Origin of the sequence: Paraburkholderia sp. DD10, from assembly GCF_049177125.1 — a bacterium.
Taxonomy (GTDB): Bacteria; Pseudomonadota; Gammaproteobacteria; order Burkholderiales; family Burkholderiaceae; genus Paraburkholderia; species Paraburkholderia terricola.
In genome coordinates this window covers 113,716-170,080 of sequence record NZ_CP185394.1, presented here as the reverse complement: position 1 = coordinate 170,080, position 56,365 = coordinate 113,716, and the positions used below count along the sequence as shown (strand labels likewise).

General features: G+C 60.5%; 54 protein-coding genes and 3 pseudogenes (2 of these 57 running past the window's edge). 23 read left to right on the top strand and 34 right to left on the bottom strand.

Annotation, left to right across the window (positions count from 1 at the left end):
- The 3 genes in view from csy1 to cas6f are tightly spaced (at most 12 nt apart) and all read left to right on the top strand, a layout consistent with a single transcriptional unit that may run on beyond the window.
- Positions 1–45 carry the end of a type I-F CRISPR-associated protein Csy1 gene (csy1, locus tag ACOCG7_RS34520; RefSeq protein ID WP_421380795.1) on the top strand. The gene continues 2,250 nt to the left of window position 1, outside the view, so only the last 45 of its 2,295 coding nucleotides appear in the window; its start codon lies off the left edge, out of view; it ends in the stop codon at positions 43–45.
- A gap of 12 nt (positions 46–57) precedes the next feature.
- Complete coding sequence (gene csy3, locus ACOCG7_RS34515; protein WP_421380792.1) at positions 58–1,116, top strand: type I-F CRISPR-associated protein Csy3; 1,059 nt, start codon at positions 58–60, stop codon at positions 1,114–1,116.
- A gap of 3 nt (positions 1,117–1,119) precedes the next feature.
- On the top strand, positions 1,120–1,683 hold the full coding sequence (cas6f, locus tag ACOCG7_RS34510) for a type I-F CRISPR-associated endoribonuclease Cas6/Csy4 (RefSeq protein ID WP_421380789.1): 564 nt from the start codon (positions 1,120–1,122) through the stop codon (positions 1,681–1,683).
- A gap of 1,239 nt (positions 1,684–2,922) precedes the next feature.
- On the opposite strand, the gene ACOCG7_RS34505 is transcribed toward cas6f, so the two are convergent.
- Complete coding sequence (locus tag ACOCG7_RS34505; RefSeq protein WP_421380786.1) at positions 2,923–3,153, bottom strand: hypothetical protein; 231 nt, start codon at positions 3,151–3,153, stop codon at positions 2,923–2,925.
- Positions 3,154–3,384: 231 nt separating this feature from the next.
- Between ACOCG7_RS34505 and ACOCG7_RS34500 the strand changes: the two genes are divergently transcribed.
- The 13 genes from ACOCG7_RS34500 (at position 3,385) to ACOCG7_RS34440 (ending at position 15,702) form a co-directional block, all read left to right on the top strand.
- Positions 3,385–3,567 (top strand): Flp family type IVb pilin, encoded by a 183-nt coding sequence (locus tag ACOCG7_RS34500; protein ID WP_421380783.1) that lies wholly within the window; start codon positions 3,385–3,387, stop codon positions 3,565–3,567.
- A 109-nt stretch (positions 3,568–3,676) separates the two neighbouring features.
- A complete protein-coding gene (locus ACOCG7_RS34495) occupies positions 3,677–3,856 on the top strand; it encodes a Flp family type IVb pilin (RefSeq protein ID WP_421380780.1) in 180 nt (59 codons plus the stop codon).
- A gap of 88 nt (positions 3,857–3,944) precedes the next feature.
- On the top strand, positions 3,945–4,472 hold the full coding sequence (locus ACOCG7_RS34490) for an A24 family peptidase (protein WP_421380777.1): 528 nt from the start codon (positions 3,945–3,947) through the stop codon (positions 4,470–4,472).
- Positions 4,473–4,570: 98 nt separating this feature from the next.
- Positions 4,571–5,971, top strand: coding sequence for an ATP-binding protein (locus tag ACOCG7_RS34485; protein ID WP_421380774.1), 1,401 nt, complete (start codon positions 4,571–4,573; stop codon positions 5,969–5,971).
- A gap of 41 nt (positions 5,972–6,012) precedes the next feature.
- Complete coding sequence (gene cpaB / locus ACOCG7_RS34480; protein ID WP_421380771.1) at positions 6,013–6,846, top strand: Flp pilus assembly protein CpaB; 834 nt, start codon at positions 6,013–6,015, stop codon at positions 6,844–6,846.
- Between the two features lie 78 nt (positions 6,847–6,924).
- On the top strand, positions 6,925–8,784 hold the full coding sequence (locus ACOCG7_RS34475) for a type II and III secretion system protein family protein (protein WP_421380768.1): 1,860 nt from the start codon (positions 6,925–6,927) through the stop codon (positions 8,782–8,784).
- Between the two features lie 21 nt (positions 8,785–8,805).
- Positions 8,806–9,144, top strand: a complete 339-nt coding sequence (locus ACOCG7_RS34470; protein WP_421380765.1) for a hypothetical protein — start codon at positions 8,806–8,808, stop codon at positions 9,142–9,144.
- A gap of 72 nt (positions 9,145–9,216) precedes the next feature.
- Positions 9,217–10,428: an AAA family ATPase gene (locus tag ACOCG7_RS34465; RefSeq protein WP_421380762.1), complete on the top strand. Its 1,212-nt coding sequence runs from the start codon at positions 9,217–9,219 to the stop codon at positions 10,426–10,428.
- 19 nt (positions 10,429–10,447) lie between these two features.
- Positions 10,448–11,815 carry a CpaF family protein gene (locus ACOCG7_RS34460; RefSeq protein WP_421380759.1) on the top strand — a complete coding sequence of 456 codons (1,368 nt, stop codon included), beginning with the start codon at positions 10,448–10,450 and terminating at the stop codon, positions 11,813–11,815.
- 52 nt (positions 11,816–11,867) lie between these two features.
- Positions 11,868–12,851 carry a type II secretion system F family protein gene (locus ACOCG7_RS34455; RefSeq protein ID WP_421380756.1) on the top strand — a complete coding sequence of 328 codons (984 nt, stop codon included), beginning with the start codon at positions 11,868–11,870 and terminating at the stop codon, positions 12,849–12,851.
- A gap of 40 nt (positions 12,852–12,891) precedes the next feature.
- A complete protein-coding gene (locus tag ACOCG7_RS34450) occupies positions 12,892–13,848 on the top strand; it encodes a type II secretion system F family protein (RefSeq protein ID WP_421380753.1) in 957 nt (318 codons plus the stop codon).
- Between the two features lie 199 nt (positions 13,849–14,047).
- Positions 14,048–14,569 (top strand): TadE/TadG family type IV pilus assembly protein, encoded by a 522-nt coding sequence (locus ACOCG7_RS34445; RefSeq protein ID WP_421380750.1) that lies wholly within the window; start codon positions 14,048–14,050, stop codon positions 14,567–14,569.
- 11 nt (positions 14,570–14,580) lie between these two features.
- A complete protein-coding gene (locus ACOCG7_RS34440) occupies positions 14,581–15,702 on the top strand; it encodes a TadG family pilus assembly protein (protein WP_421380747.1) in 1,122 nt (373 codons plus the stop codon).
- Between the two features lie 140 nt (positions 15,703–15,842).
- On the opposite strand, the gene ACOCG7_RS34435 is transcribed toward ACOCG7_RS34440, so the two are convergent.
- Entirely contained in the window at positions 15,843–16,058 is a 216-nt protein-coding gene (locus ACOCG7_RS34435) for a hypothetical protein (protein WP_421380744.1), read from the bottom strand.
- Between the two features lie 156 nt (positions 16,059–16,214).
- Here ACOCG7_RS34435 and ACOCG7_RS34430 point away from each other — a divergent pair, with 156 nt between their 5' ends.
- Positions 16,215–16,493, top strand: coding sequence for an HU family DNA-binding protein (locus tag ACOCG7_RS34430; protein WP_421380741.1), 279 nt, complete (start codon positions 16,215–16,217; stop codon positions 16,491–16,493).
- A gap of 594 nt (positions 16,494–17,087) precedes the next feature.
- Here the strand turns inward: ACOCG7_RS34430 and ACOCG7_RS34425 are convergent.
- The 25 genes from ACOCG7_RS34425 to ACOCG7_RS34305 form a co-directional block, all read right to left on the bottom strand.
- Positions 17,088–17,510, bottom strand: coding sequence for a hypothetical protein (locus ACOCG7_RS34425; RefSeq protein WP_421380738.1), 423 nt, complete (start codon positions 17,508–17,510; stop codon positions 17,088–17,090).
- Positions 17,511–17,555: 45 nt separating this feature from the next.
- Positions 17,556–17,753 (bottom strand): hypothetical protein, encoded by a 198-nt coding sequence (locus ACOCG7_RS34420; protein ID WP_421380735.1) that lies wholly within the window; start codon positions 17,751–17,753, stop codon positions 17,556–17,558.
- Complete coding sequence (locus ACOCG7_RS34415) at positions 17,750–18,106, bottom strand: hypothetical protein (RefSeq protein WP_421380732.1); 357 nt, start codon at positions 18,104–18,106, stop codon at positions 17,750–17,752. Before ACOCG7_RS34415 ends, ACOCG7_RS34420 begins: the two co-directional genes overlap by 4 nt.
- A 416-nt stretch (positions 18,107–18,522) precedes the next feature.
- On the bottom strand, positions 18,523–18,852 hold the full coding sequence (locus ACOCG7_RS34410) for a TrbM/KikA/MpfK family conjugal transfer protein (protein WP_421380729.1): 330 nt from the start codon (positions 18,850–18,852) through the stop codon (positions 18,523–18,525).
- Position 18,853: 1 nt separating this feature from the next.
- Positions 18,854–19,321: a hypothetical protein gene (locus tag ACOCG7_RS34405; RefSeq protein WP_421380726.1), complete on the bottom strand. Its 468-nt coding sequence runs from the start codon at positions 19,319–19,321 to the stop codon at positions 18,854–18,856.
- Positions 19,321–20,127: a StbB family protein gene (stbB, locus tag ACOCG7_RS34400; protein WP_421380723.1), complete on the bottom strand. Its 807-nt coding sequence runs from the start codon at positions 20,125–20,127 to the stop codon at positions 19,321–19,323. Before stbB ends, ACOCG7_RS34405 begins: the two co-directional genes overlap by 1 nt.
- The gene (locus ACOCG7_RS34395; RefSeq protein ID WP_421380720.1) at positions 20,096–21,814 is read right to left on the bottom strand and encodes an LPD7 domain-containing protein; all 1,719 of its coding nucleotides are present in this window, start codon (positions 21,812–21,814) and stop codon (positions 20,096–20,098) included. Before ACOCG7_RS34395 ends, stbB begins: the two co-directional genes overlap by 32 nt.
- A gap of 288 nt (positions 21,815–22,102) precedes the next feature.
- Complete coding sequence (locus ACOCG7_RS34390; RefSeq protein ID WP_421380717.1) at positions 22,103–23,122, bottom strand: IS110 family transposase; 1,020 nt, start codon at positions 23,120–23,122, stop codon at positions 22,103–22,105.
- 118 nt (positions 23,123–23,240) lie between these two features.
- Positions 23,241–25,043, bottom strand: coding sequence for a type IV secretory system conjugative DNA transfer family protein (locus tag ACOCG7_RS34385; RefSeq protein WP_421380714.1), 1,803 nt, complete (start codon positions 25,041–25,043; stop codon positions 23,241–23,243).
- Positions 25,040–25,402 carry a hypothetical protein gene (locus tag ACOCG7_RS34380; protein ID WP_421380711.1) on the bottom strand — a complete coding sequence of 121 codons (363 nt, stop codon included), beginning with the start codon at positions 25,400–25,402 and terminating at the stop codon, positions 25,040–25,042. The genes ACOCG7_RS34385 and ACOCG7_RS34380 overlap by 4 nt, the downstream gene beginning before the upstream one ends.
- 9 nt (positions 25,403–25,411) lie before the next feature.
- Positions 25,412–25,969: a hypothetical protein gene (locus tag ACOCG7_RS34375; RefSeq protein WP_421380708.1), complete on the bottom strand. Its 558-nt coding sequence runs from the start codon at positions 25,967–25,969 to the stop codon at positions 25,412–25,414.
- Positions 25,966–26,265 (bottom strand): hypothetical protein, encoded by a 300-nt coding sequence (locus ACOCG7_RS34370; RefSeq protein ID WP_421380705.1) that lies wholly within the window; start codon positions 26,263–26,265, stop codon positions 25,966–25,968. Before ACOCG7_RS34370 ends, ACOCG7_RS34375 begins: the two co-directional genes overlap by 4 nt.
- Entirely contained in the window at positions 26,262–26,750 is a 489-nt protein-coding gene (locus ACOCG7_RS34365; protein WP_421380702.1) for a DUF3717 domain-containing protein, read from the bottom strand. Before ACOCG7_RS34365 ends, ACOCG7_RS34370 begins: the two co-directional genes overlap by 4 nt.
- Entirely contained in the window at positions 26,747–27,784 is a 1,038-nt protein-coding gene (gene virB11 / locus ACOCG7_RS34360) for a P-type DNA transfer ATPase VirB11 (RefSeq protein WP_421380699.1), read from the bottom strand. Before virB11 ends, ACOCG7_RS34365 begins: the two co-directional genes overlap by 4 nt.
- Before the next feature lie 32 nt (positions 27,785–27,816).
- Positions 27,817–28,464 (bottom strand): hypothetical protein, encoded by a 648-nt coding sequence (locus ACOCG7_RS34355; protein ID WP_421380696.1) that lies wholly within the window; start codon positions 28,462–28,464, stop codon positions 27,817–27,819.
- Between the two features lie 11 nt (positions 28,465–28,475).
- On the bottom strand, positions 28,476–29,828 hold the full coding sequence (locus tag ACOCG7_RS34350; protein ID WP_421380693.1) for a TrbI/VirB10 family protein: 1,353 nt from the start codon (positions 29,826–29,828) through the stop codon (positions 28,476–28,478).
- 18 nt (positions 29,829–29,846) lie between these two features.
- Positions 29,847–30,779 carry a TrbG/VirB9 family P-type conjugative transfer protein gene (locus tag ACOCG7_RS34345; RefSeq protein WP_421380690.1) on the bottom strand — a complete coding sequence of 311 codons (933 nt, stop codon included), beginning with the start codon at positions 30,777–30,779 and terminating at the stop codon, positions 29,847–29,849.
- On the bottom strand, positions 30,776–31,630 hold the full coding sequence (locus tag ACOCG7_RS34340; protein WP_421380687.1) for a virB8 family protein: 855 nt from the start codon (positions 31,628–31,630) through the stop codon (positions 30,776–30,778). The genes ACOCG7_RS34345 and ACOCG7_RS34340 overlap by 4 nt, the downstream gene beginning before the upstream one ends.
- Before the next feature lie 301 nt (positions 31,631–31,931).
- The gene (locus ACOCG7_RS34335) at positions 31,932–32,804 is read right to left on the bottom strand and encodes a type IV secretion system protein (protein WP_421381102.1); all 873 of its coding nucleotides are present in this window, start codon (positions 32,802–32,804) and stop codon (positions 31,932–31,934) included.
- A 73-nt stretch (positions 32,805–32,877) separates the two neighbouring features.
- Complete coding sequence (locus ACOCG7_RS34330) at positions 32,878–33,156, bottom strand: hypothetical protein (RefSeq protein WP_421380684.1); 279 nt, start codon at positions 33,154–33,156, stop codon at positions 32,878–32,880.
- On the bottom strand, positions 33,113–33,883 hold the full coding sequence (locus tag ACOCG7_RS34325; RefSeq protein WP_421380681.1) for a type IV secretion system protein: 771 nt from the start codon (positions 33,881–33,883) through the stop codon (positions 33,113–33,115). The genes ACOCG7_RS34330 and ACOCG7_RS34325 overlap by 44 nt, the downstream gene beginning before the upstream one ends.
- A gap of 25 nt (positions 33,884–33,908) precedes the next feature.
- The gene (locus ACOCG7_RS34320) at positions 33,909–36,356 is read right to left on the bottom strand and encodes a VirB4 family type IV secretion system protein (RefSeq protein ID WP_421380678.1); all 2,448 of its coding nucleotides are present in this window, start codon (positions 36,354–36,356) and stop codon (positions 33,909–33,911) included.
- Positions 36,357–36,478: 122 nt separating this feature from the next.
- Positions 36,479–36,916 (bottom strand): VirB3 family type IV secretion system protein, encoded by a 438-nt coding sequence (locus ACOCG7_RS34315; protein WP_421380675.1) that lies wholly within the window; start codon positions 36,914–36,916, stop codon positions 36,479–36,481.
- A gap of 7 nt (positions 36,917–36,923) precedes the next feature.
- Positions 36,924–37,220 carry a hypothetical protein gene (locus tag ACOCG7_RS34310; RefSeq protein WP_421380673.1) on the bottom strand — a complete coding sequence of 99 codons (297 nt, stop codon included), beginning with the start codon at positions 37,218–37,220 and terminating at the stop codon, positions 36,924–36,926.
- Positions 37,221–37,340: 120 nt separating this feature from the next.
- A complete protein-coding gene (locus tag ACOCG7_RS34305; protein WP_421380671.1) occupies positions 37,341–38,000 on the bottom strand; it encodes a lytic transglycosylase domain-containing protein in 660 nt (219 codons plus the stop codon).
- 524 nt (positions 38,001–38,524) lie between these two features.
- Between ACOCG7_RS34305 and ACOCG7_RS34300 the strand changes: the two genes are divergently transcribed.
- Positions 38,525–38,812 (top strand): Arc family DNA-binding protein, encoded by a 288-nt coding sequence (locus tag ACOCG7_RS34300; RefSeq protein WP_421380668.1) that lies wholly within the window; start codon positions 38,525–38,527, stop codon positions 38,810–38,812.
- 71 nt (positions 38,813–38,883) lie between these two features.
- On the opposite strand, the gene ACOCG7_RS34295 is transcribed toward ACOCG7_RS34300, so the two are convergent.
- The 5 genes from ACOCG7_RS34295 to mnmH form a co-directional block, all read right to left on the bottom strand.
- Complete coding sequence (locus ACOCG7_RS34295) at positions 38,884–39,864, bottom strand: fatty acid desaturase (protein ID WP_421380665.1); 981 nt, start codon at positions 39,862–39,864, stop codon at positions 38,884–38,886.
- On the bottom strand, positions 39,842–40,561 hold the full coding sequence (locus tag ACOCG7_RS34290) for an autoinducer binding domain-containing protein (protein WP_421380662.1): 720 nt from the start codon (positions 40,559–40,561) through the stop codon (positions 39,842–39,844). Before ACOCG7_RS34290 ends, ACOCG7_RS34295 begins: the two co-directional genes overlap by 23 nt.
- Before the next feature lie 14 nt (positions 40,562–40,575).
- Complete coding sequence (locus ACOCG7_RS34285) at positions 40,576–40,839, bottom strand: hypothetical protein (RefSeq protein WP_421380659.1); 264 nt, start codon at positions 40,837–40,839, stop codon at positions 40,576–40,578.
- Positions 40,840–41,154: 315 nt separating this feature from the next.
- The gene (locus tag ACOCG7_RS34280; protein ID WP_421380656.1) at positions 41,155–42,216 is read right to left on the bottom strand and encodes a hypothetical protein; all 1,062 of its coding nucleotides are present in this window, start codon (positions 42,214–42,216) and stop codon (positions 41,155–41,157) included.
- Between the two features lie 258 nt (positions 42,217–42,474).
- Complete coding sequence (mnmH, locus tag ACOCG7_RS34275; RefSeq protein WP_421380653.1) at positions 42,475–43,503, bottom strand: tRNA 2-selenouridine(34) synthase MnmH; 1,029 nt, start codon at positions 43,501–43,503, stop codon at positions 42,475–42,477.
- 232 nt (positions 43,504–43,735) lie between these two features.
- Between mnmH and ACOCG7_RS34270 the strand changes: the two genes are divergently transcribed.
- Positions 43,736–44,362 carry a class I SAM-dependent methyltransferase gene (locus ACOCG7_RS34270; RefSeq protein ID WP_421380650.1) on the top strand — a complete coding sequence of 209 codons (627 nt, stop codon included), beginning with the start codon at positions 43,736–43,738 and terminating at the stop codon, positions 44,360–44,362.
- A gap of 642 nt (positions 44,363–45,004) precedes the next feature.
- Here ACOCG7_RS34270 and ACOCG7_RS34265 read toward each other — a convergent pair.
- Positions 45,005–46,288: a hypothetical protein gene (locus ACOCG7_RS34265; protein ID WP_421380647.1), complete on the bottom strand. Its 1,284-nt coding sequence runs from the start codon at positions 46,286–46,288 to the stop codon at positions 45,005–45,007.
- 591 nt (positions 46,289–46,879) lie between these two features.
- Between ACOCG7_RS34265 and ACOCG7_RS34260 the strand changes: the two are divergent.
- The 4 genes and pseudogenes from ACOCG7_RS34260 to ACOCG7_RS34245 all read left to right on the top strand — a co-directional run.
- Positions 46,880–47,014, top strand: a pseudogene (locus tag ACOCG7_RS34260) (hypothetical protein); the annotation flags it as partial.
- Positions 47,015–47,338: 324 nt separating this feature from the next.
- The gene (locus ACOCG7_RS34255) at positions 47,339–47,788 is read left to right on the top strand and encodes a hypothetical protein (RefSeq protein ID WP_310318982.1); all 450 of its coding nucleotides are present in this window, start codon (positions 47,339–47,341) and stop codon (positions 47,786–47,788) included.
- Positions 47,789–48,281: 493 nt separating this feature from the next.
- Positions 48,282–48,578: pseudogene (locus ACOCG7_RS34250) on the top strand (cell division protein); the annotation flags it as partial.
- Positions 48,499–49,407, top strand: a pseudogene (locus ACOCG7_RS34245) (Y-family DNA polymerase); the annotation flags it as partial. The pseudogenes ACOCG7_RS34250 and ACOCG7_RS34245, both read left to right, overlap by 80 nt.
- 326 nt (positions 49,408–49,733) lie before the next feature.
- Here ACOCG7_RS34245 and ACOCG7_RS34240 read toward each other — a convergent pair.
- Positions 49,734–56,365: the 3' portion of a filamentous hemagglutinin N-terminal domain-containing protein gene (locus ACOCG7_RS34240; protein WP_421380644.1), read on the bottom strand. Its footprint extends 5,230 nt past the window's final position; the window shows 6,632 of its 11,862 coding nt (coding positions 5,231–11,862); its start codon lies beyond the right edge, outside the window — the gene reads right to left on this strand; it ends in the stop codon at positions 49,734–49,736.

The window sequence follows — 56,365 nt, the reverse complement described above, 5'->3', positions numbered from 1 at the left end:
CACAACCCCTATTTCGCACCGGAACCTAGCGACCCGATCGCGTGAGAGAAATTCAACATGGCTAAAGAAGATCAGATCGCGCTGAAGACCGCCTCCGTCCTCGCATTCGAACGGAAATTGGACCCATCCGACGCCCTGTTCTACGCAGGCAGATGGGAAGCCCGCGAACACAGCGATGCCTGGCCGCCGGTTGGCGTACGCGAAAAATCCGTGCGTGGCACCGTCTCCCATCGCCTCAGAACGAAGGACAAAGACATAGACCCTGCGGGACTCAACGCCGAAATCGATAAACCCAACCTGCAACGCGTCGATGTGGCCACCCTCCCACCCGATGCAGACACACTGAAAGTCCATTTCACGCTGCGCATACTCGGTGGAGCTGGCATCCCGTCGGCCTGCAACAGTGTCGAGTACCAGAAGAAGCTGCAGGCTCTGGTGCAAGGCTACACAAGCCGAGGTGGTTATCAGGAGCTTGGCCGCCGCTATGCCCTAAATCTCGCCAATGGCCGCTTCCTCTGGCGCAACCGCATGGGCGCTGAAACCGTGGAAGTCCATATCTCTCATCTGCAGGACGGTACACGCACTAAACGATGGATATTCAGTGCGCAGGCCTTTTCGCTGCGAGACTTTAATACCCCGTCCAGCTACGCCAATACAATCGGCGAACTCGTCACCGTCATCGAAGGTGGTCTGGCGGGCAAGGGTTATGCACTGCTGGAGATTGTCGCCTTTGCCAGAATGGGTGAAGGACAGGAGGTGTTTCCCTCACAGGAACTGATTCTCGACAAGGGTACCGAGCGCGCCTGGCAGAAAGGCCGAACGCTCTACACCATCACGGGAGTTGCCGCCCTCCACTCGCAGAAACTGGGCAATGCGATCCGAACCATTGACACCTGGTACCCAGACGAAGACGGACTCGGCCCCATTGCCATCGAACCCTATGGCTCTGTCACCGCCCGGGGCAAAGCTTATCGTCATCCTCGCCAGAAGCTCGATTTCTATTCGCTGCTCGATGCCTGGATGATCAGAGATCAAGCCCCCAACGATGATCAGCAACACTACGTGATGGCCAACTTCATTCGCGGCGGCGTCTTCGGCGAATCCAGTAAGGACTGAGCGATGGATCATTATCTCGACATTGGACTGGTGCCCGATCCGGAATTTAGTCCGCAGCACCTCATGAGTGAGCTCTTCAGCAAACTGCACCGTGCCCTGGTGAAACTGAGCAGCCAGGATGTCGGTATCAGTTTTCCAGGAGTTCGACCGGAGCGGCCGGCGCTTGGCGACCGTTTACGGCTGCATGGCAGGCGGTCGACATTGCAGCAACTGATGGCGGCGAACTGGCTTGGCGGCATGCAGGACTACGTCAAGCAGGGAGAGATTCTCCTGGTACCCGCCGAAGTGACTTATCGCGTCGTCTTCCGGGTGCAGGCGAAGAGCAGTGCGGAGCGCCTGCGCCGCCGGCTGATGCGACGCCATGACCTCGATGAAGCTGAGGCCCGCCAGCGCATTCCGGGAACCGTGGAGAAAAGACTTGAGTTGCCCTACGTGTCCATTCGCAGCCAAAGTACCGGTCAGTCTTTTTTTCTCTTCATCGAACACGGTCCGATAGTGCACGAACCGCAGGGAGGGCTTTTCACCGCCTATGGGCTCAGTGCTGGTGCGACCATACCCTGGTTTTGACCTCCTTTGAGAGATCAGAAAAGAACCTTAATAACAACGAGTACGTAAAACGTATTGAAAACTTTTTACACTTTTAGAAAATCCTTTTGGAACGATGGAACTAACAACATTAAGTGGTATTTCACTGCCGTGTAGGCAGTTTAGAAACATCGCTTTCCGACGCACCACGAAGATTGGGCTTCACTGCCGCGTAGGCAGCTTAGAAATGGAGATTGCAAAGGAGATTGGCTCCAAAGTGATCCTCGCGCCTCTTCACTGCCGCGTAGGCAGCTCAAAGTTCAGGGACCGGACCGGAACCGTCGCTTTTCGGTTTTGGTCCGGATCCTTCCGGGCACGCAAGGGAGCAGCATCGGCAGGTTGTGATTGGCGGAAAAATCGATTTCCTGTCGACCCACGAGGCCAGATGAAACAACGCTTGGCGCGATTGCACGCCGCGCTGATACCAACATCCTTCGCAAAACGTCGTTCGGCCAGCAATGGAACAACACACTGCTTAGCTCATCCATGCGGGCCGGCGTGATGCGCTCAAACCGGTGCGCGCCCTGCGCATCGGTGAACCGTCGGGCACCTCAGATTTCGTCGCGGCACCGTCCTTGCCTGGGACCTGAAGCGGCCGGCAGCGAAAGCGGAGCCTTCGACCACGGCGGCGTCATAAAGTACTTTATGCTCGCGGACAATACCCGTTATAAACGTAACGACAACGGTGAGAAAGTCTCGCCGAGGTGGCGCCGGATGAGCGTTAGTGCAGCGTATCGTCGAATGCTTTCGATCTTGGGCTGTCGATACGAGGCCGGCGTATAACCGGGGCTTCAGATGCGCGTAATCCCCGCACTTGTTGGCAATAACGCTGCCCCTGGCCAGCGTTTCGAGCGTACGGCGCCTTTCGTTGGGGTACGCGGGTCGGGGATAGGCTCGGTTGCCGGGCGTTTGCGGAAGGCGATGGGAAAATCAAGAGTCTCACAAATGCAACGAGTTCGACGCGGAAAAACAAACGAATTTCTAGATAAATCCGTCATCCAAAGCTCTAGGTGAAACCCCTCGTTCCTCGCTGTCTCCAAGGCCTGAGGCGGGTGCTGCCCGATTTCGCCGGTCAGAGCTATATGCGTAACCAGATGTGTCACATCTGCAACAAAATCATAGCATTTCCGTGTCAGCCGATTCCTTTGAGACGACCAATCGGCCCGGCACCCGCATGATGCCTGGTATTTGGGGAACCTGGCCCACTCCTTGCCTTTATGTTCACACAGCCGGCGACATGGCGAGCGACCAAAGCCATGCCGACGGGGGTTCTTCTCCCGCATGCGTTCGACAAAGAGCGGCGAGTAGAGCAACCGGCTGCGAAAGAAGAAGATCGGAGAAGTAAACAATGTGGCCATTCATTCGAATTCGGACGAGATCGCGTTGCGCAATGCGCATCGCATCCGACTTCCCTACACCGCTCTTCGCGGTAATTCGCAACACGTCGCTCATGAACACGGTCTCTCGCTGGCCGCTGTTGCGGGCCCCCTTGCAGCACCCTCCCCTCACATGACTAGAAGTGAGCCACTCTCGGCTCCTGTTCGGCCGCTCTATCACACCGCGTCCGAACCGTCTTTCCTGTAGCACGGGCAACACTTGTAGCACCCGGCAGTAAAGCAGCACGCTGTACCAATGTAGTTATCCGATGTCATCTACGTTAGTAGTCCAAAAGGAGATTCAATCATGCAATCGATCATCAATAGCACCAAGGCATTCATTCGCGACGAAGACGGAGTGACCGCCATCGAGTATGGCCTGATGGCCGCCCTGATCGCAACGGCAATCCTCGCGGGGTACTCAGCCCTCGCCAATGCAGTCAGCGCCAAGTTCACCTCTATCGCTGGGCATGTGACGTCGGGATCCTGAGAGAGGCGGCGGACGAACCGCGCCTGCCGATTCGTCTGTCGCACCACCGCTTTTTGCAACGCGCTGCCACGGCGGATAAGCCGTGGCAAGTTCAAGTGGAGAGTTAATCATGCAGTCGTTTATCAACAGCACCAAGGCATTCATTCGCGACGAAGACGGCGTGACCGCCATCGAGTATGGCCTGATGGCCGCCCTGATCGCAACGGCGATCCTCGCGGGGTACTCGGGCCTCGCCACTGCAGTCAGCAACAAGTTCACGGCAATCGCGGCGAGCATGGCGTCATCCTGAGAGAGGCGATGGACGAATCGCGCCTGCCGATTCGTCCATCGCACCACCGCTTTTCACCGCCCGCTGCCCACACCGACGAGGTCTTGTCATGCTCATTACCGCATCTGCACCACTACCGCCGATCATACCGTGCGTCATTGCACTGGTGATCGCTGCAGCAAGCACGGACATCCAGTGCCGGCGCATTCCCAACATGCTGGTCGGCGTCGGTCTGCTGGGCGCGCTGCTTGTGCAGTGCTGGCTGCGGGGATTTTTGGGCGGTGTTGGGGCTTGGCTGGCGGGCGCTGTCGTCGGACTGGTTCTGTTCCTGCCGTTATATATGCTGCATGGGATGGCTGCGGGAGACGTCAAGCTGCTCGCGATGGTAGGCGCATGGATCGGGCCGCTGCTGGTTTTTCAGACCGCACTGGCGACATGTGTGATTGGTGGTGTGTGGTTGCTGGCACTGACCGCCCGACGCCGGCAGTTGAAGAAGGTGGTGAGGAACATTTTGAGCTTGGTCCATCCGGCGTTGCGCGGCGGCGCCGCCGCTTCGATCGAGTCTGTTGGATCCGTGCCATACGGTGTCGCGATTGCGACAGGAACTGTAGTCGTGCTGCTCGCGACAGCGGCATAGTTGTAGAACGAAAGTAAGCCGACAACATACGATCCGGCTATCCGAATCACATACCGTGCCGCACCGCAATCGGTGGCGCCGCACCCGGGGAGCAACAGATGGACGAGCACAGCACAAAGCAGTGCAACGCAGCAAGCACCACGTGTCTCGACACGATTGCCGCGACGGGCGCCCACCGGGCACAAACGCCAGTGCTTGTGCTGCGTGCGCCGCGTAATATCGCGGACACTGGCTTGCCTCCGCTCTTCATCGCGCATCTGGTCCTCAAGTCGATCTTGCAGAATGGCAAATCGTCGCTAGGCGATCTTGTTGCGCGACACTGTCTCACCGCTGCAGTGCTTGATGAAACGATCGGTTTCCTCGTGCGCGAACACCTCGCTGAGATCGCGCATCGTGGCGCGACCGATGTCGACGTCCATCTGCGCCTCACTGATGCCGGTCGCGAACTCGCAGCCCACGAGGCGAGCCGCTCCACTTACTGCGGCCCCGCGCCTGTCTCGCTCGAGGCCTATGTGAGCGTGGTCAGTGCGTATTCCGTGAAGCGCATCCATGTTGCACAGTCCGATGTGCGCACGACCTTCGCGGACTTCATCGCCGATATGCCATTGCTGGACTCGGCAGTGGCCGCGTTGAATGCCGGACGGCCTGTCATGTTCTATGGCCCGGCAGGCAGCGGCAAGACGTATCTCGCCGAACGCCTCGGCAAGCTGCTGCAAGGTGCGGTGCCAATCCCGTACTCGCTTTACGTAGCCGGCGACGTCATCCAGTTGCACGACCCGCTGATTCACCGGGACGCTTGCGCCGACGCGCTGCCCAATGTCTCGGACCGTCGCTGGCGCGCCTGCGAACGGCCGGTGGTGATGTCCGGCGGCGAGTTGACGGTGGCGATGCTCGATCTTCAGTACAACGCCAATAGCGGCTTTTATCAGGCACCGCCGCATATGAAGGCAAACATGGGTATGTATGTCGTCGACGACCTCGGCCGTCAGCGCGTCGCGCCCGCCGAGCTGCTCAATCGCTGGATCACGCCGCTCGATCGCAGCGTCGATCAGTTCTCGCTGCAATCGGGCGCGCGCTTCGTGAGTCCGTTCGACGTGTGGCCGGTGTTCTCGACCAACCTCACGCCGGCGGAACTGAATGACAGCGCATTCCTGCGCCGGCTCGGCTCAAAGCTCCATGTCGGCGCGCTTGACGTCGAAGACTATCGTCGCCTGTTCGACGCTCAATGCGCGGCGCTGAACATCGAAATAGAGTCCGGCGCGTTCGAGTATCTGCTGCACCAGTTGCATCTGCCCAGCCGCACACCGTTTCTCGCCTGCTATCCCGCCGATCTGCTCGCCGTGTTGCGCTCCTTCGCGCTCTATCACGGCGACGTGCCGGTCGTCACCGAATACCGCCTGACTCATGCATGGCACAGCTACTTCGGCAGCGCGCCGGGACATGAGCAGGCGATTCCATCCAACACCGCGCAAGCCGACAAACGGTATGCCGGCGCTTGACCAGCACGTGTGCCATAGCCACTCATGAAAGGAGTAACACCATGAAAACCAGTCGCGCAGTTGTGATGTTAGGGATGGCCCTGCTGGCGGGTATTGCCGCCGTGGGTTTCGCATCGCGATGGCTGTTGCAGACGTCGTCGTCGGCCGTGACGCCGGTTGCGGTGGCCACTGCCGAAGTCGGCCTCGGTCAGCCGCTGAATCCGAACATGATCCGCACGGTGAACTGGCCCACGGCAAGCGTGCCGCCCGGCGCGTTCAGGGATCCGAAGGCACTTGACGGCCGTGTCGTGCGCACAAGCCTCGAACCCGGCGAGCCGGTGATTGAGTCCAAGCTCGCACCGCAAGGCACAAAGGGCGGACTGTCGGCGGTGATAGGTGAAGGCAAGCGAGCCATCACGGTCCGTGTGAACGACGTCGTTGGCGTGGCGGGCTTTGCACTGCCCGGCAACTATGTCGACGTTATCGTCAACACTCAGGAACCGGAAGTAAAGGCCAACGATCCGCAGCAGAGCATTTCCAAGATCGTCCTCGAAAAGATTCTTGTGCTCGCCGTCGCCCAGCAGGTTAGCCGCGACGACACGCAGCCGAAGGTCGTCAATGCGGTGACGCTCGAAGTCACGCCGGACCAGGCGGAGAAGCTCGATCTCGCACGCAGCGTCGGCAGCCTGTCGCTGGTGTTGCGCAATCAGATCGACGACCGCGCATTGCCCACTGGCGGCGCAACCAAGGTCACGTTGCTGGGCAGGGCCGTGGCTGTATCCGCGCCCGTTGTGGCGGCCGCGCCGACGCGCGTCAAATATACGGCCCGCCCCATGCCGAAGCGCGACTGTGTCGGCGTGCTGTCGGGAGCGCAAGGCAGTCAGGAATGCTTTTAATCACAAATGCGGTCACGCGATAACGCGGCGTCTGACACACGACAGATCGCTCGCAGCGGGCTACGGGGAGATAACGAGATGAAATCGAGTCAACGGAAAGTCATGAAGGGCAGCGCGATACGCACCGCCTTCCTAACCACGACGGTATGCGCGTCGTTGATCGGCGCGCACGGTGTGCACGCCCAGGAGGCAGTTGAAAACGCCCATGCCGCCGCCGCGCCAATGCCGCACGGGCCGGTGCAAATGACCATCAGCATGAATCCTGCACCCGCACAGCCTTCAGGCGCGATGCAAAGCGCCGCCGCGCGCGGTCCGGCCTGCACCCGCACGCAGAACGAACAGAGCACGATCGTGGTGCCGGTAGGCAAGTCCACGCTGATGCACACCGCCGAACCGGTGCGCAATCGCACGCTCGGCAATCCGCAGGTCGCGCAGGCGACGATGGTGTCGCCGCAAACGCTCTATGTGGTCGGCATGGCTGTGGGCACCACGAACATGATCGTGCAGGGCAAGAGCGGCGCATGCGAAGTGATCAACGTGGTGGTCAACGCCGATTCAGGCGGCCTGCAAACTTCGTTATCGCAACTGATGCCCGATGAACCGAACATCCGCGTCGCCACGGTCGCGGGCGACCTCGTGCTCGCGGGCCGCGTATCCAGCGCGCAGGCCGCAACCCAGGCCCAGGAAATCGCCAAGGCGTATGCGCGCAGTTCGCTGCCCGCGAACGGCAACGGCGGAGGCGCAGGCAACGGCAATGGCGGCAGCAAGGCCGCGACGGTGCTGAACATGATGAGCGTCGACTCGCCGCAACAGGTGATGCTCGAAGTGAAGGTCGCCGAAGTCTCGAAGACGGTGCTCAATCAGTTGGGCGCGGCGATGAACATCCAGGGCGGCTTCGGCTCCTGGAGCGGCGCGCTCCTTAGCAGTCTGCTCGCGGGCGTGTCGAGCATCGTCGATGTGAACAAGGCGAATAACCGGCCGTTCAATGTCGCGATCGACGCGCAGCACGGCGACAACCTCGTGAAGATCCTGGCCGAGCCGAATCTCGTCACGCTGAGCGGACAGGAAGCGACGTTCCTCGCGGGCGGCAAGGTCTTCATTCCGATTCCGCAGAGCAACAACAACGGTGTCGCGACCATCATCCTTCAGGAAGAGGAATTCGGTGTAGGTCTGAAGTTCACGCCCACCGTGCTCGCGGGCGGCCGCATCAACCTGAAGGTCGCTCCCGAGGTCTCGGAGCTGTCGTCTACCGGCGTCACGGTCGGCGCGACGAATACGAACAACCTCACGGTTCTGCCGCTGATCACCACGCGCCGCGCTTCCACCACGGTGCAGATGAACGACGGCGAGACCTTCGCGATCGGCGGGCTGATCAAGAGCAACGCAGCAGGCACGCTGAAGGCGATACCCGGCGTCGGCGAAGTGCCGGTGCTCGGCGCGCTCTTCAGAAGCACGTCGTATCAGCAGGACCTGACCGAACTGGTGTTCATCATCACGCCGCATCTGGTCAAGCCGCTGCAACTGGCGTCGAGCCTGCCGCTGCCCACCGACCATCTGAAGACGCCCAATCAGGCCGACGTCTATCTGATGGGCAACATGGAAGGCCGCGAGCCGGTCGGCAACAGGAAGCCCGCCCCGCCGATACCGGCCCCGGCAACGTCACCCGCACTGGCTCCCGCGCCGTCGCAACAACAGGCTCCCGCCGCCCCGCCCGCAAGCGAACCGGTATCTGCGATGGTACCGACGCCCGCCGCGGTCGTCACGCCGCTGCCGGAGCCGCAGGCCGGCACGTCAGCCCATGATATCGGGCCGGCCAATCCAGCCGGTCTCTCCGACGAACCCGCCACGCAGGCCGAAGCCTTTACCGAGCAGATCGCCGCACATCAGACGCCGCCAGACGGCAAGTCGCGCTCGTCGTCCGCTCACGCTCACAACTAAATGCAACGTCAGGAGAAGATCATGACCAACCGCACTACTTCCATCTCGCGCTGGATTGCGTTACTCGTGCCGGCCTGCGTCGCACTGAACGGCTGCCTGTCGACCACGCCCAATTTCGACCGACACTTCGGCGAATCAGTGAGGAGCTTCAGCGAGGCCCAGATCATCGATCCGGATGCCGCGTCGAAGCATCCGTCGACGGTCGGTGTCGACGGCAAGGCTGCCGTCGCGGCGATGTCGAATTACAACGCGTCATTGAAGGCGCCGTCGCCGTCCACCAACGCGTTCGTGATCGGCGTGGGCGGCAACGCCGCCGGCGGTTCGGGCGCGCCCATGGCCCCGCCGACTAATGGCGAATAGGCGATGTGAGCCGGGCAGCGGCGCGAGCCGCAGCGTGACCAGCCAAGCAACGATTCCGCGGATGACAACATCATGATCAATATCCTCATCAACTCCGAGCACACGGGCCGGATGTCCGAGATCGTTCGCCTCGTCGCGGACTGCGGCAATTGCACGACGACACGCATGCACGGCGCGCCCTCCACGTTGCTGGAACGTGGCGACAGTCTCGACGCGTTCGACGTGCTGATCATCGACGCGTCGTCGCCCGAGCGGGCCGAGCTGGATTCGGTCAACGTGCTGGTACACCGCTATCCTCGCCTCACTTGCCTGCTGCTGTTGCCGCAGACGTCGCCCGAGACGTTGATCGCCGCGATGCGCGCCGGCATCCGCGACGTGCTGAGCTGGCCGCTCGACGCGCGCTCGCTCGGCGATGCGGTTGGACGCGCCATCGCGCCGCACGCAGGGGCAGCACGCCACGAAACGCATATGGTGTCGTTCATTTCGTGTAAGGGTGGCGCGGGCACGAGCCTCATCGCGGCCAATGTCGGTCACGCGATCGCCACATTGCACGGCAAGCGTGTGCTGCTCGTTGATATGAACCAGATGTTCGCCGATGCCGCGTTTCTCGTAAGCGACCAGGAGCCGCCGTCGACATTGCCGCAGATGTGCGCTCAGATCGACCGCATGGACGCAGCATTTCTCGATGCGTCGCTCACGCACGTGACCGCCAGCTTTCATGTACTCGCCGGCGCGGGCGATCCGCTGAAGGCACTGGAGATCCACGAAGAACAGTTCGAATGGATACTAGGCGTCGCCGCACCGCGTTACGACGTCGTGCTGTTCGATCTTGGCCAGAGCATCAATGCGCTTTCCATCGTCGCGCTGGATCGCAGCGCCGAGATTCATATGGTGGTTCAGGCAAGCATGCCGTATGTGCGGGCGGCCCGCCGCCTTCAGGAAATCCTCGTGTCGCTTGCCTACTCGCCCGACCGGCTGCGTCTGCTCGTGAACCGGCACCGCCGCCACGACGAACGAGCCGCTAGCGCGCTCGAACAGGTACTTGGCAGGCACCCGTCGCATCTGATCGCCGACGACCCGCAGGCGGCCAACGAGTCCGTCAACCTCGGCGAGCCCGTATTGAAGACGGCGCGCAACAGCGCGCTCGCGCGCGGCGTGCAGGCGCTGGCGCAAAGCATCGTCAACCAGTCCTCGGGCATCGTCCCGCAGAAGAAACGCGGTGAACCGCTGCTGGCCCGACTATTTGGCCGCTCCACAACGCAACGCCAGTCAACGGTCTCATAACGTCAGCCAGGAGATTCTCATGTCACTACGCGAACAGATGTCGGCGCAGATGGTCCACACGCTGCCCGAACGCCACGCAGGCATTCGTGCGCCCCTAGGCCTCGCGCGCGCTGCATATCAGACACTCAAACGCAAGGTTCACGAGGCGGTGCTCGATCGCGTCGAACTCGAACGGCTCGCGCGGTTGCCGTCGGAACAGGTCCGCCAGGAAATCGGCGGACTGATCGCGCGCATCCTCGAAGAGGACAAGGCGCCGGTCAACGACCTCGAACGCAGGCAGTTGACGATCGACATTCACGACGAAATGTTCGGCTTCGGTCCACTCGAAGCGCTGCTGCGCGACTCGACCGTCTCGGACATTCTCGTCAACACTTACCGCACGACCTACGTCGAACGCAGGGGCCGTCTGGAACTGACGGATGTCACGTTTTACGACGACGTGCATCTGATGAAGGTAATCGAGAAGATCGTCTCGCGTGTCGGGCGGCGCATCGACGAATCGAGCCCGATGGTCGACGCGCGTCTGCCCGACGGTTCACGCGTCAACGCGATCATTCCGCCCTCGGCGGTGGATGGACCGCTAGTGTCGATCCGGCGTTTCGCGGTCAATCCGCTGCAAATGTCCGATCTGATCGCATCGCAAAGCCTTACGCCACCGATGGCCGAGCTGCTCGAAGCACTCACGCGCGCCAAGGTCAACGTGCTGGTATCGGGCGGCACGGGCGGCGGCAAGACGACGCTGCTGAACATCCTGTCGGGTTTCATTCCCGAAGACGAGCGCGTCGTGACCATCGAAGACGCGGCCGAACTGCAACTGCGCCAGCCACACGTACTACGCCTCGAAACACGACCGCCGAATGTCGAAGGACGCGGCGAAGTTACGCAACGCACGCTCGTGCGCAACGCGCTGCGGATGCGGCCGGATCGCATCATCCTCGGCGAAGTACGCGGCGCCGAAGCGCTCGACATGCTCAATGCGATGAACACCGGCCACGAAGGATCGCTCGCGACGATTCACGCGAACACGCCGCGCGATGCGCTGACCCGCCTTGAAAACATGATCAGCCTGGCCGGCCTTGCGTTGCCGCCGAAGAACCTGCGTCAGCAGATTTCGTCGGCGATCTCGGTGGTGGTTCAGGTGGCCCGTTTGACCGACGGCCGGCGCAAGGTCGTTAGCATTCAGGAATTGACGGGCATGGAAGGCGAGATCGTCAACATGCAGGAAATCTTCACTTTCAAGCGAACGGGCGTCGATCAGAGCGGCGCGGTGCGCGGCCATTTCTGCGCGACCGGCGTGAGGCCGAAGTTTACCGAGCGGCTACAGGCGTTCGGCATCGCGCTGCCTGACCAGCTCTACGATCCGAACCGGCACTTCGATACCGTTTGACGGATAGCGCCGGCGGCATGCGGCGCACACGGCTCATTTTTGTGAGACATCCATGAATCCGATCTTCTACGCCTTCGCTTTCCTGCTGTTCATCGCCGTGGTCCTCGGGATAGAGGGGCTGTATCAGTGGTGGAACAGCCACCATGGTCCCGCCGCGCACCGCCTCGACCAGCGTATCCGTGCGCTGTCCGCAGGCGCGAATGTGCAGGGCGAACGCCTCTCCATTCTCAAGGAGCGCGTGCTGAGCGGCTCCGCGCCGATCCATGCGCTGATGATGCGGGTACCACGCATCCAGATGATCGACCGGATCATCCTTCAGTCCGGATTGAGTCTCACCGTGGGACGCCTCGTGACGCACAGTCTGATGGCGGTCACGGTCGTCCTGCTGGCGGCCAGTTTTGCGCTGGTGCATGTGCCACCTGTCGTGACGGCGCTCGCCGCCGTCGCGGCCCTCGCCTTTCCAACACTGCGCGTATTGCGCTGTCGCCGCAAGCGCCTGCGCGTTCTCGAGCGACAGTTGCCCGAGGCCGCCGACATGATCAGCCGCGCGTTGCGAGCGGGGCATTCGTTCTCGAGCGCCATCGGCATGCTCGGCAATGAGTTCGCGGAGCCGACGGCCGGCGAGTTCCGCATCGTCTTCGATGAAATCAATTACGGCGTCACGCTGAACGAAGCGTTGATGAACCTTGCGACGCGTGTGCCGGTGCGCGACTTGCGCTACTTCGTGATCGCCGTGCTGATCCAGCGCGAAACCGGCGGCAATCTCGCCGAGATTCTCGACAGCATCGCGTCGCTGGTTCGCGCACGTCTGCAGTTGTTCGACAAGGTTCGGGTCCTGTCCGCCGAGGGACGTCTGTCCGGGTGGATCCTGGCGCTGTTGCCGTTCGTCTCCGCTGGCGCAATGCAGGTGGTGAACCCGACTTTTTTTGCGGTGCTGTGGGAGGACCCGGCCGGGCTTCAGGTCGTCGAAATGATGCTTGTCTCAATGGTATTGGGAATCCTGTGGATGCGGCGCATCGTGCAGATCCGCGTGTGAACGCGGGCCCGCCGCGCACCAAAAGAACTGGAGAACCGTAATGGAAACGCTCGATTCAACAAATGTGCTGTTGCTTGTCGGCCTGTTTGCAGCGGTATTCTGCGCCGTCGTGGCGTTCATGTGGCGATTGATGCCACGCGATATGCAACGCCGCATCGAACAAGCGGGTGGGGTATCCGTCTCGACCGAACAATCGTGGTCGGCTGGCGCTGGGTGGGCCGAGAAAATCGCGGAAATCTCGCGTCCGATTTCGCAGCTCTCCATTCCGAAGGAAGGCTGGGAAGATTCGCCCTTGCGGTTGCACCTGATGAACGCCGGTTGGCGCACCCCGTCGGCGGCCGCGCTTTATTTCGCAGCCAAGACCGCGCTGGCGCTGTTGCTGCCGTTGCTGGGTCTCGTCGGACTGATGCGTACGCCGCTCATCAACGGACAGTACGCCGTGTGCGCGACGATTCTCGCCCTGCTCGCGGCCATTGGCTACTACGCGCCGAACATCGTGTTGACGCGTTGCCGCGCACGACGCCAGCGCGCGATCGTCGAGGGCTTTCCGGATGCGCTCGATCTGCTGACCGTGTGCGTCGAAGCGGGCCTCGGCATGGACGCCGCGCTGATGCGCGTGGCCAACGAGATGACGCTCGCCAGTCCTGAAGTCGCAAACGAACTGCAATTGATGCTGCTCGAACTGCGCTCGGGCTTCACCAAGGAGAAGGCGCTGCGCAACTTCGCCTTGCGCACGGGCGCCGAGGATATCGATACGTTCGCCTCGATGCTGGTTCAGGCGGAACGCTTCGGCACCAGCATCGGCGCTTCGCTGCGGGTCATGTCGGACACGCTGCGCACCCGCCGCAGAATGCGCGCCGAGGAACGCGCCGCGAAGATCGCATTGAAGCTGTTGTTTCCGCTGATCTTTTGCATCTTCCCGGCACTGATGACCGTGCTGATGGGGCCCGCCTTCATTCATATCTACCGCGTGCTGTTGCCGACGCTGGGAAGCTGATGCTCAACGGTGTCCCTTTCTGGCTAGCCGGACAGACAAAAGCGCTCAAGGCCAGCCATAAGGTATCAGCGTCAAGCAGCATCATGAAGCAGGTGAGCAAAGGATGCTCAGGGCAGCACAAAGACAGTTTGGGCAAGTATCGGAGGCGGCGCTCACCAATCGGATAACCCGAACGAGTAGCGCTCACAGGGGAATAGAAATGAGCCACAAAACGAGACAGTTCACCTGGCATGCCGGATCGAAGAATTCGGGGTGCCGGCAAAAGAGTCTGGCTGCACACCATGCGCCTGCGTTGCTCGCATCACGCCGGCGCGGATCACGTCGTCAGGCTGGTGTGGCCGCAGTGGAGTTCGCGTTTATCCTGCCGCTGCTGTTGCTAATCGTGTTCGGAACCGTGGAGTTTGGTATTGCCCTTTACGACAAGGCGGTGATTACCAATGCCAGTCGGGAAGGAGCCCGTGCAGGAATTGTGCTCAAGAGCCCGAAGCCCACCAGCACGGACATTCAAAATGTCGTGCAGAACTACACTTCGTCCTATCTGGTCACATTCGGAACGCCCAGCACGCCGACGGTCACGCCGACAGGTCAGGGCGGCGCCTTTGGTACCCCACTCTCGGTGACGGTTTCCTATCAGTATGCCGGGTTGGGACTGGGCACGATGCTGTCCGCGCTGACGGGACCGATCACGCTGTCCGCTACCACTGTCATGAACAACGAATAAGGGGGGTTGCCATGCGCACGGGAGAAAGCAGAAAGAAACAGGAAGGGGCAGTGGCCGTTACTGTCGCACTTTGCATGATATTCCTGTTGGGGATTGCAGCTCTTGCCATTGACATCGGCAATCTGTTGGTCGCACGCAGCCAGCTTCAGAACGCGGCTGACGCCGCGGCAATGGCGGGCGCTGGATGCCTGATGCGGCGTACCGAATGCGGCAACACCACCGCCACCCAGCCGGACTGGACGACGGCAGCAGCAAAAGCGTCGGCGTTCTCGACGTCCACCGCGACAAACCAGGTACAAGCTGCCTACGTAAACGCCAGCACGGTAGCGACCGGGTACTGGAACGCCACGGGGACGCCATACGGTCTGGAGTCGCTGCCGTTCACACCCGGAGCGTCCGATTTGCCGGCGGTCCAGGTGACCATCCACAAAGATGGGTCGAACGCGAACGGGGCGGTCCCAGTGTTTCTGGGTGGTGTGCTTGGCGCCCAGATCCTGAAAGCCAGTGCGGTGGCGACGGCGGTGCTTTCCACGCCCAGTAATGTGGGTCCAGGCGGGTTATTTCCGTTGGCAATGTCCAAATGCTTATATGACAACTACTGGAACCCGACCACCAGCTCCCCGAAGTTGTCACCGGATAATAGTACGTTGCCTGGGACAACCGTTTCACAACAACAGGGTCAACCATACTTTTTCCAGATCGGATCGAGTTACCATTACGGCTCCTGCACTTCGGGACAATGGACGACGTTCAATGTCGATAACAACAGTGCCAGCTATGCCAGGGGCTTGCTTACGAGTGGTAACAGTACGACCTTCTCCATTGGGGCTTCACCGGGTACGTGGATCCAGACCGGTACGGAAAACACACTCTTTAATGGTGCGGCCGCTTGTAGTGCCGCGGGCAATGGGCAATGTGCGTGGGTGACCGTGGCGGTGGTGAACGATCCGGCGACTAGCGGGTTTCAGCCCGTCGTGGCGTTCGCCTGCCTGCACATCCTGGATGCGAAGAATGGCTCCAAACCGTACGTTCTCGTGCAGATGTCCAACGACATGAGTCGTTGCCACACACCCAACTCGGGAGGAGTGGGACCGAATTACGGTGCCTATACTCCCCCAAGGTTGGTACAGTAGGTATGAGAAAGATGTAGATGGTCGGCCAGGATCCGTGAATATTTGAAGCTTCGGGCATTAACCGATAGGCACAGTTCCGGATTGTTTGCAACGCGGCCGCCGACGGTCCATGGCCCTGGGGGCTGGCGGGGAAGCAGTCGTTATCGGAGGAAGGCAAGCACGCTGTCAGCAGGCTTGAACCGAAGTGGACTTGCCTCTGCCATCACGACGCCTGCATTTTCCGCGGTGGCAGATACGAGGAAACCGGCGGTCATCGGTTCAAGGAAACGGACGCTCCGCTCGGAACCATCGCCACCTCGCCAGCGCCCTTCACCGCCGCCGATGGCGGCGTCGAGCCAGGCGACGAAGCGCTCCACGGTGTTGATCGTGGCTGCGAGCGAGGCTGGCTGACGTGCACGGTGGGCGGCGCCAGCCCTGACGCCGCCGTCAACCAGTGGAGGTGATGATTGCGCGAAAGCTCTTCGATCAGGTAGGGTGGCGGCATCACCACAGCGACAACCAGGAGTTTCAGGATGAACAGGCACGAGTTGGTGGACGCTGTCGCTGCGGCGACGGGAGAAAGCAAGGTCGCGACGGGCGAAACGATTGACGCGGTGATTGCGACAATCACTGGCGCGGTGACAAAGGGAAAAACGGTGCAACTGATTGGCTTCGGCTCATTTTCGACGGGCGCGCGTGCCGCGCGGGCGGGACGCAATCCGGCGACCGGCGCCGCAATTGAGATTCCAGCCGCGAAGACCGTGAAGTTCACGGCGGGTAAGGCGTTCAAGGATGCCGTGAACGGCGCCTGATAGCCGGCAAATGCCCGCGTCCCGGAGATACCGGCGGGTCTGCTTTTGCCATCGGGGCGCCGGACAGCGAAGGTATATTCGCCGCAAAGTCTTCATCGCCCGGTGGCACGACGCCGACTACTGCCAACTGCCTACTGTGGCTTGGCACCTGCTCGCATTTCCACCGCTCAACAGCACTGGAGTTGTCATGTTCATGATCGAACCGGCGATCTGCTGTTTCATTTCGGGCGAAGCGCAACGTTCACCGGAGGGAAGTGGTCCCTCAGCCTTGATTTTCCGGCGAAGGTCTGCCCGCGACTCGGTTGCGATAGCCTGCATTCTGGTTCGAAATGCGTCAGCCGATTTTGGGTCGTTGTAATCCAACCAGTTCGCCACGTCTACGGAGCAGACGTCTAACGCGTGAAGCAGCTGCTCACAAGCCGGAGGAATGGTCTGCGTTTGAACGCTGTTGCAAGGGCCGAAGCCAGGCCTATGGCGGACAGAACGGCCAAAAGTTTGGATTTCATGGTTTATTCGGGAGACTGGATTACGGGGATATCGGCACCCAGGCGCAAGACTTGAACGACACTACGCGTAGCTCCGCTAATGATGAGTTCAAGCGGCCGCTTGGTCCGCGGCCTCGTCAGCCACGCGCGCGATGGACGTGAACCGGTACGGCGCACAGGCTTTGACCATCGCCGCAGACAGGCGTGGGCGGGAATAAAGTCCATTCCCGATCCAGGACGTGGTTCGCGTGGCGGCCCCCGCGGTGGCCACCATCTCATCGTGCGGCATCAGATACCAGTCGCCCGCCAGCGGAAAGGCAATCCAGATATCCCGACCAACGTATTTCCGGTCGATCGTCCAGCGCCCCTTGAGCTGGACCTTGCGCAACTCGCGGTCGCTTTCCCGATAGAGGATGAAATCGACCCCACCATCATAGACCGGCAGGAACGCATTGAAGCCCTGCTCCAGGGCGAGGCTCACGACCGTGTTCCGGTTGATGACTTCGCTGATCTGGCTGCGATGTCGCTCCATGCGCGTTACCTCCCTTCTCCATGCGATAAGTACGTTATCCAAATACTATTGAACCCTGCACGCCCGATGGTATTCGCCCAGGTCCTGCTGTTCGGCTTCGGCTGCGATGTGAAGCAAGGCTGCGGCCAGCGAGCGGAGCGTTGCGGGCGTGACTTCCTGCCCGTTGCCCAGCGACGAATCAAGCGTCACCAGTGGCGCGTTGTCGTGCGTGCGGCACAGGGTGTATTCAAGTTTCCGTTTCATGGTCTCCCGTTTCTCGCCAGCATTGCCAGACGGCGCAGTTGCATCAGCGACGAGTCGTAGTGCTGTAGCGATCCTGTAAGAGTTCGTGTAATGGGCTGCGTGGCCACCGTCGACTGTACGCTGCCGCGCTGGGCATCCTTCGATGCCTCACGACCCGGCGGGTACATCAGCCGCTCGAAGCGCAAAATGCGGCCGATGTGGCTGTTCATGCGCACCATGCCATCCTCAACCAGCATGCACAGCATGTCGTTGACCTGAGCCGTCGACGCGTCGAGGCCGGCCGCGAGCTCGTCTGCCTGATAGGTTTTCCCAGGCTCCATGAGCCGGAGCAGGCTCCGGGAAGTGAGCTTCATCGAAGTTTCCTCCGCATCACTGCGCAGTGTACCGCGCGTATCCCTATTCTGCGGGTTTCGCCGCGCCCCCCAGCGCCGCGTGACGCGTCATTGCGTCTTCGGGTGTGGCGAAGCTGCCGAACTGGCTGCCGCCGCATGAAAGCACCCATCGTGACCTGCCACTAACCATGCGGTTCGCGATCGTCCAGCCCCCGGGATGAGTGTGTTCATACGGAGCGCTTCGCGTCCAGCCCGCTGGTGGCTCCTTCACTGACGGGTATTTTTTTGAGGGCATGACTGTGATTCCTGGGCCTGTTGTATCCGAAAAGTGATGTGCATACGTCACGGGTCGAAAAAAATACGCTGGCGGCCGCCGTCGCCGCAGCGGGTAAAACCCGGGTGCCCTGAGGCAATTCACCGGGACTGAGAGGCTGGTTTCACGGACCGTTCTCAACGCTGCCGTATTTCGAGTTGACGGAACCCTTCTGGTTACTGCCAACCGATCGACACTGGTTCAGGTAATCACCACGCGCGTTCGAAGTGCCACTCAGATCGAAGTGTCCGTGGTGATAGCGCACAATCGAAAAGTAGTTGGCCTCGTACTCGCTGCATTTCTGGCCGCCATTACCACCGTTCATCAATCCTGCCAGACAGAGAACAGCGCCGCACGCGTCTTCGTTGTCGTCATCGGCGTGCGCGGGTGTCATGGCCACTACGCCTGCGAGAAGGAAGCCGGCCATGGCCAGCGCGTTTAGCGATCGTTTCATTTCAGTATCTCCCGTAGTTGCCGAGAAGATGCAGCGCGGCGACAGCGCCGACGGACAGGAGTGCCGAGCCGAGCGCCGTGCAGACCGACCAGATGGCAAGCTCGATACGACCGATGCCGCCACCGCCGCGGTGCCGCTCCTCGCGCAGAACATCACGAAGCAGATCACGACTGCGGCCGTTGGCTTCGTCGTACTGCCTGAGTGAGATCTCGCCAAGCAGTTGATCACGGGCCTCCGAAAACCGTCCCGCTTCGGCCAGCACATCGGTGCTCGATGCTGCGAACTGGTTGAGGAACTGTTCATAACGCGACGTGAATCGCAGCAGCGTCAGCTCGCCGTCGTCCTTGAACTGCTTGCCGCTCGCCTCGAGGAGTTGCGACAGGTCCTTCACGTCGCGGCGCAAAAGCGAGAGTTCGCCCAGCACCGCGCCGATCAGTTCCTCACGGATCGAATCTTCCGGCGCGCCCATCAGCGCACCAGAAGCCGGAACGCGTCGTCATGCTCGCGCTTTACGCGCGTGGCCAGTCGTTTGACGGCGACCATCTGACGGATATGGGCTCGCTGCGGCTCCGGCGTATCGTCCTCCATTGACCGCGCGTTCCACGCAACATAATCAGTTGTGTCGCTGTTGACGTCAGTAATAGTCTTGCCGATCGTCTTGATCTTTTCGTAGATGGGATTTTCATAAATGACTGCGGATGGATCGAGAACAAAGCCACCCACCGCCGCATGACGCGTAAACAGGCGACCGAAAACCTTGTCCACATTGCTCTTCGGATCAACGCAATTGAACAGCAATCTGATCCGGTCGGACGCTATGCCCAGGGCGTTCAACTGATCGAGCGTGGCTATCGTATCGAGCTGTTGCTTCAGAGGCGGCACGGTCGGAACAATGAACATGTCGAAGTCCTCGTGTGACCCGTCGTAGCTTTGCATCAAGGCGACAAAGTCTTCGACGTTGGATGCCCCCACATCGACGACAACGTGCCGCATGGTCATCATCCGGTCCTGCAATTCATCGAACTGTTTGCCGCGCAGGGCGGCCCTCTCTGTACCATCCGAGTTGATCGACTCGATCGATATAACCTCAGCGCCTTCCAGCCGAGGCGCCAGAAGGTGATGAGCAATGGTAGTTTTGCCGACGTTGCCCGAGAAATTGATGACGGCGATTTTCATGGTGCGTCTCTCCGGTTGTTGTGTGAATTGAGTCGCGACCGCGCGTGCAGCGTCGGTCACGTGTTCGTTACGGGTCGATTTCGAGCGTTGGCGCGTCATGGCCAGCCTCCTGGGTTTGCGCTGCGGGCTGTGCCTGTTCACGCGACGGTTGCTGCCCATCTCTGCCCTGCCCGGCGCGCTCGAGCTCGATCTGCTCGCGCACAGCCTCGATCGTCGCCTCGCTGACCTGTGGCATCGGCACGTCCAGTGGCCGGTTAGCTGCACGCGCCTCGGCCACGGCGCTTTCGAACTCCCCCATCAGCTTCTCCCGCTGCCGCTCCGGCAGGCCTTTGATCTCGTCGCGCAGCACCTCGCGTGCGGCGTGAGCCTTGATCCGTTCGCGTGCCTCCTCGAGCGTCTTCTGCTGCTCCTTTGAGTACTTCCAGTCCCCGTTCAGGAACCGCTCCCGCGCCTCCTCGATCCGACGGCGCTCATCAACTTCGCGGCGCACGCTGGCCAGCGCTTCGCGCTGCTCGCGCGTGGGCAGGCCCGGCACATCCGGGGAGAACACCAGCCATTCGTTGCGCCGGCTCCCGACTGACTTCGGGGCAAGTTCGGTACCTTTCTCGTCGAACTGGCGCTGCAGCGCTGTTACAGTCTTGCTGCCGCCCTTTTCCAGCTCGACCCGCTGTCCGGGCTGCACACCGCTTTCGCCGATCGCACGCTCAAGATCCAGCCCCCACACGGTGCGCTCGCCATTCTGTGTTCGCACGGTCGCGTAATAGCTCGGGTTCTGCTTTTCGTCGTGGTTGAACGGCGCCGCGCCGTGCGCAACCAGGACACCAGCGGTGACCCCCGCCGGCGACTGTTCCAGCGACGGCGAGGCCGGTTGTGGGCCTGCCGCGGGTTGGTCGACCTGCCGCGTTTGCTGTCCGGTCTTCGAGACCGTAGGCGAAGGGCCGCGGCTCGTGGCCTGCGATGCCGGAACCGGCCCGGTGAATGCACCTGCCGCCGGATCCTGCACGGGACTGACCGGGCCCGGCGCGTCCTGTTTCTGGCCCGCTGTCGTTTCCAGCGAGTTCGTACGGGCCGCCTCACCGTTGTTTGTCCTGTCACCCGCGCCGATACGCATCGCCTCGCGGGCGGCAGTCAGTGCGGCGCGATCCTGCGCGGCAGGTTTGAAGCCACGCGTCGGCACGCCGGCGAGCTCGGCCGCGATCCACGCCTGCCGGCGGAATTCTTCGCTGCCCTTAAGCTGCAGCTCACCCCAGTTCTTCGCCTTCGCGACTTCGACCATGTGGGCGATCACCTCCCGGTCCTCGCTGGCTGTTGATAGCGAGCGGCCCTTGTCCTCGAAGTGCACCGTCTCGCTTTTGCGATCGAGAAACTTGCCCTCATGCGCCACATACTGGTTACTGACGGACTTCGGCACGTCATAGCCGGTCTTCTCGAAAACCGGTTTCGGGCGAATGATGTTCTCAGGCTCGTCGCCTTTCTTCGCGAGCGGCTTGCCGGTGCCGGCGGCCGGCTTCACCGCTTCGTCGGTGGCTGTGCTGGTCGCTGCGTTGGTTGATGGGTCGCGTCTGAGAAGCTGCTCTACCCTCTCCCGGTCGGCCGCGCGGATCTTCTTCAGGCGCTCTCCGGCGGCGTCATCGACCGGCGTTTCCGAACTGCCGGGCACGGCGCCCGCGTCCGGCTCGTTCGCCGGCGGCGTGACGCGCGCGCGGATGGTCGACGCATCGCCGGCATTGGCCGCGTCGCGTTCGCGGTAGTCGATCCGGTCGGCGGGAAATTCGATTTCGTTCATACCGTCACTATATGAACGCGTCCCGTTTGCGACAGTTTTTCGTGTGTGCTGATAGACAGGATGGGCTGCAGTTCTATATCCGGCCTTGTTGCAGCCGGTATTGCCGCTGCGGGCCTCTATGAAATACGCTGACTCGCACCTCATTCTCCTGGCGAGCTCGAAGCTCATGACGGTATTCAGGTTTAGCGAGTCCAGGTCCTACCTGGCTTGTCATCACATTCGATTGCTGCGCAACCTTTCGACGTTCATCCTGTGTTAAAAGTTGATCTTGCGCGTGAAGCGCGCCGGTCAGGTTGGCTTAACGCTCACATGGTCTTTCTGGTATGGCACGCCATGAGCCAATACCGCCCAGATCATGCGTGCCATCTTGTTCGCCAGGGCCACCACAACTACATTCGTTGGCCGGCGCTTCTTTATCTGCTCGACCCACGGACCAGGCTCCTTCATATTTGTCAATACGGATCGCGCCCCATGAATCAACAACGTGCGCAGATAGGTATCGCCACGCTTGCTGATGCCATGCAGATTCACCTTTCCCCCGGAGCCCGTTTGCTTCGGCACGAGACCTGCCCACGCGGCGAACTCCCTTCCCGAACTGAATGCCTTTGGATCGCCCATCATCGCGACCGCTGCCGTTGCGGTAAGCAGTCCTACGCCGGGAATTGCGCTGATCGCCTTCACCGCCCGGTCTGCCTTTTTCCACTCACGCATCCGGCGCTCGATCTCGCCAATCTGCGCATCCAGTCTTGCCAGCCCATTCCATTGCTCGCGCAACGTATCGATCAGCGCAGCCGGCAGGCGATCTGCGATTCGGCCGAGTACGCCGGGAATGTCCCTATCCAATGCAGCTCTGCCCTTGCTCATCACTTCGCCATATTCCGTCAGTAGCCCGCGCAGTCCGTTGACCTGCATCGTGCGAAATGCCACCAGTTGTTCGCGCATTCGGTGCAGCGCCAGCATCGCTTGCTGCATCTCGGTCTTCACTGCGACCGGCTTGCCGGGTTGCTGCACGGCCATCCAGATTGCCCGTGCGTCCGCAGCGTCGTTCTTATTGCGAATGTTGAACGCCTTTACGAACTCTGCAGGCATCAGTCTTACCTCGTGACCCATCCTCGTCAGTTGCCTTGCCCAATGATGCGCGCCACCGCAGGCTTCCATCCCGACGAGGCACGGAGCACGGTTTGCGAAGTGCTCCAGGAATTTCGCGCGCTTTATCTGTTTGTTCACCATCTCTCCGGTTTCCTGATCAATGTAATGGACTTGAAACACATGTTTGGCGATATCAACGCCCACTGACAGACGATTCATCTGGATTCTCCGGTTTTGGCTAGGAAACTCGTATTGTCCACAGGGGAACTCCGAGCGCATAAAACCGTGAGAATCGACTTACTTCTGTTCTCACGCTTACGGATGGGACGCGTTCATATCATTCTCCTTGCGGTTCAGGTTGTGATTGAGGGGTTGCGGTCTGCCCCGACACGGCGGCCGCCGCCGCTGCTGTTTCGGGCAGGACTTCGCGCAGATAGGGCATCAGCTGGAATAGCGATGCGCGGATGCTGTTGCGGTTGGCGAGATGCACAGGCGCGAGAACGCCGATCTCGTGCTCCCTGACATCGCGAACCTCGCGCGCCTGACCGGCCGACTGTCTGGCAGGGTCCGCGGCCGCTTCAGCCACTAATGCCTGCTGCGCGCGGCGGGCCGCGTTCTGCGTCTGCCACCACTGCTCGACATCGATCTTTGGCACGGGGGCGCATAGCTCGCGCGCGACAAACGCAGCGTGTTTCATCTGCGTTTCGTCCGGAAGCTTCGGACCGAATCCGAACCAGGCGCGACGGCGGTTGGTCTTTTCCAGCTTCGCCATCACCCCCTGCAGGTAGGGGCTCTGCCGCACGAGCCGGTCGACGAGCTCAGCGTCTTCATAGAAAAACGCCTTTTCGCACAGGATCGGCTCACACCCTTCGATCGTGATGATCTGTTTGTTGTGCTTCAGTGCCCGCAGCTCCTGCGGCAACATCAGTGGCCTGCCGTGCTCCGACTCGTTGGTGCTGGTCGACGAACTGCGGCCGCGACTGCGGCTCTTCGAGCGCGCCATATGCGTGAAAGTCCCCAGCATCTTTGAATATTCTTCCGACTCCTTCACCGTGCGCGGCGCATACAGGCTGCGCATCTTGCAGTTGATCGCCAGCGTTTCGGCGCCATGCCTGCCGTACAGTTTCGGATCCTCGATCTGGGACATGCCCTGGAAGATCAGCATCAGCCTGAGGTTGTAGCCGGCAATGAACGCGTTGGCCGTATCGATGATGTCGATCTTGCCGGGCGCTGCAAACTCGTCCATGAGCATCCCGCACTGGTATTTCAGCGCAGGATTCCCGGCGGGCAGCTCGCGCGTGTTCAGGTCGATCAGCTGCGAGAAAAAGAGATTGACCAGCAGCGCGCCCGCCTTCAGGTCGCCCGGCTTGATGCCCACATAGATCGACATGCGCTTTTTGCGCACGTCGGCCAGATCAAAGTCCGAGCGGCTGGTTGCCGCGTCGACCACTGGATTGCTGAAGACGTTCAGCGGCGCGGTCATCGTCGATACGATGTTCGCGAAGGCTTCCTTCGACTGCGACAGGAAGCGGTTCAGCGCATCGAGGCATTCGAAGCTGAGCGCCGGCAGCCCGTCAGTCGCGTGCGCTGCATCGGCGCGCGTGCTGACGATCGACGAGATGTGCTCACGGATCGCCCTGCCCTTGCCCGAAGCCTGGCGCAGCACCTCGCCGAACGTGCATGGCAGCGAGGGCGTTTCCAGCAGATACAGCACGATCCCGATGAAAAGGTTGCGCGCGTTGTCGTTCCAGTACTTCAGGCGTGCATCGACGTTGGACGGATACAGGTGTTCGCCGATCGTCATCACGTCACCCACCCGCGTGTAGGGGGCACGGCGCTGGATATATTCCAGAGGGTTGTACGCGTGCGAGCGGCCGTCTTCCGAGAACGGCGCCCACAGCCAGGTTTCGTGACCGCACGCGCGCCGGTAGCCGGACGTATACAGGTAGTTCTCTTCCTTGATGTCCTCGACCACCACCGAATCGGGATAGGTGAGAAGATTCGGGATCACGAGCGACGTGCCCTTGCCGGAGCGGGTGCCGGCCGCCGCCATCAGGAAATCCTGGCCGTAATACTTCAGGTATTCACCCTTGTATTTGCCGACAATGAACGGCGGATACAGCTGTTGCGAAGTGCTCATGGCTGTTTCCTCTCCAGCAGGCCCGCTTTCACGATGTCGTGACGGGTGGCGAACCGGGCCTCGCCAAACTGCGCGAGGCGCTTGCGGCCCGACACCAACGCCATCGTGATCACGACCACGGGCAGGCCGGTGATGACCACCGACAGCAGCGTGCACACCCTGAGTGCGCGCACCACCGCCGGCACGTCACCGTACGCATGCCAGTAGTCGTATAGCGTGAACACGCCCGCGCTGCCCTCCGGCAGCTTCTGCATCTTCGCGAAAAGCTGGCCGCCAGCGAACTGGCCGAGGAACGCGAAGCCGCACAGGATCAGCAGGAAGACCACGGCGGGGATCAGGATTCGAAGCGGTTTCGGCATGGTCTGTCCTCAGTGAGTGGACGCGTCGCTATTGATCACAAATTCAGCCGCGTCAAATCCGACGATCGGCCTGGCGGGCAACCCGCCGGTCTGATCGGCGGCCGCGATCAGCACATACAGGCCCGCTGCAGTTTCGTCGTCGCAGTGTTCGAGCACGCTTTGTGCGGCGCGCAGGATCGGCATACGCGCGCGCAGACGTTCGAATTTCGCGTAGGCGTTGCGCGCAAAGTTCAATGGGCGGTCGCCCGTGATGCGTTCGGTCATGCGCGCGTGACCGTCACCGAAATGCAACGGCAACGGTTGCCCGGCACAGCCCACTGTTTGGCTGTTCAGCCACGTGGTTTCCGGTGTCATGCGGTCCGCAAGCTCGAGCATTGACAGGGCGATTCCCAGCAACTCCCGCCGCGGCACCGACACGTTCGCGTCGATCTGGCTGCCCGGCTTGCCGTTCGCCTTGACGTCGCGCACCGCAAACGTCACGTGATCCGGGTGGTCCGGCGCATAGCCGTTGCCGCCCTCGACACAGATCCACTTCCCGCCGATACGGAATTTCAGATGTGTTCTCATGCAGCCATCTCCGGTTGTTGCGGATGCGCGGTCAGCTCGCGCTGCAGGCGCATCGCGTCGCGCACGTTATCGAAAGGTCCATGAAACTGGTTGCTGCGGGTCGCCGTACAGCGATCGACCGGCTCCCACAGCAGGTAGTGCCACTCGTCATGAACCGAGTACCGCGCGATCGTCCAGCCCGACGGATGGACCAGTGCAAAGTCGCCGGACGCTCGCCATTTGCACTGGCCGTCAGCGTTCGCGTGCGCGGCATCGGCGATCGTTGCATCCGCGGGAACCGGAAGATCTGCCTTCATTGCGGGAGCGCTCCGGGTGGATGGGTGGACAGGATCCGCAGGGCGTCGCGCTGCGCGTCGTCCAGTTCGGCGTCGGTGCTACCCTCGCAGCCGTGCACGATCACCGCGCCGTAGAGCCGCGCCAGCGCGCGGGCCTCTGCACTCGCGGCAAAGGCTTCGTCTGACGGCGAACGCATGCGCCATCCCCTGATCGCCGCCTCGATATCGCTGATCGCGAAGTTCATACACGGTCCTCCCTGCGAACGAGCCAGTGCGCCTTGAAGCCCCGCGCCCACGACACCGCGTAGACGACGCACAGCGCGAGCACGCCGTACTGACGGGCCCAGCCACGCCATGTCGAACCAGAAGGGCTGTGCGGCCAGTCCGAAGATGCAGGCCCAGCGCCGCCATCTGTCACGGCGGTCCTGCGACAGGAACACGGCGAGCGCACCGCACAGGCTGATCACGCCCTGTTCGATCAGCTGCGCTGCGGCATCGGCGCTCATGAGACACACCCCAGCAGCTGCGCCTTGCCGATCGGGTCGTACCAGATCTCGGTGAGCCGCTTGTTGCGCATGAAAAGAACCAGATCCACCGTGACGCGCACCTGTTCCATGATGAATTGCCAGTCGAGCGTCTGGCCGACCGCGCTCTGCTTGACCAGCGTCGCGATGCGCGAATGTGCTGAACGCGCATCGTTGCAATGCACCGTCGTGATGCCGCCGGGCGTGCCCGTATTGAGCAGCGTCATGTAGTCCCACGTCTCGTCGCCGCGCAGCTCGGCGAGGAACACGCGGTCAAACTTCATGCGCAGCGTGGAGCGCACCAGTTCCTTCGCCGGCAGCGTGTCACTGAAGAACATGTGGACGCGGTTCGGGTGGTTCGGCAGTGACAGCTCCGGTGTGTCCTCGATCGTGCCGATCCGTTCATCGGACGGCACGAGGTCCGAGAGCGCCTTGTTCAGCGTGGTCTTGCCGGAGCCGGTGCCGCCGGCGAGCACAATGTTCAGCCGGTTGGCAACGGCAAGCTCGAGCATGCGCGTGACGTTGCGCTGACCTTTCGCCTCGAGCATCTCGAGCTCGAACGGCTGCAGCCAGTCAGTGCCAGACGCATCCCGTCGCGGCGACACGTCGCGATAGCCCTCGAACCAGCCATTGCGCTCATATTCGACGACCCGGAAACGCACATCGGAGGGGATGCGGATCGTGATGGAGATCGTGTCCTGCTCGCAGGCCGGTTGCATCAGCACGTGCCCGCGCTGGCCTTCGGGCAGCACCACCGGATGAATCGGCTCCTTCGTCGAGAATTTGCCGCCCTTCATCACCGTCAGCGCGTTGGCGAGCTTGAAGCACGCATCGAGCGAGCAGGCCGGTGCATCGTGCCGTCGCCATCCGGCACTGCCCTGTGTCCAGATTTCACCGGGACGGTTAATCGCCACCTCGGTGAGGCTACCGTCGAAGAAGTTCGAGATGCCCATCTGTTTGAGGAAGCTGCGGGCGATCGTGCCTTTCTCGATCACATCGATTACGACTGCGCTCATTGGTATTCCTCCACGGTTCAGGTCTCCATTCATCAGCGATCGGCCTGCGGCTCGATTTCCACTGACACGCGATATGGGCGGCGGTCATCCGGCACGCTGCTGGCGAGTTCGCGAAGGGTTTGCGCCGGCGACGTGGAAACCACGGTTGCGCTCAGAGGCGCGGCCGGCCGGGTCCATTTCCATGCCGCACCGCCAATCGCCACTGCGCAGAGCGACGCTGCAAGCAGGATGTGTGGTGTGCGTGAGGGAAGTCGTTCGTGAATCGGCGCCGGTTCGGCCGGCTGACGTTTAGTTGTGTGTGATTTCGTTGCGTTACCGACCGCATGATTGGCTGGCTCATCGAGTGACGGCAACGCGCTGTCGCCCCACTCCGAAATCGTCAACCCGATACGCGCCCCGACACTGCGCAGCAGGTTGCGCCGCAGCGGCGCTGACATGTCGTCGATCAGGCATCCGTCGAGGGTCATGCAATCCTCGAACGCGTGCTCGTTGGCGATCTGGCGCAGGGGCAGGGTATCGGGGACCACACGAGAGCGGCGTGCATCGACCCGTTCGGCCAGCTGGCGAACCGTGTTGCCGTAGAAACAGAAACGCAGGGCGTTGCGTAATCTGGTCTCGAACATGTCGCGATCGAGGCCTTGTAACGGGAAATCGTCCGGGTAGGTGATGTTCAGGTTCATGGGTCGCCTCCTCATTGCTGCCCGTTCTGGCCAACGGGGTTGCCCTGCGCGTCGACGTTTTCATACACGCCGCTCAGATCGACGTCGCGCGCCACAAAGATATTGATGACCGAGCCCTGGTTCGAATAAGCCGTCGGCGGGATGTTGATGGTGTTACGCAGCGTCTCGGCAGCCACGTCCTGCGTGGCGTTCGAACTGTTCGAGAACGTGATCTGCTGCCCGGAGCCGGTCGCCTTGTTCGCCAGCGCCTGGCCGAAGTCGCCAATCAGGCTCACCATCAGCGCGCCCTTGAACCGCTGCCAGAAATGCTCATCGACGTAGGCCGGGATGCCGGCGGCGCCGAGCGGATCGGTCGCGGGCGAGTTCAGTGGAATACGCACGTCGCCGTCGTCGATCTCGTCCCAGATCGCGCCGATCACGCCCTGCCCCTGGATCACCGCATCGCGCTGCTCGCCCTTCGCCATCGCACCCTTGCGAACGAGCAGCGTCGTGCCATCGTCGGACCACACGTCCTGCGCGATCGGGCACCCGATCAGGCCCGGCCGGTCGGTACGGATCGCCGTCGCCTGGCCGCACCGGATCATCGTGTTGCGACTGAGCAGGTAGTGCCGGTTCGGCCGGAACGAGGCCTGCATCGGCTGCAGCTTTGACGGCTGCAACGACTGGTCGATCGGCGAACCCCTGGTGTCGCCCGCGTCCGTCCTGCTGGTCGAGCCCGACGCACCGCCCGCATTGCCGCCGCGCAGCGCTGACATGCCCATCGACCTGGCCATGGCGGCCAGACCGCCGGCGTCGCGGCCACCGGTTCCGGAATTGCTGTTATCTGCGGTTTCATTCGCTGCCACGGGACCATCGTCGCTGCGGCCGGAATCGTTGTTCCCGTCATTGGCCCTGCCTGAGACGAGCACGCTGCCCTGCAGGCGCCGCTCGGCTGGCGTCAGTGGCCGCGGCTGGTTGCTGGCGGCCGCGGCCTGCCCGCCTGCCGCACCACCCGACGATGCCGCGCCGGCCGGCGTCGCGAGGCGGGAATTCGCCGCAGCGGCGGCTGCGGCCTCCGACGCTGCACGGGCGCGATCTTCCGCACTTTTGATCCGGTCCTTCTGCGTTTCCAGATCCCCACTGGCGTCACTCGCGCCGCTGTCTTTCGGCCTGTTCAGCGCCGCCTGCTTCGCGTCCTGATGCTGCTCGAACAGGCGCTGCAGATAGATGGTGACGCCCGATGCACCCAGTGCAATTACGGCTAGTGCGACCAGTACCAGACGCAGCTTGCCGACGCGCGTCTTGCGGCGGCCCGGCAGATCAAGCGTTGGCTGCGGACCGGCATCGGTCGCCGACGCAGGTTCCATTTCGTTGCGTTCAGTCATGCCCTGTGCGCTCCCTGGTCAGTTCGTCGACGCATCGGTGTCAGTGCGCCCGATGCGCCCGATGCGAGCGCTGCCCGGCACCGACGAGCCCGCACGGTTGTAGTAGCCATCAGGCGAATAGCCGTCGTTGCGGATACCCAGCACCGACTGGCCGTAGCGGATGACAAACGAGCCCGACACCTCATGCACCACAACGGTGTCGCCTTCCATATGGAAGTTCGCCGTCGCCTCGCTGCCGTCGGGCAGTTTCGTGAAGATTGCCGGCAGGTCGCGCGCGGTTGAGTACTTGAAATACGTGAACCGGCCGTCGTCCCACAGCGCCGTGGGCGCGAGTGCGCGATCGCCGCGCATCATGTATTGGGTATTGGCCGCGGGAACCGACGCCACCGGCGTTCCCCTCGCGACTCCAGTGCTTTTTGCGATCGATGCGGGAACGGCCGGCCCGTTGCCTTGCTGATTGACCGTCTGACCGCCCAGCGCTGCGCTGACCGCTTCCCGCCGGCGCTGCTGTGCGCTCGCTGCTCTCGCGCGTGTGTCTGGATAGTCGAATCGCAGGATCCATGTCGCCGGCTGCGCGGCCGAGACATCGACAAGCGACAGCGAATAGGTGCGCCGGTTGGTGACGAGCACAAGATTGGTTTCCGGTTGCAGCGCCCCCGGTTTGAGCAACGCACCGCTCTCATTGATGGCGACATGCCACGCCCTGGCGTCTCCAATGCCCTCGCCGCTGTTGATCACGTGTTCACCCGGCTCGAACTGGATCATCACCACGCGCCCCGGCATCGTCGCCACGCGATAGGCCTGGTCCGGATCGTAGGTCGCGCACTGGATATGCCGGTCCGGGCCGCAGCTGTGTGGTGTTTCGAGGGCACGAGCGGATACCGGCAGCAACGCGACGCTCGCCGCGACCGCCGCTGCGCTCGCGGATCTGCGGAACGTTTTTACCCTCATGCCGGACCTCCGGATGCGGCAGGGGTGGACGCCGGCCCCGACGCCCCCCCGGCATCGGCGGGCGCGCGGGTCCAGTCGCGCGTGACCTCGTAGCTCGTGCAGCGAAAGCCGTCCGGGTTGATATCCTGCTGATCCTTCTTTTCCGGAACGTCCACGCGTGTGAACGCGACCGTCGCAATCCAGTACGTCGGATCCGGACGCCTGACGGCCGCATTGAGCCAGAGCAGCTGGCGGGAGAAGAACACCTGCGCCGTCGATCCGACGAACGTGATCGAGCCGACGTGTGCAACGACCCGCGCCTGATCCTTCAGCAGTTTCAGCGGCCCCGCCGGGCCGCGCACGAGCCCGTCATAGGCTTCCTTCTCGTGATCGTCACTCATGAACATCACCGCAGCGTGCGTATCCGAGATCGTCTCCCAGTCGTAGCTCTCGCGCAGTTCGACGTAGCGGTGCAGATCCGCGCGATCGGTCTTCTCCGAAAAGGTGACGTGTCCGTTCGCTGTCGTCGGCAGCACATCCACCTTGCCTGTCCTGTCGTTCACACGCAGCACGGCGGGCGGGTTGGGCCGCTTTAGTAGTCCTAAAGCCCCCATGCCAGAAACAGCGGCGAGCGCGACAACGCCCGAGAGCACCGAGCGCCGGTCGGCGATACGGGCCTTCTCCTGCGCGGCTTCGACCTTCGACTTTTCGAAGGCCTGCGCCTGTTTCAGATACCAGCTGACCGCATCGCGCTCACCCGACTCAGCTCCGTTCGCCGGCACGTCGGGGCCCGCGGTAGACCCGCCGGGGCTTCCCTTGCGGTTGCGCGCGTTCGCTCCCGACGCAAACCATTGCCTGATAGTCGACGCCATCCTGTTCCTCACTTCGGTGCCGCAGGACCCGACTGCTGGGCCAACGGTTGATTGACGGGTACCCACTGACCAGTCGGCTCGGGTGGCTTTGGCGCCGAACTGCACGCCTGCAGCGCCAGGGCCATCAGAAAAATTGCGACGGGAGGTTTCATGGTCTGCGCTTCTCCTTTGGATTGAGCGAATAGCGCGTACTCTGTGGCATTTAGTAAAACAGCCTGATCGATACCATCGCGCCGATCGTTGCCACCACCGCCGCGATCAGCCACCAACGTGCGACCGTTTTGAATAACCTGATCATTTTTTACGCCTCACTCAAGCTACCGCCGGTCTTCGGCGATCCGCCGCCGCCCAGTTTTCCAAGCGAGCCGGCAAACCTCGCGACGCTGCCCAGCCTGCCCACCATCGTCGAAATACCGACGCCGCCCGCAAGAGACGAAGCCATGCCCGGCAGGTTGAGCGAGATAACCCAGAAGGACAGCCCCATGATGTCCAGCTCGATGACTTGCGCAATGGATGGGGAGCCGTTTAGCGGCACCACGCCCATCGCGAAATTGACCTCCAGCGCGCAGGCGGCTGCGAACAGCGCGACCAGCAGCGTGTAGTTCATGCATTGGCCGATCCAGTTCCAGAAGAACTGTCGCGATGGCGGGAAGAGCGCTGCTGAGATAAACAGCGGACCGAGTGCGAGCAGCAGCCCAAGCGCAAACTTCGCCAGAATGATGTACGCAACGGCTATCGCCATGAACGGGCCGCCGAAAATGATCATCAGCGCGATCGTCCAGATTGCCGCAATAACTTTCAGGCCGGACGCCTGTGCATAGATTGCCTGCGCCGCGTTGATGTACGCATTGAGCAGGTTATCGAGGCCGGATACCGGGTTGCTGCCGTTGGTCAGTGCGCCGGCCAGTTGCTCGCCGAGACCATTGAAGAATGGAACGACGTATTCACTGTAGAACTGGATGTTCATCCCGCAGGTCAGGATGACCGCCCACGTCGCCATGCGCATCAGAAAATCGTTGATCGGCTCGTCGTTGCGCCCCTGCCAGTATGTCCAGAGGATCAGCAAGACATAGATGCTGAAGCAGGTGGCCATCAATGGCGAGATCAGCGAAATGATGCGGGTCGAACCGCTCGAGATCGTGTTCAGCACGTTCTGATCAAACGAACTGGTCATTGAGGTGAAAAGCTGAACGTCTGCCACGGATATCCCCCGCTTCGGTCAGTGATTGAACTACCTACTAGCCGGATTACTTCAACCCGGCCGCGCTGGCTTCTGCATCGTCGCTTGCAGCGTTGATACCCTTCGCCTTACGCTCAGCGGAAAGCTTCTCCGGCGTCGTGCCGAGAAACGCCGCATCGAACTTCAGATCCCGCTGCTGCTGTTGCTCTTCCTGCACGTTGTGCTGATGACGATCCCACGCGAGATATCCGAGGTAGCCCGCGATGGCGACCAGCAAAGCGATGATTGAGCCGAGAAGTGTCTTATTGACCATTGGTTTTCCCCAGAAATGCGTTGTCGAATTCACGATCGCGCTGCTCTTCAGCAAGTTTGAGCTCAGCTTTCTGCAGTTCCGCTGCGAGCTGCATCCGCGTCTGCTCATTCGTGACCATCGCCTCTTCGGCGGCCATCCGGTTCTGCAGATCCGCTTTCTGCGCCGGATCCTGCGTCAGGTTTGACTGCCGCATCAGCGCCTGGATGTTGTTCATGCGTGCCATCGTTGCGCTGTACGCCTGCTCGTTCATCGCCTTGTTGGTCGCGAGTGTGTCGTAATAGCGCTGCTGACCCGGCGTGCCCGCACCAGTCATGCCTTCCTGCTGCTCGATCGAGCGCATCGACGAGCTGATGCCCGAAAGACCGCCGCCCTTCGCCTGGTCGTAAATGTTCTGCCACTGTTCCGGAAGGTAGTTGCGCAGCGATGCATCGTTCATGATGTTGCCGAAACTGCTGTTGCCGGTCAGCGCCTGATACTGGGCCTCCTGATTCTGGATCTGCTGGAACAGCTGCTGGACCTGCACCATCTGTTGCGCGAGCTCGGCCGGCGAAATCGTCGGGACGCCCTGCGCGTGAGCCAGCGAGAACACGCAGGCGCACAGCAGCGTGACCAGCGTGCGGCGAGGCCAGAGCGTCATTCCCGGCACATGGGCGAGGCTCATGCCCGCGCGTGTGGATCGGGCCCGGAGCCCCTCGCGAAGATTCCGTATCGCTGGGTCAACCGGCCGGCGCGCGGCCGGATAGACATGGGTGCTGTTCATGGCTACCTCCTCGGGTTGCAGCACGTTAGGCAAAAACTTCGTCGTCCACCGGCTGATGCAGCGGCGGATAGATCTGCGCAAGCTCGGCCCGCTTGCGTTCGAGGCCACGCTGCAGCTCGGCGGACCACAGACGCTCGTCGGCGCCGTGTTTCGCCGCGAGCCGTGTGCGCAGCTTGCGTTCGAACACGCGATACAGGTAGACGGGCAACCAGACGTCCGGATCGTCGCCAACCTCAGCACGGACCGCGTCGCAGATCAGCACGTTCTCGCGGTCACCCGAGAACACCGCAATCGCGTCCTCAAGCCCGGACAGGTCGAAACTGGCAAACGCCGACTGGTTGCCCTGCTTGATGAGGAAGCGGCGCGACTGTGGCGTGAGCTTTTTGAACTCCCGGAATTCCTTGCGGGTCATGCCATCGCGCAGATACGCTTCTTCTTCAGCGGCCGGGTCGGCGAGCCAGAGCTTCGTCGCGACCAGACTGCGCAGCGCGGGAAACAGGTCCGCTGCACGCTGCGCCTGTTCAGGCTGTTGCGTGATCAGGCCCATGAACTCCCCTTCCTTGCGCCCGCTCGCAAGCGTCTCCTCGATCTGCTCGCGGATCGTGCGAAAGCGCAGCGGCAGCCAGTACTCCTCGATCACGGTCTGCATCAGCGTGCCCTCGCGACGCATCAGCTTCCTGAGATGGAACAGCCAGGCAAACGCCGGCTCCGACGGCTCGTAGTTCTCGACAAGAAATGCCTCAACATCGAACCCGATCCAGCGTTGCTCGCTCATGTTCAGGGAGAGATTGGGCGGGTTATCGAACACCCACCAGAACCGGCCGCCCTCCGACTTGCACCAGATCGACAGACGGGCGCGCAGGCCGTCATCGCCCTCGTCCGGAATGCTGTCCAGTAGCAGGCTGAAGCGGCGCAGCCGAACGTCATCGACCCCCATTACCGCGTCGACGGCGTTGCGGCTGTGAATCTTCTCGCCGGCAGTCAGGTCAATCCTGATTGGCTTACCCTGATGGTCGACGCCGTTCTTCCGGCCGCACAGTTCGACGAGTCCATACAGGAATTCGCGATTGTCTGGCGTGTCGGCGAGTTCGAACGGCGCCCAGCCGGTCGGCTTGCCCTTCTCCAGATGGACATAGGCGCCGCCCATCGCCCGGATGAACACTTCCCAGCCCCGCCCCTTGTCCAGCACGTACAGCATCGGGTCGAACCGGGACAGCATGCCGGTCACCGCGACGGCGACCGTAGACTTGCCGCTGCCCGTCGTGCCTTTCCCTTCAAAATGGCCGGCCATCTTCTCCGACACATTGATGTCCCCCAGCCGACTCGCGTGCGAACTGTAGTTGTAGACGCCCGAATCCGAGCGGAACGGGATGACGGCCGACCCGTCTCCGATAGGGTTACCCTCCGCCTTGCCTGACGAGTAGTCATGGCACGTGTACATCGCCGCAAAATTGCGCGAAGACTGCACTTTCGGGCGCGGTTTGACCCGTGCGCCCGGGACTTGTGAAAAGTACGTAAACGGAGCCGACCCCGTCGCGGGCGCCCATTCAACGCCACACTCGTTGCGCGAACGGGACGCAAACCTGTCGGCGTTCTCCAGCGCCTCTTTCGCTGTTTCGCCGTAGATCACCGCCGCGCCGTGATACTCGCCGAACGACAGCTCACCCGTGTTCACGTAACCCTGAGCGTCGCGCAGTTCCCTGACCTGATGCTTCGCCTTGTCACCGGCCGACTCCAGCTTGTTGATTGCCGAATCGATGGTCCGGTTGGACTCGAAGCCCGTCATGCAGTTGAACGTATGCGTAATCGTGAATTCCATGCTCAACGTGATCAACGGATCGAGCTGGCCCCAGCCCGGCTTCTCCGGGCAACTGCGAAGGTCGAGGCAGGTTGCAACGCGCCGGTACGCCGGCACGTCGCTCGCCCCGATCTCGAGCGTGTTGTACCCAAAGTGCAGATGGCTCGACGGGATGACATCGGTGCCGGGTTCCGCCGCGACCGGCAGATCGCCGGTTTTCCCGTTGACGAGATAACTGACGAGCCCATACAAAGGCGAGAACAGCATCTTCGTGCCGTTCATGTGCTTGCGCTCGTACACCTCAAGTAGCTCGGCTTCATACTCGCCGAACTGCAGCAGCGCCTGTTGCGCGAGAGACCCGATTTCCTTGAGCCCGTCGTCGAACTCCTCGTATTTCAGGATCAGCGACAGGTAGTAGCGGTTCTCGAAGAACTTTTCGGATCCAAAACGTCGACCGATGTACTCGCGTACGAACCACTGCATGAAGCGCTGTTTGAACCGGTACACGCGATCAAAACTCACGCGCTGCCGCACAAACGTTGCGTGGAAGCCCAGGCGGCCACCCAGGTCGCGACCCAGCTTGCTGTACGCTTCCGTATCACGATCGAACATGCGCTCCATCACGACGTTTTCATGCACCTCGAAAGGCACGCCGCGCATGGCCAGCGTCACCATGAACCGGTTGCCCTCAAGGTGCTGCACGTGTTTCGTGACCGGATGTCCGTACTTCGGCATCCAGTCTTCAACGGCGCCGATCGCGCCGAGGATGTCGCTGGTGACGGCGGGGCTGTTTTGCATCAGGCCTCCGGATCGGGCTCGCGCAGCCGGCGCTCACCCGTGGATAACGGTTTGAGGAAATCGCGGTAGACGCGGCGTTGCCGTCCGTAGCGCAACGGCGCGAGCGTCGCGGTGTTGCCAAAGCGCGGAGCGGCTCGCCCGGCATCTAGCAGCGCACGGACCCGCAGCTGCCAGAAGTAGAAGCGGCAGCGCAGTTCCAGCCACATGATCCGCAGGCCCTGGTCGTCGGTTTCGCAGATGTGCTTGAAATACAGCAGCACCGGAAAGCCCAGGAAGACGAACAGCAGGCCACCCGGTCCGACGAAGAAGGAAACCAGCACGCCGACAAACATCGACGCGACAACGACAACCAGCATCGCCATGTAGGGAACACCCCAGATGGCCGCCGTGCGGCCAAGGCCGTTGAATCCAGGGTAGCGGGTTTTTTCGTCCGGCATGGCGTGCTCAGCTGAACATGTTCCACAGATACGGGGCGAGCACGCCCACCACCGAGCCCACCGCCGCGACCTTGCCGCACATGGTGATGAACTCGCTCCAGTGGGCGCGATCGGCCCAGCATTCCGCGCCCTTCCACATCAGCACACAGGCCGCGCAGACTCCCAGGAACGAATAGAGCCAGATCTTGAAAGTCATCGCGCCCTGCGTCGCCGAATCGAGCCCGCCACCCGCGAATGCGAGTTCCGGACCGATAGCAATACCCAGCGTTATCGCCTGGAACAGACAGGTTACGATCCGGTGCATCAATATGCGAAATGGGTATTCGTTCAGTCGTACTAACCTCATAGTCGAAAGCTTCCTGTGGCAATACATGTGTCTTCTCCTTTCAGTAGTCGAGATCCGCCCGCGCCGGCGCGGCTCGGATCATTTGCAATCGTCGTTGCAGGCGGAATCGCCGAACGCGTCCCATGACGGATGCGGTGCGTCCGGTCGTTGTCTGGAGTTGCCGCGCTGCGCGGAAGATGTTCTGGCATCGGGCGCCGCAGCGCGCGGTGGCCTGCGCGACGGACTGTCCATCACAACAGGAATCGCAGGAACTACACTGGTTGAACCTGCCACCGTCTGGGCGTTGGCCACCACGCGCTGTACGTAACTGGAGCCACCAGCTTCGACTGTCTCCCCGCGCGTGAAATTGCCGCTGTAGTAACAGCTGATCGCGGCACGCAACGCCTGTGCGCCCCGTCCCATCGCCGCGGCCGCCCGCTGATAGCAGTCGTGCAGGATGGCACTGCCCGCGCGCAGGTTTTCGCACGGATCGAAGGCTGTTTCGTAGGTCAGGCCGTAGCGTGCGAGATTGATCCTGTTGACCTGTCCAAGCCCCATGCTGAAATTGATGCCTTGCGCTTCGAGCGCCTTCGCCGTCGCTACGGCTTCAGCACGGTCGCGCGGCTGGCGAACAAGGCGGCCACCAACGACGCCGATCGCGTACGGATTGAAGCCGGACTCGGTCTTCACGACCGCCTGAAGCGTCGTGGGGTGGACGTTCGGCGCGCATTGCTGGGCTAACGAGATGAAATCAGGCATGACTCCCCCCTTCGCCCACGTTATGTCGCCGGCTGTGCCCGCACGATATAATGGCTTTAGCCATTGTCGACCTCTCAGGTTCCAACACTGGTCAGGTCGGCGCCAATGCTCGCTACATCGACGCTGACCGCTTCACTACCCGTACCTCCACGCCCGCCCTTCCCTGTCTGGCGTCACCTCGCCAAGATTCGGCCCGGGCGATGCGAACCAATTTAATCTCCTTCTGACACCTCCTCCTGTCGCGATGTTGGCGACGCGAGGGGCGCATCCGACGCGCACTCCTTGCAGACCGCCTCATCCTCCAGTTCGGCCCGACGAGTACGAAGCTCAACAATCAGCTGCGCATTTTTTGACCGTGCCTCCTGCTTTGCACGATCGATGAGCCACTCATTTAGCTCTCGGGGGAGTCGACACTGCGAGCGAACGATGGCACCCATTCTCTCTCCTCTGGTGCTTTATAGTCACTACGATGTAGTGACACAGTGTCACTATATTCCAGCGCCAACGTAGTGTCAAATGTCACTATGAAAGACAGCTACCGCTCACAATTCCGGCTACCGTGGCCCCTTTACCACCAGTTGAACGAATCCGCCACGAAGAATCAGCGCTCACTCAACGCTGAGCTGGTAGCGCGTTTGGAGTCGACCTATCCCCAGCTCAGTGTCCGCGACGATACCGACGTCGACGAATTACGCGAAACCGTCACTACGATGTCTCTCGCCGAGCTCATGACCCCAGACGAGATAACGATGTTCGCCGAACGCATGCTCGCTCTTGCCACACGCAAGCGCACTACCAAGACAACACCGTAGTGACACTTTCCAATAGATGATGTGACGAATTCAATAGGCCCACTTAGCCTTGCGGCCGCCATTGTTTTATGCTAGTCGCTTGTCTTTGGTAGCCTATGGTTCATGACCGAGAACCAGAGCGGTGGAATTAACGCCAGGCCAAACATGTGCAGATAGCCGCCAGGAAGCGCTCTCCCGGCGTGAACCAGGCGATCATAGGCCTGCGTTTGCTCAAGATGATGGTGGGTGTGAAGTCCGTTATTTACGAATAGGCGATTGGACAACCAGAAATTAACGTCCCACGCAATCTGATTGCCCAGGTCGTCAGGACTACCACACAGGCCATAGTGCTGTAGGTAGCCAACCGCCTCTACGACGAAGACAGAGACTATGCCTTGCCCCGCGTAGAAGACCGCCCCACGCCACCCACCAAACCACGCGAAAAGACCCACGACGGCTACGCTGACCGGGACGATCTGCAGGAGTCGGCGTCCCCTCCAACTGCGGGCCTGGCTTAGCTCGTAAGCAATAGCGGATCTCAGCGCCGAAAAGAAGGAGCGTCCGACGTGACACCAAACCGACAGGCCAACATGGGCCGTTGAGCCAAATCGCGGATCGCCGACATGCCCGTGGTGGAGTTGATGTACGACTCGGTAGTGAGGGTATCCAGCGACTGCTAGCGCTACGTCGGAGATCAACCTGGATACACGCCCGCCCCGGTGCATCACCTCGTGAATGTGCGCCATCGCGAAAGCACTCACCAACCCGGAGGCAATAACGAGCCCGGCAAACTCCAGCGGCCGCGCGGTCATCGCTCTTTCGAGGGCAACAAGCACCGCGACGCCCCACATGCAGATGTAAGTGACCGGAACCGCAGGTCCGATTGGCGTTTGGTTCGCCTTCTGGTTTGTGCTCCCTACGTCCTGCCCGATAAGCGCGTCAGCGGCTGGAACCACAACAACCAGAAGCAGCAAAAATAGCCAGGGATACCGGTAAAAGAACAATGCCGCCGCAGTCGCGGGTAATAGCGTCGACAGCCAGAACCCGCCGTTACTGCTGCGCAAAGATGTCATTTTCTTCCGCAAACCGCACCGCGGCGGTAATGTGCGAAACGCCAACCTTTTCGTTGATCCGCTGGAACTGCCTGTAGACAGTCGTCGAAGACACATTGAGCTCGTCGGCGATTGCACCTGCATTGAAGCCAGATCTCACGAAGCCAATCAACTGCACATCCTGCTGCGAAAGGCCGCACTTTCTGATCGCATCTTCTCGCACGGCTCGCGATGACCAATCGAGAAGCTCCAGTGCCAAGGCCCGGAAAAATGCTCTCCCCTCCCTGAGTTTCCGTTCACCTTCCTCGCGCTTCGTGCTCGAGCCAAGATAAAGAGCGCCAATCCGCCCTTTCTCGCTCGCGTGCGCAGGAATGAGAAAGGTGCTGAGAAACCCGTGTTCCGCGGCCACCTCAAGCATCCGCTTTTGCCCAGCAGTCCGGACTGGCAACTCCGAGCCCAATACTGGCGCAGTGTTCGATCGTGCGTAATCGAGACAAGGGTCCGTCAGATACCATCGGTTCGCGTTGTACAGTTGGCACCATTCAGGGCGACAACCGATCAGGAATCGATGGGTGGAGCGACTGGCTGAATGATCAGTAGGATGCAACGAAACGAACACAAACCATTCCGCTCCCTTCGATCGAATTGCGTCGCTAACAAGCGGTATCAACTCCAATTCATCCGCTGCATTTATAACGGCATCAAAGCTCAGTTCCATTACGGTCGATCCATCTAGATTACTTCACCAACCCCATACGCCCAGACAATGTTTCGCACTTCCATATAAATTGCCCGCATCACCGAATGATATGGGTCCGAAAGTACGAACTTTTCAAACTCGCCTTTTGATGAAATTGGCATAATCTGAACCAGCATAAGTTCGTCACCCTGAATCAGATACCTTTCCGCAATGAAACCGCCTGGCACCTGATAGAGACGAATGCCCACCTGCTCGACATCGGCACTAACGGCTCGTTCATAGACAAGGTTCTTCATAATCCTCGCCTTCGATCTCGGCGCGATGTCCGCACGCACGACACGTCCGATTCTTGACTTCATGCTCAGACAGAGACGAAATCACGTTTTCTGCCACGCATCTTTCGCACTCGAAGATCGATATGAAAAATTCCGCGCGGCAGACTTCGCACTTCATTTGATGGACTTCGTTTTCCTGCAAGACTTCCCATCCATCATCACCGTGATCGGCCCCACAAGAAGGGCACACAATGCTGATACAGTCGCTCATAGTTTCCAATCCAACAAATCATCAACAGTCCGGCGAATCGCCGGGCCACCTCATGCACCCGAGTACTACGCCAGCCTTCTGCCCATCCGCGCTGAATACTTATCGCGTGGTCGACTCGAACGCTGGCTTTGCACGTAATTAACGAACTGTTCTATCTCGGAGTCGGCCATCCCGAGCCATGCGAATCGTATGGTTCCGGGCTCCAACGGGAAAATTAACTCGCGGTCGATGCCGTGATGGTCGAGATACTGAAAGAACACGAACAGGTCATCGTCCTGCAACTGCTCCAGCCATGTTCGCAGGCGCTTCAACTCCTCGTCTGTCAGATTCGCCGGCGATGTGTTTAGAACGCTCAATGCGAAACGCGTTGGGCAGGGCGCTCGCGGGACGTAGTAAAGATCGTAGTGGTCCTGGTGCGATGTACGGGGGTCGACGCCCAGTATAGGAAACGAAAACCCTTGCTCCTTTGCTTCCTTCGCACGCTGCACCCGCGGCCGATCGTCAGGGGATGTTGGCCAGATGCGTTTCAGGTCATCAGCCCGGTACTTCTCGCGGGATTCCCAGATCTCATGCAGCTCGCAGTACTCCCTTGATTGAGAAATCCGGTAAGCCGCATCGACAAGCGGGCTGTCGTGCCAGTGAGCGAGCGGCCTGGTGCGTTCCGCTGCATACATGCGCTGAAGGTCATCTTGCAGATTGACGCCCGACTCCTCGAACAGGCGCCGAAATAGAACCAGTGATTTGCGGAAATACTGGGATGCGCCATCTGACTGCGCATACAGGCGCTCCGGAAATGTTTGCGCGTTATCCGGTGCAACATGGCCATTGGCCGCGTCTGTAATGCCCGTGACAAGCCAGAAAGCATAGTGCGGGAAAAGACGTGCCAGCGCCTCAATCATGTCTGGCGTGGGTCGTTGTCGACGATGAAACATCTTACGCCAGCGCTGAATGGAAATACGGGTGTATTCCGTCAGCCGCTCTAGGTAACCCCGGCCAGGCTCGGGCCTCGGAAGCGGAGTACCGAAGGCCCTGCGAAGTGCGCCCTTTGGCCTTTCGTCTTCACTTGGCGCGAGGCGTGCCTGCTCATTCAGGAGCAAGATCATGCGGTCTTCGATCGTCGTGGTCATGTTTGAAGCAATCCCAATCAGTCAATCTGTCCCGATTAGATCAATTCATAAGATATGACCATACCCGTCCTCCCTTCCCCTCCACCAATTCAGTTACAAACGGAAACACGAAGAAAGGTACCCACTGCTACAAGGCGGAAATTTTCTCTGCGTGCATATGTTTCTTGCATAGACGACATGGCAAATATGCCTATCCCACCCATACCGCGGGGGCCATTGGCAATGACACGGTTTTAGTGAGATTGAGATAAGAGCCGTTTAGCCGAAGCGCTGAATGAGCGCAAGCGCCACAGCGCGGAGACTGTTTGGCGACAGTTCCTGCAAGTCAACGACTGGTGCATCTGCAAGTGCGGGATAATTGCGCCGTGCCGAACGTGCATAGGCGGGATCGTAGTGCGCGACCATGACCCGCTCGAACAACTCGGGTATTTGCCGTGATCTGGCCATTTCCTGCCACACCTCGAACTCTTTGCCTCCGATATGGCTCCGCAGAGAGGCGAGTTTCGATACGAAGGCGTCGGGATCTTGCTCGAAATGGTGATAGTCCTCTCGCCACAATATGACTCGCTGGGCTATCGGCGCATTCACGCAGACAAGCTTGCCCTTCATATGCATCGTTTCGAGCAGCGCTGGCGGTAACTGCACGTTGCCAATCTTCTTGCTCTCTGCTTCCACCCACACCGGGCGGCCGGGCGAGAAAGTACTAAGCTTTTGTTGCAGCAGGCTATCAAAGTATTTCTGCGTCGGCTGCGGCGTATCAGGTATCGCACCAATAACCGAGCCCCGGTGAGACGCAAGCGCCTCCAGATTCAAGACCTGCGCACCGACGGCTTCGAGTTGATCGAGCAATCGAGTCTTTCCACAACCAGTCGAGCCTGACAGGACCACATACGAGAACTCGCGCGGTAGCTTTGTCAGTTGCTCGTTGACCCAACGTCGATAGCCCTTCCAGCCACCAGGTAGACGGTCCACCTTATAGCCGATCGTGTCGAGAGCATCAAACCAAAGTCGACTGCGCTTTCCGCCGCGAAAGCAATACACAAGCACCCTGCCATGACGTGGGTGGGCCGCAATTACGGTGTCAAGGTGACGCGAAATGTTTTTTAGCGAATAGGACACGCCGATCAGATATGCCCGCATTTTGTCGGTCCGATGCAAGGTGCCGACCTCGGCGTATTCGTCATTGCTGACCACGGGAAGGTTGATTGCCCCAGGGATGTGATCCACGGCGTATTCGCGTTCGCTGCGCGCGTCGATGATGAGGTCGTAATCTTCGAATCGGTACATGCCCACCTGCCTTGTATTTTTGGCGTACAACGAATTTTCTCTACGCCATCCGGACAACCGGTCGAGTGCAGGCATGGTACGAAGCCCTTACCTCTCTGGCAAGCCCTACCACCCGGCACGTCCGTCACCGGTCACATCGAACTACATCGTTTTAAGCGGACTACGATAGCTTCCCGACTGATTGGCGATAATTTGGCAAACTTCGCGAAACACCGACACACGGAGCGCGCTGATGTCCATCGATGTAAGCGGCACGGAAGGCTACGCGGAGAATGCACGATCCCTCATCGAGCAATGGCAAGACATATCATTTGCGGAACACCATGAACCCATCTTGCATCTCGTTCCGACGCCCACATCCTGCATTCTCGACGTTGGAGCCGGTATCGGAACCGACGCTGCTGCGTTCGCGGCACTGGGGCATACAGTCGTAGCAGTCGAACCGGTGGATGCGTTGCGCATTGCCGGAATCAGGCAGCATCCGTCTCCTCGGATTGAATGGCTGGACGATAGCCTGCCAGATCTTGCGATCCTGCAGTCGAGGCGAAAAGAATTCGACTTCGTCATGCTGTCGGCCGTTTGGATGCACCTTGACGAACACGAACGTCGTCGGGCGATGCCGAACGTCAGCGCTCTCCTGCGCGACGGCGCCATGCTGGTTTTGTCCTTGCGTCACGGCCCGGTTCCGAAAGGACGACGGATGTTCGACGTTTCGGCGGGAGAGACAATTCAACTCGCAAATGCTCATGGTTTGCGAACTGCGCTGAACGTCCAGACGCAATCCGTCCAGCGCGGCAATCGATGCATGGGCGTGACGTGGAGCCGGCTGGCTTTTAGCAAAGACGGCGCACGAAGCTAGATCCGGGCGACTCTCGGGACAAGTAGGCTTCGAGCGTGACCGCGTACGGATCGATGAGCGTTCGTTCTCGGAGAATGCTCCGGCCATCGCATCAGGCGGCAGTCGGCCACTTCCCGACACTCACGCGCGTACGCGCGCGGACACTCCAACGGCTGCTATACCTCGCCAAACGGCCTTCAAACACCGAGCAGAATGAACCGGCTGCGGCTGACGGGATTTTCGCTACACTCGCGGCGCTCACGTTGGACATAAGCAGCCGACAAGCCCGTCTCGACGGATGGCCCTGCGGGTCGGCAGTCGCGTGAACACGTTCTTCAGATAGCTGCCCATTGGACTTTGCTGAGCGTAACAGGCTCATGATGGCTGCAGCACGTCGGCCTACTCGTAGCGAGCTGGCGATGGTGTACAGGCGTCATCAGCGAGTAGCTGGCGACGAAAAATGCCCGGGCTTGAGCCCACATCATGGCCGGCCGTGGGAGAGGAATTACGGGAAATTCCAGATTGCCGCTCACAGCGAGAGGCCCCGTTGTCGCGTGCGAAGCCGAACCTTTATGACGCGTTGCCGCCTCGCGTAGCCGTCGGGTTGCCCGCCCGGCGCCGCCGACGCCCTATGCGGGCGGAGCCCCACAGTGTGTCAGTTGATCAGGTGGAGATTCCCCGATGCATCATCAGAAGTTGGTCTTGCGTTGCCCCCGGCTGCTGATAATGGACAATCCCAGGCCGTTTAGCGGATTTAACGCCGGAGATCGGCACATCTGTCCAATTCGAACCGTCGAACGTACACACATAGATCGTTTCATCATTGCCATTGCTACGGTGAGCAACGAGCATCTTCCCTTCAAATACCGCCATGAACGGCCCATCCGTAGAACTCACGCCGCCGGGGACTTGGGAACTATTGCCAAACCTCCAGCTTTGGTCGTCGAGAATGGCGTACCAGTAATTGCCGTGGCCTCCGCGATATACGCAATATAACCGGTCGTTGTACACACAAAGTGCCGTGCTCTCCCCATACCCAGCCCACGTACCGTCCAGCCGGGCGGATTCTCCCCAACCCGACGATGGATTGTAACCTATGGAATAAAGTGCATTGTCCGCGCCCACGTACACACAGACCAAAATTCCTCGATAAACAGCGACCGCCGGAGCCCCGTTAGTTTGGACATTCGGAATCGGAGCAGCATTAACAGTCCAACCCGACTTATTCAGATCATTGGGATCATAATCATTGAAATTAAATGTTGCCACGTAAATTGGTGCAGTGCTAGAGCCCGCACCTTGGTACACACACCACAGCTGGCCGTTATAAGAAGCCAAACCGGGTGATTGCTGCGATTGTGCACCTTGATTTAGATTATTGATTTGGCGTATTGGCGCATATGAGGTCCAAGTTCCACTGGTGCCATGGGTTTGTCCGTCGACCACGTCCGGTATGTCGTAATACATCCAATAAAGTGTTTCATCACCAATTGCCCCTCGAGCCACACAGAAGAGCTTTTCATCGTGAACTGCCAACGATGGGCCATCTTCTGTGTAGTCGTTGTTCATTTTCACCTCATCGGACCAACCAGACCCATCACTGTAAACAGACCATCGAAGCTGGCCGTCATCGAAATGCGCGTCATTTGGAAATGGAATTAACAGGGTCGGCGCAATCCACGGAGAAACGAGCTTAATGCCGCTTCCATTGTCTTCCAATTTAATGACGGCCGTGCGAAGTTTTATATAAGCGACTACGAGCTCTGCCACCCCCTCAGTGAGCTCGTCGCCTATCGATTCAATTATTTGTCCGGCAATTTTATCGAAATCGTTTAGCAATTGCGTGGCAGCTTCGCTTAGGCTAATAGTGAACCCCCACCAATGTGCAGCGAAGGTGACAGGGGGAGCATCTTTTCGAGCCAACTTGATTTGAGAGTCGCTACGCATCATTATGCTCCGGAAACGGACTGTTGGAGGAACAGCTGCATTAGATGGGAATCTTCTGGAACGCGATCGCAAACGCAATTTATCAACTGCGCGATCGGCAATCCAAAATTTTCCCGTTGGCGGGTCTGTCGCTGTTCATTTTCTTTGGTTTTTTACCCGGGAACTTCGATAAAAATTTCTCCCGACGGAGAAAATAGCCAAAGCATTTGGTAAATTATATAAACAACCGCAAATTAGAAATAACCTATCAATATTGGCAGGTATGAAATGTCTGCCGGGGGACGTATTGTCATCTGTTAATGTAGCCTGCCCGGCTCGATCCGCCGGTTTCGCTGCAGTCTTACAGGGGCGGCCCTCTATGAATACCTACGGGCGCATCGTTGTGTTCGGGAGGGTGGGACGCGGCGGCGGCAGGAAATAGAGCCGAGGCGGAATTTGAACTCGCACGCCTCATCCTGACGTAGCCGGGACGGTCGCTGTTCCTAGGAAAGGGCCGTGAATAAATCACTGAGGCCAGTCGTCCGTTGACCAAGTGGTGTTGCCCGTCAACGCGGCCACATGACCAATGGCCGGCCTGGATCCCTGAACGGCCAACGTCGCGTGACACGCTGGGAACACGAAGCTCTTCTTGATGAGATGCAGGCGCGACTTGATCATGCGCCTGAGATGATGCGCATCCGGCGACAGGCAGTCGAGCATCCATACGGCACGATCAAGGCATGGATGCTGGAAATTCTTGAGCCTGATGTCGAATCCAGGAGACTGGAAAGACAGAATTGATGAGACTGCCGAGGACTGTCATCCCGCGAGGCCGGGGCAGGTCGACGGTACCTACCAACATCGACAGGTTGTTCCGATGTACTAGCCGCGCCATCATTCGTATGATTATTGTGGAACTACCTCTACTTGCGGAAGAAGCGCCGTGGTCAACCGATAAACATTTGCAATAACTCCAAAGTGTGCCTTTTGAGCTTAAACCACCAAGAAGCCGTTTCGTTGAATCGGAGACTCTTCCGTTTCAATCAATACACTAGCTAGGTGAGGAACGAAATGATTTTGAAAGAAGGCTACGCGACTATACTTAGTCACGACAAGACGCTGCAATTCGCAATAGATCAACAAATAGTGGGCCAGCAAACGAAAACATCGCCATTAATATCGTATCCCATAAGCAACGGAAATCCTGCTGAATTATTCCATATAGTTCCGGATCCAGAAAACGGTGCTATTCATAATATTTTAGCTGATGGTAATGCATACCTCGGAATCGTGGGCGATCTTTGGCCTATTAACGGAAATAATATGGGCGGGATCTTAATCGCTTGTGGCGTTAGTTTTGCAGAGAGAGCATACTTTATGCTGCTAGATGACAATACGTTATCGATTACACCAGGACCAGGTCGACAACTTGCTGCCGCGGCCTGGACCGATTTTGTCACTATCACAGGCGTGCATAACGCGGGAGATACAATTGAATTTAACTTCAATTACACAAATTGACTAGCGGAAATCTAGTCATGCGAGCCTGACACCAGCGGAATGCCTCCAAATATTCGCAGCTAGTTTTTTCGGAGAATGTAACTGTGACGACAAGAGCTATTGGTTACTACTTTGTGACTTACACCGGTGGAATGGATGGATCGAATGGAACGGGGATAGGCTACTGGAGGGGTAGTGACTGGTGCTTTTTTATGGGTGGCAGTAATGGTTTTGAAGAAGTCGGTCACGTAAACGACGACGAGCTTACTTGGGTTTCTCCACAAATCCCGACTTTCGAACCCCCGCCCACATTCTACCGGTGGGTGAAACCGCCCTCTGGAGACTGGCTCATCGGTGCGACGCATGACGGTGGTGCCACATTCGACGTTCCGGATCTGAGCGGGGCTTCTCCCGGGGGTTCGTATTCAAAGCAGGATTTAGAGATAGGGGCATGGGTTCCTGTGCAAACAGGAATTTAGTAGCAAATTCGTACGAACTTTAGTTCGTTTGACAGCTCCGGCGGCTGCATCTGGCTGCGCAGGCCTCGGACACCTTCCTGTTCCTGTTTCGCCCGCTCGCGGCCGCCCAGGCGACGTCGCCGGCGCCGCTGCGGCTCGCATTGCGCGCGGCCAGGGGCGGGATTGAAGTGACCTTCGTCAAGCGCCGCGGACCGCAGCGCGACGAACCCGTTTTCGTTCCCCTCACGCCTTCACCGGCCCTGTTGAGCCGATATGCAACTCTGGATCGGCGTACATCTGCCGCACCTCGCCCTCGAGTCGTTTCTTCCGCGCTGGTCGATGCCACGTCATGAGGCCGGGTTTGTCGTGCTGGAGAAGGACCGCGTTGTCGCGCTCGACCGCGCGGCGCATTCCGCCGGGATCGTGGCCGGCATCGCCGCGGTGGCGTGCTGACGCTCGCGCCCGACGCGGTCATCCGGGAACGCGATCTTACCCGTGAAGCGGAGCTGGTTCGTGGCGTGGCGTTCGCCCTGCTGCATTTCACCCCCCATGTGGTGCTGGCTGAAGAAGCCGTCGTACTTGCCGACGTCTCGGCGAGCCTGCGGCTCTTTGGCGGTATTCGCCCGCTGCGTCGACTCGCGCGCGAAACGGTGATCGCGTTCGGCGTAACGGCAACGCTTGCTGTTGCACCAACAGGGGAGGCCGCGTGGCTCTTCGCCCAGTCCTCGGGTGGCATTGCGCTCTCGCTGCGATCCGTCGACCGCGCACTGAGTCGCGTGCCGTTACCTGCCCTGCCGCCGGCGCGCCCTACGCCGAATGGTTCGACGGCCTGGGATGCGAAACGGTGGACGACGTCCGGCGCCTGCCCCGCGCAGGCCTCAAAAAAAACGCTGCGGCACGGCGCTGCTGGATGCGCTCGATCGCGCGACGGGCGCGGCACCGGAAGTCTATGAATGGCTCGAGATGCCTCCCGCCTTCAGTGCGCGGCTCGAGCTGCCCGACCGGATCGAGCACGCAGAGGCCGTGCTGTTCGCGGCGCGGTGCCTGATCCTGCAGATGACCGGCTGGCTGTCGGCCCGACAGCTTGCGATCGCGCGGTTTGTGCTTGAGCTCGAGCATGAGCGCGGCCGCGCGGCGGTGCCGCCGACGGCAATCGACGTTGCCCTCGCGGAACCGCCGCGCGGCCACCTTCTCCTAACTTCGGCGCACATCAGTCACCACGAGAGTTGCGTTCACGGGAACGTCTATCGAATCGCCTCAGATCCAACACCCTGACGCTTTTGCTGTATCCCCCACCAAAGACCATCGCTATCACTAGCGCAAATAGTCCGATTACAAAAAAAAATGTCGATGTTGGAGACTTGCGCACCATGAGCACACAGTAGAAGACAACAGCCAGTGCCGAATAGGAGACCCGACGGTAAACCGTTCGCTCAAATGGCGTTAAATCGTCCTTCCACTTTTTGTTGTCCATGGTGTCGCGTATTGAACCGTTACTATTGATTGTGCTACGGAGCGATGTAAGGTTGCGCCGCAGCCGTGCCCAACGTGAACAGAGTTTGAACCATAGGTCCCTGCGGAAGTAACGCACCGCCAATCGTGCTCATCATGACGTATAAGACCGACGCACGACTCGGCGGACTATAAAGATAGTTTAGTGACTGCAGTCCCGCTGAGCCAACGAGCGCGGCAACATCAAACGGAGGCGGAAGCCATGGAGATGCAAGTGCCAATGCAGTCGAGCCCTTGTCCGTGAGAGCAGCGGGCGGGGGCATCGATACTGATTGATATGCAATCCCGCAGTTCCCATTCGGGCATATCGAACCCGCAGATGATCCCATTGAAACGCCTTGTGGCGCAAGGTTAGACTGTGCGCCGGATGGCGACGCGGTGTAACTCTGCGCGAGCGGCACGTCCGCGCCGTTCGTGTTCTGCAGAATGAACGTCTGCAATGTCGGATTGGCCGACCCCGGCACCTGCGCCCAGATCGTCTGTCCGGTGTTTGCATTAACACCAGCTGGCAACCAGGTCGAGCCGTCGTTGGGATACGCCCCCGTCACTGTCGCTGCCGCTCCACTTTCCGTGACACCGTTCTGACGATAGCCCATCTGCGCGAGCTGATTTGAAACGTCGGCCGCCGTGACAGGCGATCCGTCCGGTTTCGTAATACCCTTCGCGTTCGCTGCAGCGGCAAGCTGCTGTGCAAGCGGTTGCTCTTGGGGATGCAGCACACGATTGTTCAGCGTCTCATTTTCAGCTGCCATCGCTCCGGCCACGGCGTTCTGTCCAAGCAGACCTGCTGCTGTACCACCCAGCAGCATCGAAGCCGCCGTCAGTGCCGCCACCTGCTGCGGGGACCAGGATGTCGGATTGCCATTGCTATCGGTCGGATCAGGAATCTGTGAAGTAAAGACCGCGCTCGTAGCCCCGCCAATGGCCCCTCCTGCGCAGCCCGTTCCACCCGCTGCGCCTGCGGCACATCCAAGCGCGGCGTGCTCGAACGCGTAAAGCGGGTTACTTGTTGTCCAGAATCCCTGCTGCGCGTTGAACGCATTGCCGATCGCGAATGCGCCTGCCGCTGCGGCGTCGTTCACGAGGCTGTTCTTGAGGCTGTCCAGGAAGCTTCCACCGCCAATTACCGTCTGCAAACCCGCCTGTATCGTGGCGCTCGAGGCAATAGCGGCAATCTCGGTCGGCAGCGACCCCGCTGCTGTACCAGCCTGCGGAACGAGGGTGTTACCTACATTCTGGATTCCAGCCAGATTAGCGAGACTCGGCGCCGTAACACCTTCAACGGATGCGTTGACGTTAAATCCCACTGAGCCACTGCCCGTGTCGAAGGTAATTCCGTTCGTCAGTCCGGCCGTCGCTGCGCCGATCAGTCCGTTACGCAAAGCCGCCCCGATATTGATGCTGCCGGTAGTGATCACCTGGCTCAACGCACTGGATGCGAAGCTGCTCAGTCCAACTGCGATCATCGTGTTGGCCAGTCCTCCGACAGCCAGCGTTCCGCCCGCGGCACTTGCCGCGGCAGTGATCGCTGCACCTGTTAGTCCCTCCTGGGCCGCCGCGAAAGCCGCCGTCGCTGCCGCGTCAGCAGCCCCGCTCATCGACGCAATTGCCGCAGATATTTCCGGTTGCATCAGGATGGCAGCAACCACCGCGACGACGATTGCACCGATCTGTGTCACCCCGAAGGAACCGCCCTCCTTCACAAAGTCCTGATGGAGGTTGTCACTGACTGACGTCTGGACGAAGGCCGCGCCAAGTTGTTGCTGAAGGGTCGCCAGCAATTGCTGCGTTCCGGCCGAATCGAGCGAGCCATCCGCGTTGAGCTTCTGCAGCGCGCCACCGATCTGGCTCAGCGTCTGCACATTCAGGTCCATGTTGGCCGCACTCATGAACCCGCCAGGCTGGACCTCGGTGCCAGTCGTCTTCGAGTAACCGGCATCCTTTACGTACTGCCAGATTTCCCCGACGTTGACCTGATTCGCCTGATTCGTCAGCGTGCCGGTATTCACGGTCAGCGTGTTGGAAGCCGTGATGCTTCCAGTATTCAGGATGCTGCCGCCGTCCCTATTGAAATTGAGTGTGACATCCGTGCCCGTGATGTTGCCGCCGGCGGACATCGCACTCGTATCGCTTGGCAGATAAACCTGCGGCATCAGCGCTGTGATTGTCGGGCAGGTCGCCGTGCCCGTTGCCGCGCAAGACGGGTCCGGCACGGTCTGCTCCACATACCACAGCATCGGCTTGTCGAGCGCGTTGATCTGCGTCTGCGTCAGCGCAGTGCCGAGTTGCAGGTTGTTCGCCGTCGCGTAGTCGAGCGCGTTCTGATACAGATACTGCTTTTCCTGCTCGGTAACCGACATGGCCCTCGTGCTGTCATACGTCAGCCCGTCGATGAAGCTCGCCTTGCCCGTTTGCTGCAATGCCGCCTGCTGCAGCATCAGGTCTTCTTCCTGCGGGTTGTAGTAGAACAGCGTCGAACCCGGCTGCAAGCTTGTCGGCAGAGCATTGAGCAGATCCTGCGGGCCCAGATTGCTGAGCGCCGATGTACCCAGCGAATTGTCGACATACGACGCCTTGCCCGCGACCGGCGTCGGAAGCGCACCGCCCACCGCGCGCGGCACCGAGAGGTTTAGTCCCGGCAGACTTACCGGGCTTAGCGAAATCACCTGCGACGGCGCATTCACGCGAGGCGTATAAGTATTCGCCGTCGTGATACCGTTGATGAGTTTCTGCCCCGTCAACGTCACTGACGTGCCAATCACATTGCCGACGTTCTGGATCTGGCCGCCCGCGGTGATCGACAGATTCGGCGCCTGGATGGTCGCAGCGATATTCCCGACAGGCTGCGGTGGATCAATCGTGCCGCCTGCACTTGTGTAAGCGCTGCCGTAAAGAGCCGTGCACTCGGCGACGGACCCGCAGGCCCATACATCGTGGCGCCTGTCAGCACTGAAATCCCCGGTTTGTTGCACCCAGTGCGAGTGCCAGTAAGCGTTCAGCGTCTGCGCTTCATTGACGACCGGGCCCGCGACCGCGATCGTCGCCGTGTTGCCCGCCGCAATCAGGCTGCCGATGTTGGTCAGGCTGCCCGCGTTGATCTGCAGGTTGTTGCCGGCGCTGATGACAGACGAACTTCCCGACTGTTGATCGACGTAGCCTTCGCAGTAGCTTTCCTTGTAGCCGCCTGCGGTCATGCAGCCCGAGTACTGCTCGTTCATGCCGTAGTTCTCGTGCACTGGCACAGGCGGCGGCAAATTGTTCGTGATCGCGCCAGAGACGTTGAGCGTGATGTTATTGCCCGCGACGATGTTGCCCGAGGTGTTGTTGAGGTTCCCCGCCGGCGTCGTCGAACTTGCGGTCGTACCGACACCACCGATCACGATGTCGTGCCCGGCAAGCAGGTTGCCGAACGTGTTGTTAATCTGCCCTGCGGCGATGACGAGATCGTTGCCGGCGTAGATCGTTGCATCGTTCTGGTTGTAGCCGAACGTGGTCGTGGTCGGGTTTGCGCCACGAGCGTTACCTGCAGTTCCGCACGCCGTGCTCGGCACACCTGCCGCACAGCCGGTCTGTGTCGAATAGCTCTGCTGGTTGCCACCCTGATTGGTCAGGCTGGCCGCGCCGACCTGAACGTTGTTACCCGCGTACAGCAGGCCTTCATTGACGAGACTGCCGCCGTTAATGACCATGTTGTAGCCTGCGGCTATCATCCCCGTCGGGGTGGACGAAATCAGCGTACCTGTTGCCGTTGGCGCCGCCGATCCCGTGGCAATCTGAAAAGTGTTTGGCGGCAGTTGGCTGCCGATCCCGCAACCCTGTGAATTGCATCCGTCGCTGTTGTACTGGCTTGCAATCGATACTCCCACGATGCCCAGTGCCGCAATCTGGGCGAGAAATGAAGAATATTGCCCCTGGTCTACCACCTCGGTCGATTGGTAAGCGAGTGTAGGCGCCACAGCACCATTCGCTAACGACTGAACGTTGAGTGAAATATTCCCTTGCGCGGCAATCTGCCCGCCTCGATTCGACAATGAGCCCGCGGACAGCACAATCGAGTTACCAGCAGAGATGACACCGGAGGTGCCCGCCTGCTGCGTCTGGGCGGTCTGATAGACCGTCGGCAACGTAAACGTGCGAGAGGCTTGCGCGGACGGATCTGGAGCCGCCCCCACCGACCAGACGCCCAGGTACTCGTTAAACGTAACGGTCCCGGAAGCGCCGTATGGCTGGGACGCGGCAATGCCGCAGTTCGCCTGGCAAAACCCTATTCCCCGTCCTATATAAACGGGCGTCGTCGACCCTGTCGGAGAAAGCAGATCGCCAAGGGTCGCACCCACAGTCATGCTTTGGGTGCCTTCGTAACCGTTTTGTCCGCCGTACTTGTACTGATACGTGTAGTCTTCCGTGCCGACCGATGCTGACCATAAAAGCGATGGATCGCTGATCGTCGACGTGACAGTCTGTTGTCCGCCCGGCGCCGTCTGATCGTTAACCACCGCTCCAGCACTAATACTGATGTTATTCCCCGCAAATATCGACCCGCCGGTATTGAGCAGCGTCCCACCCAGATTGAAGTTCGCGTCTCCCTTCGACTGCGTCGTGGCGCCCTGGTTATCGTAGTCACCTCCCGTCACCGACAGCAGACCACTAGCCTCGACCGTCCCGCGATTCGTCGTATTCCCATTCAGCGCCAGCGTGCCGTCCGCATGCATCACCGCCCCGACCACGTTGTTCAACGTGCCGTTGAACGTCACATCGCTACCGGTCACCTGCCCGAAATTCGTCAACGTCCCGTTAGTGGAAAGCGTCAACGGCGCCGTCCCCGTCATCGTCCCGTAGTTGTTGATGCCGTAGATACCGGTCAACGTCACACCCTGCCCACCGTAGTTCCACGTCCCGGTGTTACTGATCGACGCCGCGGTAATCGAAAGCTGCCCGCCCTGGCTGATGGTCCCCAGCGACGGATCGAATGCCATGTTCACCGCGCTCACGCCCATATTGCGCTGCGCGAGCAGCTGGCCACCGCCGTTATAGAACGAACCGTCGCCGCCATTGATCGTCAGTGAAACGTCGCCGGTCGTCGGTCCATTCGGCGTATTCGGATTCCCCGCAAAGATGATCCCGTTCTGGTTGTTCAGCGTTCCGGTATTGATAACGAGGCTATTGACCGCCATCAACGAGCCGCCGCTGTTGTTCAACCCGCCCGCCACCGTCACATTGGTGGTCGCGCCGTTCACGAGCCCCGCATTGGTGAAGTTCGTCGCGTTGATCGTCGTCGTGGTGGTCGACGCCAGCGACGCATTGGCTGCATTGGTCACATTCGGCGCCGACACGTAAAGCGTCCCGCCCGAAAGCACCTGGCTCGCGTTATAAAAGCCATTGCCCGACGTCAGCGTCGCGGCGCCCACCGCATCCACCGCGGCCCCAACCAGCGACAGCTGATTCGACGCCGTTGCCGTCAACGCCCCACCGACAATCACCGTCCCCAACGTCACATTGGTCCCGCTGAACTGCATGTTCTGCGTCGACACCATGGACGCCTGGCTCGCATCGAGCGTCCCTTGCGCGCTCACGCTCACGTTCTTCGAGCCACCCTGCGACCCGCTCAGCATGACATTACCGCCGCTCAGCGTGAACTGCCCCGCCACCGTGCTCGTGCCGCCCAGCGTGAGCGTCTGCCCGGCGCTCATCGTCGTATCACCGTTCGACGACACACCCGCCACGCTCACATTGCCCTGTGCGCCGCTGACATTCACCGTGCCCATCGACGACACCGCGCCCGCCACCGTCGCATTGCGCGCGGCCTGAACCGTCACGTTGCCGCCGGACTGCACGGCGCCGCCGAAGCTCACGCTGCCGCCCGTCGACTTCGCACTCACATTGCCGACCGCCGTCGTGGCACCGAACGACATGTCACCGCCCGAGGTCGCCGTCAACAGCCCCGCACCCTGAATCGCGCCGAGCGCAATACCGCCACCCGCACCGATCGTGATGTCCTTGCCGAACGTCAGCGAGCCGCCGCCGTTCACCGAACTGCCCGAGTTGATCGTCGCGAGACCGAGGCCGAGGAAGGCTCCGGTGAGCGTCGCGCTACCGCCCGCATTCAGCGTCGTATCGCCATTGACGAGTTCGCCGTTCAGCGCGAGCGCGCCACCGGAATTCGCCCTGAGATTGCCCTGGCTGGTGATCGCCCCGCCGACGGCGAGATTGCCACCCGTCGCGCTCAGCGTGACATCGCCGTTCGCGCCGACCGTGCCGTTTGCCGTGAGGTTGCGGCCCGCCGCCACGGTCAGCTGGCTGGTAGCGGAAGCATTGCCGACGATCGTCGCATCGCGCGCGGCGGTAACCGTCGCGGCTGCGCCCGAAGCGAACGCGCCGTTCACCTTCACGTCGCCTGCGCCGTTATGCCCCTGCGCCTGCAACGCGATTGCGCCGCCTGCCTGCGCGGACCCCATCGACAGATCGTTGCCCGCGGTCGCATTCAATGCGCCATTGGTCGCGACCGCACCGGTCACACCGATGCTGCCGCCCGCATTCAGCGTGGCCTGCTGCCCGAACGCGACGGACGCCGCGCCAATCGAGCCGCCGGCCGTCAGGGTCCCTGCGTTCTGCGCGCCGATTCCACCCG

What these genes read in the sequence shown, in the direction of transcription:
- ACOCG7_RS34295 (WP_421380665.1), bottom strand. Translation starts at nt 39,864, where the DNA reads ATGACATCTTTGCGCAGCAGTAACGGCGGGTTCTGGCTGTCGACGCTA.
- ACOCG7_RS34495 (WP_421380780.1), top strand. Translation starts at nt 3,677, where the DNA reads ATGCAGTCGTTTATCAACAGCACCAAGGCATTCATTCGCGACGAAGAC.
- ACOCG7_RS34265 (WP_421380647.1), bottom strand. Translation starts at nt 46,288, where the DNA reads ATGCGTAGCGACTCTCAAATCAAGTTGGCTCGAAAAGATGCTCCCCCT.
- ACOCG7_RS34285 (WP_421380659.1), bottom strand. Translation starts at nt 40,839, where the DNA reads ATGAAGAACCTTGTCTATGAACGAGCCGTTAGTGCCGATGTCGAGCAG.
- ACOCG7_RS34490 (WP_421380777.1), top strand. Translation starts at nt 3,945, where the DNA reads ATGCTCATTACCGCATCTGCACCACTACCGCCGATCATACCGTGCGTC.
- ACOCG7_RS34460 (WP_421380759.1), top strand. Translation starts at nt 10,448, where the DNA reads ATGTCACTACGCGAACAGATGTCGGCGCAGATGGTCCACACGCTGCCC.
- ACOCG7_RS34455 (WP_421380756.1), top strand. Translation starts at nt 11,868, where the DNA reads ATGAATCCGATCTTCTACGCCTTCGCTTTCCTGCTGTTCATCGCCGTG.
- ACOCG7_RS34430 (WP_421380741.1), top strand. Translation starts at nt 16,215, where the DNA reads ATGAACAGGCACGAGTTGGTGGACGCTGTCGCTGCGGCGACGGGAGAA.
- virB11 (WP_421380699.1), bottom strand. Translation starts at nt 27,784, where the DNA reads ATGAGCGCAGTCGTAATCGATGTGATCGAGAAAGGCACGATCGCCCGC.
- ACOCG7_RS34440 (WP_421380747.1), top strand. Translation starts at nt 14,581, where the DNA reads ATGCGCACGGGAGAAAGCAGAAAGAAACAGGAAGGGGCAGTGGCCGTT.
- ACOCG7_RS34305 (WP_421380671.1), bottom strand. Translation starts at nt 38,000, where the DNA reads ATGCCTGATTTCATCTCGTTAGCCCAGCAATGCGCGCCGAACGTCCAC.
- ACOCG7_RS34505 (WP_421380786.1), bottom strand. Translation starts at nt 3,153, where the DNA reads ATGAGCGACGTGTTGCGAATTACCGCGAAGAGCGGTGTAGGGAAGTCG.
- mnmH (WP_421380653.1), bottom strand. Translation starts at nt 43,503, where the DNA reads ATGTACCGATTCGAAGATTACGACCTCATCATCGACGCGCGCAGCGAA.
- ACOCG7_RS34365 (WP_421380702.1), bottom strand. Translation starts at nt 26,750, where the DNA reads ATGAGCGCCGATGCCGCAGCGCAGCTGATCGAACAGGGCGTGATCAGC.
- ACOCG7_RS34270 (WP_421380650.1), top strand. Translation starts at nt 43,736, where the DNA reads ATGTCCATCGATGTAAGCGGCACGGAAGGCTACGCGGAGAATGCACGA.
- csy3 (WP_421380792.1), top strand. Translation starts at nt 58, where the DNA reads ATGGCTAAAGAAGATCAGATCGCGCTGAAGACCGCCTCCGTCCTCGCA.
- cas6f (WP_421380789.1), top strand. Translation starts at nt 1,120, where the DNA reads ATGGATCATTATCTCGACATTGGACTGGTGCCCGATCCGGAATTTAGT.
- ACOCG7_RS34420 (WP_421380735.1), bottom strand. Translation starts at nt 17,753, where the DNA reads ATGAAACGGAAACTTGAATACACCCTGTGCCGCACGCACGACAACGCG.
- ACOCG7_RS34350 (WP_421380693.1), bottom strand. Translation starts at nt 29,828, where the DNA reads ATGACTGAACGCAACGAAATGGAACCTGCGTCGGCGACCGATGCCGGT.
- ACOCG7_RS34385 (WP_421380714.1), bottom strand. Translation starts at nt 25,043, where the DNA reads ATGAGCACTTCGCAACAGCTGTATCCGCCGTTCATTGTCGGCAAATAC.
- cpaB (WP_421380771.1), top strand. Translation starts at nt 6,013, where the DNA reads ATGAAAACCAGTCGCGCAGTTGTGATGTTAGGGATGGCCCTGCTGGCG.
- ACOCG7_RS34485 (WP_421380774.1), top strand. Translation starts at nt 4,571, where the DNA reads ATGGACGAGCACAGCACAAAGCAGTGCAACGCAGCAAGCACCACGTGT.
- ACOCG7_RS34375 (WP_421380708.1), bottom strand. Translation starts at nt 25,969, where the DNA reads ATGAGAACACATCTGAAATTCCGTATCGGCGGGAAGTGGATCTGTGTC.
- ACOCG7_RS34370 (WP_421380705.1), bottom strand. Translation starts at nt 26,265, where the DNA reads ATGAAGGCAGATCTTCCGGTTCCCGCGGATGCAACGATCGCCGATGCC.
- ACOCG7_RS34465 (WP_421380762.1), top strand. Translation starts at nt 9,217, where the DNA reads ATGATCAATATCCTCATCAACTCCGAGCACACGGGCCGGATGTCCGAG.
- ACOCG7_RS34390 (WP_421380717.1), bottom strand. Translation starts at nt 23,122, where the DNA reads ATGAATCGTCTGTCAGTGGGCGTTGATATCGCCAAACATGTGTTTCAA.
- ACOCG7_RS34380 (WP_421380711.1), bottom strand. Translation starts at nt 25,402, where the DNA reads ATGCCGAAACCGCTTCGAATCCTGATCCCCGCCGTGGTCTTCCTGCTG.
- ACOCG7_RS34315 (WP_421380675.1), bottom strand. Translation starts at nt 36,916, where the DNA reads ATGCCGGACGAAAAAACCCGCTACCCTGGATTCAACGGCCTTGGCCGC.
- ACOCG7_RS34300 (WP_421380668.1), top strand. Translation starts at nt 38,525, where the DNA reads ATGAAAGACAGCTACCGCTCACAATTCCGGCTACCGTGGCCCCTTTAC.
- ACOCG7_RS34340 (WP_421380687.1), bottom strand. Translation starts at nt 31,630, where the DNA reads ATGGCGTCGACTATCAGGCAATGGTTTGCGTCGGGAGCGAACGCGCGC.
- ACOCG7_RS34475 (WP_421380768.1), top strand. Translation starts at nt 6,925, where the DNA reads ATGAAATCGAGTCAACGGAAAGTCATGAAGGGCAGCGCGATACGCACC.
- ACOCG7_RS34325 (WP_421380681.1), bottom strand. Translation starts at nt 33,883, where the DNA reads ATGAACAGCACCCATGTCTATCCGGCCGCGCGCCGGCCGGTTGACCCA.
- stbB (WP_421380723.1), bottom strand. Translation starts at nt 20,127, where the DNA reads ATGACGCGCCAACGCTCGAAATCGACCCGTAACGAACACGTGACCGAC.
- ACOCG7_RS34310 (WP_421380673.1), bottom strand. Translation starts at nt 37,220, where the DNA reads ATGCACCGGATCGTAACCTGTCTGTTCCAGGCGATAACGCTGGGTATT.
- ACOCG7_RS34500 (WP_421380783.1), top strand. Translation starts at nt 3,385, where the DNA reads ATGCAATCGATCATCAATAGCACCAAGGCATTCATTCGCGACGAAGAC.
- ACOCG7_RS34415 (WP_421380732.1), bottom strand. Translation starts at nt 18,106, where the DNA reads ATGAAGCTCACTTCCCGGAGCCTGCTCCGGCTCATGGAGCCTGGGAAA.
- ACOCG7_RS34345 (WP_421380690.1), bottom strand. Translation starts at nt 30,779, where the DNA reads ATGAGGGTAAAAACGTTCCGCAGATCCGCGAGCGCAGCGGCGGTCGCG.
- ACOCG7_RS34395 (WP_421380720.1), bottom strand. Translation starts at nt 21,814, where the DNA reads ATGAACGAAATCGAATTTCCCGCCGACCGGATCGACTACCGCGAACGC.
- ACOCG7_RS34355 (WP_421380696.1), bottom strand. Translation starts at nt 28,464, where the DNA reads ATGAACCTGAACATCACCTACCCGGACGATTTCCCGTTACAAGGCCTC.
- ACOCG7_RS34425 (WP_421380738.1), bottom strand. Translation starts at nt 17,510, where the DNA reads ATGGAGCGACATCGCAGCCAGATCAGCGAAGTCATCAACCGGAACACG.
- ACOCG7_RS34255 (WP_310318982.1), top strand. Translation starts at nt 47,339, where the DNA reads ATGATTTTGAAAGAAGGCTACGCGACTATACTTAGTCACGACAAGACG.
- ACOCG7_RS34450 (WP_421380753.1), top strand. Translation starts at nt 12,892, where the DNA reads ATGGAAACGCTCGATTCAACAAATGTGCTGTTGCTTGTCGGCCTGTTT.
- ACOCG7_RS34280 (WP_421380656.1), bottom strand. Translation starts at nt 42,216, where the DNA reads ATGACCACGACGATCGAAGACCGCATGATCTTGCTCCTGAATGAGCAG.
- ACOCG7_RS34290 (WP_421380662.1), bottom strand. Translation starts at nt 40,561, where the DNA reads ATGGAACTGAGCTTTGATGCCGTTATAAATGCAGCGGATGAATTGGAG.
- ACOCG7_RS34335 (WP_421381102.1), bottom strand. Translation starts at nt 32,804, where the DNA reads ATGACCAGTTCGTTTGATCAGAACGTGCTGAACACGATCTCGAGCGGT.
- ACOCG7_RS34410 (WP_421380729.1), bottom strand. Translation starts at nt 18,852, where the DNA reads ATGAAACGATCGCTAAACGCGCTGGCCATGGCCGGCTTCCTTCTCGCA.
- ACOCG7_RS34405 (WP_421380726.1), bottom strand. Translation starts at nt 19,321, where the DNA reads ATGGGCGCGCCGGAAGATTCGATCCGTGAGGAACTGATCGGCGCGGTG.
- ACOCG7_RS34470 (WP_421380765.1), top strand. Translation starts at nt 8,806, where the DNA reads ATGACCAACCGCACTACTTCCATCTCGCGCTGGATTGCGTTACTCGTG.
- ACOCG7_RS34445 (WP_421380750.1), top strand. Translation starts at nt 14,048, where the DNA reads ATGAGCCACAAAACGAGACAGTTCACCTGGCATGCCGGATCGAAGAAT.
- ACOCG7_RS34320 (WP_421380678.1), bottom strand. Translation starts at nt 36,356, where the DNA reads ATGGTGACGCTGGCCATGCGCGGCGTGCCTTTCGAGGTGCATGAAAAC.